General features: G+C 64.7%; 53 protein-coding genes and 3 pseudogenes (2 of these 56 running past the window's edge). 27 read left to right on the top strand and 29 right to left on the bottom strand.

What is annotated here, in order from left to right:
- The 4 genes and pseudogenes from ACIU1A_RS04855 to ACIU1A_RS04840 all read left to right on the top strand — a co-directional run.
- A pseudogene (locus ACIU1A_RS04855) lies at positions 1–605 on the top strand (branched-chain amino acid ABC transporter permease); it begins 305 nt to the left of the window's first position.
- Positions 602–1579, top strand: a complete 978-nt coding sequence (locus ACIU1A_RS04850; protein ID WP_404927850.1) for a branched-chain amino acid ABC transporter permease — start codon at positions 602–604, stop codon at positions 1577–1579. Before ACIU1A_RS04855 ends, ACIU1A_RS04850 begins: the two are co-directional and overlap by 4 nt.
- Positions 1580–1584: 5 nt before the next feature.
- A pseudogene (locus ACIU1A_RS04845) lies at positions 1585–1836 on the top strand (NAD(P)/FAD-dependent oxidoreductase); the annotation flags it as partial.
- Between the two features lie 115 nt (positions 1837–1951).
- The gene (locus tag ACIU1A_RS04840) at positions 1952–2875 is read left to right on the top strand and encodes an NAD(P)/FAD-dependent oxidoreductase (RefSeq protein WP_404926744.1); all 924 of its coding nucleotides are present in this window, start codon (positions 1952–1954) and stop codon (positions 2873–2875) included.
- A gap of 32 nt (positions 2876–2907) precedes the next feature.
- On the opposite strand, the gene ACIU1A_RS04835 is transcribed toward ACIU1A_RS04840, so the two are convergent.
- The 5 genes and pseudogenes from ACIU1A_RS04835 to ACIU1A_RS04815 all read right to left on the bottom strand — a co-directional run bounded on the left by ACIU1A_RS04835 (position 2908) and on the right by ACIU1A_RS04815 (position 7258).
- Positions 2908–3564 carry a GntR family transcriptional regulator gene (locus ACIU1A_RS04835; protein ID WP_404926743.1) on the bottom strand — a complete coding sequence of 219 codons (657 nt, stop codon included), beginning with the start codon at positions 3562–3564 and terminating at the stop codon, positions 2908–2910.
- Between the two features lie 27 nt (positions 3565–3591).
- On the bottom strand, positions 3592–4896 hold the full coding sequence (locus tag ACIU1A_RS04830) for an aspartate aminotransferase family protein (protein ID WP_404926742.1): 1305 nt from the start codon (positions 4894–4896) through the stop codon (positions 3592–3594).
- Positions 4897–4902: 6 nt separating this feature from the next.
- Complete coding sequence (locus ACIU1A_RS04825; protein ID WP_404926741.1) at positions 4903–5466, bottom strand: phosphotransferase; 564 nt, start codon at positions 5464–5466, stop codon at positions 4903–4905.
- An 86-nt stretch (positions 5467–5552) separates the two neighbouring features.
- Positions 5553–5960, bottom strand: a pseudogene (locus ACIU1A_RS04820) (phosphotransferase); the annotation flags it as partial.
- Positions 5957–7258, bottom strand: a complete 1302-nt coding sequence (locus tag ACIU1A_RS04815; protein WP_224706120.1) for an ArgE/DapE family deacylase — start codon at positions 7256–7258, stop codon at positions 5957–5959. The gene ACIU1A_RS04815 and the pseudogene ACIU1A_RS04820, both read right to left, overlap by 4 nt.
- A gap of 166 nt (positions 7259–7424) precedes the next feature.
- Between ACIU1A_RS04815 and ACIU1A_RS04810 the strand changes: the two genes are divergently transcribed.
- Complete coding sequence (locus ACIU1A_RS04810; protein ID WP_404926740.1) at positions 7425–8072, top strand: GNAT family N-acetyltransferase; 648 nt, start codon at positions 7425–7427, stop codon at positions 8070–8072.
- Positions 8073–8130: 58 nt separating this feature from the next.
- Here the strand turns inward: ACIU1A_RS04810 and ACIU1A_RS04805 are convergent, their stop codons facing one another.
- Entirely contained in the window at positions 8131–9777 is a 1647-nt protein-coding gene (locus tag ACIU1A_RS04805) for an acetolactate synthase large subunit (protein WP_404926739.1), read from the bottom strand.
- A 141-nt stretch (positions 9778–9918) separates the two neighbouring features.
- Positions 9919–10821 (bottom strand): LysR substrate-binding domain-containing protein, encoded by a 903-nt coding sequence (locus ACIU1A_RS04800; RefSeq protein WP_140497644.1) that lies wholly within the window; start codon positions 10819–10821, stop codon positions 9919–9921.
- A gap of 103 nt (positions 10822–10924) precedes the next feature.
- On the opposite strand from ACIU1A_RS04800, the gene ACIU1A_RS04795 reads away from it, so the two are divergent.
- From ACIU1A_RS04795 to ACIU1A_RS04785, 3 genes are all read left to right on the top strand, one after another.
- Positions 10925–11914, top strand: a complete 990-nt coding sequence (locus tag ACIU1A_RS04795) for a zinc-dependent alcohol dehydrogenase family protein (protein WP_140497642.1) — start codon at positions 10925–10927, stop codon at positions 11912–11914.
- Between the two features lie 254 nt (positions 11915–12168).
- On the top strand, positions 12169–12465 hold the full coding sequence (locus ACIU1A_RS04790) for a zf-TFIIB domain-containing protein (RefSeq protein ID WP_140497640.1): 297 nt from the start codon (positions 12169–12171) through the stop codon (positions 12463–12465).
- 68 nt (positions 12466–12533) lie between these two features.
- The gene (locus tag ACIU1A_RS04785; protein ID WP_140497638.1) at positions 12534–13523 is read left to right on the top strand and encodes a Tim44 domain-containing protein; all 990 of its coding nucleotides are present in this window, start codon (positions 12534–12536) and stop codon (positions 13521–13523) included.
- Positions 13524–13821: 298 nt separating this feature from the next.
- Here the strand turns inward: ACIU1A_RS04785 and ACIU1A_RS04780 are convergent, their stop codons facing one another.
- Positions 13822–14919: a lactonase family protein gene (locus ACIU1A_RS04780; protein WP_404926738.1), complete on the bottom strand. Its 1098-nt coding sequence runs from the start codon at positions 14917–14919 to the stop codon at positions 13822–13824.
- Positions 14920–15119: 200 nt separating this feature from the next.
- On the opposite strand from ACIU1A_RS04780, the gene ACIU1A_RS04775 reads away from it, so the two are divergent.
- The 8 genes from ACIU1A_RS04775 to ACIU1A_RS04740 all read left to right on the top strand — a co-directional run bounded on the left by ACIU1A_RS04775 (position 15120) and on the right by ACIU1A_RS04740 (position 22682).
- Positions 15120–15671: a MaoC family dehydratase gene (locus ACIU1A_RS04775; RefSeq protein WP_140497634.1), complete on the top strand. Its 552-nt coding sequence runs from the start codon at positions 15120–15122 to the stop codon at positions 15669–15671.
- Positions 15672–15673: 2 nt separating this feature from the next.
- Complete coding sequence (locus ACIU1A_RS04770) at positions 15674–16834, top strand: CaiB/BaiF CoA-transferase family protein (RefSeq protein WP_140671888.1); 1161 nt, start codon at positions 15674–15676, stop codon at positions 16832–16834.
- A 32-nt stretch (positions 16835–16866) separates the two neighbouring features.
- Positions 16867–18012 carry an extracellular solute-binding protein gene (locus ACIU1A_RS04765; RefSeq protein WP_140671981.1) on the top strand — a complete coding sequence of 382 codons (1146 nt, stop codon included), beginning with the start codon at positions 16867–16869 and terminating at the stop codon, positions 18010–18012.
- Between the two features lie 22 nt (positions 18013–18034).
- Positions 18035–19222, top strand: coding sequence for an ABC transporter substrate-binding protein (locus ACIU1A_RS04760; RefSeq protein ID WP_140671890.1), 1188 nt, complete (start codon positions 18035–18037; stop codon positions 19220–19222).
- A 72-nt stretch (positions 19223–19294) separates the two neighbouring features.
- Positions 19295–20032, top strand: coding sequence for an ATP-binding cassette domain-containing protein (locus ACIU1A_RS04755; protein ID WP_404926737.1), 738 nt, complete (start codon positions 19295–19297; stop codon positions 20030–20032).
- Positions 20025–20765, top strand: a complete 741-nt coding sequence (locus ACIU1A_RS04750; RefSeq protein WP_140497625.1) for an ATP-binding cassette domain-containing protein — start codon at positions 20025–20027, stop codon at positions 20763–20765. The genes ACIU1A_RS04755 and ACIU1A_RS04750 overlap by 8 nt, the downstream gene beginning before the upstream one ends.
- Complete coding sequence (locus ACIU1A_RS04745; protein ID WP_140497623.1) at positions 20762–21712, top strand: ABC transporter permease; 951 nt, start codon at positions 20762–20764, stop codon at positions 21710–21712. The genes ACIU1A_RS04750 and ACIU1A_RS04745 overlap by 4 nt, the downstream gene beginning before the upstream one ends.
- 1 nt (position 21713) lies before the next feature.
- Positions 21714–22682 (top strand): ABC transporter permease, encoded by a 969-nt coding sequence (locus ACIU1A_RS04740; RefSeq protein ID WP_140562010.1) that lies wholly within the window; start codon positions 21714–21716, stop codon positions 22680–22682.
- Between the two features lie 20 nt (positions 22683–22702).
- On the opposite strand, the gene ACIU1A_RS04735 is transcribed toward ACIU1A_RS04740, so the two are convergent.
- Both ACIU1A_RS04735 and ACIU1A_RS04730 read right to left on the bottom strand, forming a co-directional pair.
- Positions 22703–23539 carry an amidohydrolase gene (locus ACIU1A_RS04735; protein WP_140514526.1) on the bottom strand — a complete coding sequence of 279 codons (837 nt, stop codon included), beginning with the start codon at positions 23537–23539 and terminating at the stop codon, positions 22703–22705.
- 62 nt (positions 23540–23601) lie between these two features.
- Positions 23602–24387, bottom strand: coding sequence for an IclR family transcriptional regulator (locus tag ACIU1A_RS04730; protein ID WP_140497617.1), 786 nt, complete (start codon positions 24385–24387; stop codon positions 23602–23604).
- A gap of 168 nt (positions 24388–24555) precedes the next feature.
- On the opposite strand from ACIU1A_RS04730, the gene ACIU1A_RS04725 reads away from it, so the two are divergent.
- The 8 genes from ACIU1A_RS04725 to ACIU1A_RS04690 all read left to right on the top strand — a co-directional run bounded on the left by ACIU1A_RS04725 (position 24556) and on the right by ACIU1A_RS04690 (position 31866).
- On the top strand, positions 24556–25875 hold the full coding sequence (locus ACIU1A_RS04725) for an ABC transporter substrate-binding protein (RefSeq protein WP_404926736.1): 1320 nt from the start codon (positions 24556–24558) through the stop codon (positions 25873–25875).
- Positions 25876–26020: 145 nt separating this feature from the next.
- Positions 26021–26917 carry a carbohydrate ABC transporter permease gene (locus tag ACIU1A_RS04720; RefSeq protein WP_140564374.1) on the top strand — a complete coding sequence of 299 codons (897 nt, stop codon included), beginning with the start codon at positions 26021–26023 and terminating at the stop codon, positions 26915–26917.
- Positions 26917–27783: a carbohydrate ABC transporter permease gene (locus tag ACIU1A_RS04715; RefSeq protein WP_140497611.1), complete on the top strand. Its 867-nt coding sequence runs from the start codon at positions 26917–26919 to the stop codon at positions 27781–27783. Before ACIU1A_RS04720 ends, ACIU1A_RS04715 begins: the two co-directional genes overlap by 1 nt.
- Positions 27784–27787: 4 nt before the next feature.
- A complete protein-coding gene (locus tag ACIU1A_RS04710) occupies positions 27788–28885 on the top strand; it encodes an ABC transporter ATP-binding protein (RefSeq protein ID WP_404926735.1) in 1098 nt (365 codons plus the stop codon).
- Positions 28886–28889: 4 nt separating this feature from the next.
- The gene (locus ACIU1A_RS04705; protein ID WP_404926734.1) at positions 28890–30002 is read left to right on the top strand and encodes a mandelate racemase/muconate lactonizing enzyme family protein; all 1113 of its coding nucleotides are present in this window, start codon (positions 28890–28892) and stop codon (positions 30000–30002) included.
- 10 nt (positions 30003–30012) lie between these two features.
- Complete coding sequence (locus ACIU1A_RS04700; RefSeq protein WP_404926733.1) at positions 30013–30342, top strand: L-rhamnose mutarotase; 330 nt, start codon at positions 30013–30015, stop codon at positions 30340–30342.
- Positions 30335–31411 (top strand): Gfo/Idh/MocA family protein, encoded by a 1077-nt coding sequence (locus ACIU1A_RS04695; RefSeq protein ID WP_404926732.1) that lies wholly within the window; start codon positions 30335–30337, stop codon positions 31409–31411. The genes ACIU1A_RS04700 and ACIU1A_RS04695 overlap by 8 nt, the downstream gene beginning before the upstream one ends.
- Before the next feature lie 8 nt (positions 31412–31419).
- On the top strand, positions 31420–31866 hold the full coding sequence (locus ACIU1A_RS04690) for a MaoC/PaaZ C-terminal domain-containing protein (protein WP_140562340.1): 447 nt from the start codon (positions 31420–31422) through the stop codon (positions 31864–31866).
- Positions 31867–31873: 7 nt separating this feature from the next.
- Here the strand turns inward: ACIU1A_RS04690 and ACIU1A_RS04685 are convergent, their stop codons facing one another.
- From ACIU1A_RS04685 to ACIU1A_RS04645, 9 genes are all read right to left on the bottom strand, one after another.
- Positions 31874–32671 (bottom strand): ABC transporter permease subunit, encoded by a 798-nt coding sequence (locus tag ACIU1A_RS04685; RefSeq protein WP_404926731.1) that lies wholly within the window; start codon positions 32669–32671, stop codon positions 31874–31876.
- A gap of 2 nt (positions 32672–32673) precedes the next feature.
- Positions 32674–33468 carry a 2-aminoethylphosphonate ABC transporter permease subunit gene (locus tag ACIU1A_RS04680; RefSeq protein ID WP_404926730.1) on the bottom strand — a complete coding sequence of 265 codons (795 nt, stop codon included), beginning with the start codon at positions 33466–33468 and terminating at the stop codon, positions 32674–32676.
- Positions 33363–34637: an ABC transporter ATP-binding protein gene (locus ACIU1A_RS04675; RefSeq protein ID WP_404926729.1), complete on the bottom strand. Its 1275-nt coding sequence runs from the start codon at positions 34635–34637 to the stop codon at positions 33363–33365. The genes ACIU1A_RS04680 and ACIU1A_RS04675 overlap by 106 nt, the downstream gene beginning before the upstream one ends.
- A 59-nt stretch (positions 34638–34696) precedes the next feature.
- Positions 34697–35725, bottom strand: a complete 1029-nt coding sequence (locus ACIU1A_RS04670) for a 2-aminoethylphosphonate ABC transporter substrate-binding protein (protein ID WP_140497593.1) — start codon at positions 35723–35725, stop codon at positions 34697–34699.
- Positions 35726–35981: 256 nt separating this feature from the next.
- Positions 35982–36992, bottom strand: a complete 1011-nt coding sequence (locus ACIU1A_RS04665; RefSeq protein WP_404926728.1) for an NAD(P)-dependent oxidoreductase — start codon at positions 36990–36992, stop codon at positions 35982–35984.
- Positions 36989–38353, bottom strand: coding sequence for an aspartate aminotransferase family protein (locus tag ACIU1A_RS04660; protein WP_404926727.1), 1365 nt, complete (start codon positions 38351–38353; stop codon positions 36989–36991). Before ACIU1A_RS04660 ends, ACIU1A_RS04665 begins: the two co-directional genes overlap by 4 nt.
- 71 nt (positions 38354–38424) lie before the next feature.
- Positions 38425–39882: a phosphonoacetaldehyde dehydrogenase gene (gene phnY, locus ACIU1A_RS04655; protein ID WP_140564383.1), complete on the bottom strand. Its 1458-nt coding sequence runs from the start codon at positions 39880–39882 to the stop codon at positions 38425–38427.
- Positions 39883–40116: 234 nt separating this feature from the next.
- Complete coding sequence (gene phnA / locus ACIU1A_RS04650) at positions 40117–41373, bottom strand: phosphonoacetate hydrolase (RefSeq protein WP_404926726.1); 1257 nt, start codon at positions 41371–41373, stop codon at positions 40117–40119.
- Between the two features lie 25 nt (positions 41374–41398).
- Positions 41399–42598, bottom strand: coding sequence for a 2-aminoethylphosphonate--pyruvate transaminase (locus tag ACIU1A_RS04645; protein WP_404926725.1), 1200 nt, complete (start codon positions 42596–42598; stop codon positions 41399–41401).
- A 293-nt stretch (positions 42599–42891) separates the two neighbouring features.
- Here ACIU1A_RS04645 and ACIU1A_RS04640 point away from each other — a divergent pair, with 293 nt between their 5' ends.
- Positions 42892–43761, top strand: coding sequence for a LysR substrate-binding domain-containing protein (locus ACIU1A_RS04640; RefSeq protein WP_404926724.1), 870 nt, complete (start codon positions 42892–42894; stop codon positions 43759–43761).
- Here ACIU1A_RS04640 and ACIU1A_RS04635 read toward each other — a convergent pair.
- The 9 genes from ACIU1A_RS04635 to ACIU1A_RS04595 all read right to left on the bottom strand — a co-directional run bounded on the left by ACIU1A_RS04635 (position 43758) and on the right by ACIU1A_RS04595 (position 53276).
- Complete coding sequence (locus ACIU1A_RS04635) at positions 43758–46235, bottom strand: FAD-dependent oxidoreductase (RefSeq protein WP_404926723.1); 2478 nt, start codon at positions 46233–46235, stop codon at positions 43758–43760. The genes ACIU1A_RS04640 and ACIU1A_RS04635 overlap by 4 nt on opposite strands.
- Before the next feature lie 83 nt (positions 46236–46318).
- Positions 46319–47107: a DeoR/GlpR family DNA-binding transcription regulator gene (locus tag ACIU1A_RS04630; protein ID WP_404926722.1), complete on the bottom strand. Its 789-nt coding sequence runs from the start codon at positions 47105–47107 to the stop codon at positions 46319–46321.
- 127 nt (positions 47108–47234) lie between these two features.
- A complete protein-coding gene (locus ACIU1A_RS04625; protein ID WP_404926721.1) occupies positions 47235–47516 on the bottom strand; it encodes a UxaA family hydrolase in 282 nt (93 codons plus the stop codon).
- On the bottom strand, positions 47513–48412 hold the full coding sequence (locus tag ACIU1A_RS04620) for an NAD(P)-dependent oxidoreductase (RefSeq protein WP_140497574.1): 900 nt from the start codon (positions 48410–48412) through the stop codon (positions 47513–47515). Before ACIU1A_RS04620 ends, ACIU1A_RS04625 begins: the two co-directional genes overlap by 4 nt.
- Positions 48413–48464: 52 nt before the next feature.
- Positions 48465–49697, bottom strand: a complete 1233-nt coding sequence (locus ACIU1A_RS04615) for an ABC transporter substrate-binding protein (protein WP_140497572.1) — start codon at positions 49695–49697, stop codon at positions 48465–48467.
- A gap of 24 nt (positions 49698–49721) precedes the next feature.
- Complete coding sequence (locus ACIU1A_RS04610; RefSeq protein ID WP_140547458.1) at positions 49722–50528, bottom strand: ABC transporter ATP-binding protein; 807 nt, start codon at positions 50526–50528, stop codon at positions 49722–49724.
- Entirely contained in the window at positions 50525–51277 is a 753-nt protein-coding gene (locus ACIU1A_RS04605; RefSeq protein WP_140583911.1) for an ABC transporter permease, read from the bottom strand. Before ACIU1A_RS04605 ends, ACIU1A_RS04610 begins: the two co-directional genes overlap by 4 nt.
- On the bottom strand, positions 51274–52044 hold the full coding sequence (locus tag ACIU1A_RS04600) for an ABC transporter permease (protein WP_140555620.1): 771 nt from the start codon (positions 52042–52044) through the stop codon (positions 51274–51276). The genes ACIU1A_RS04605 and ACIU1A_RS04600 overlap by 4 nt, the downstream gene beginning before the upstream one ends.
- Before the next feature lie 35 nt (positions 52045–52079).
- Complete coding sequence (locus ACIU1A_RS04595) at positions 52080–53276, bottom strand: UxaA family hydrolase (RefSeq protein WP_140497563.1); 1197 nt, start codon at positions 53274–53276, stop codon at positions 52080–52082.
- 141 nt (positions 53277–53417) lie between these two features.
- Between ACIU1A_RS04595 and ACIU1A_RS04590 the strand changes: the two genes are divergently transcribed.
- Together ACIU1A_RS04590 and ACIU1A_RS04585 are read left to right on the top strand one after the other, a co-directional pair.
- Positions 53418–54077 carry a GntR family transcriptional regulator gene (locus ACIU1A_RS04590; RefSeq protein WP_140497561.1) on the top strand — a complete coding sequence of 220 codons (660 nt, stop codon included), beginning with the start codon at positions 53418–53420 and terminating at the stop codon, positions 54075–54077.
- Positions 54074–54949: an SMP-30/gluconolactonase/LRE family protein gene (locus ACIU1A_RS04585; RefSeq protein ID WP_404926720.1), complete on the top strand. Its 876-nt coding sequence runs from the start codon at positions 54074–54076 to the stop codon at positions 54947–54949. The genes ACIU1A_RS04590 and ACIU1A_RS04585 overlap by 4 nt, the downstream gene beginning before the upstream one ends.
- A 6-nt stretch (positions 54950–54955) precedes the next feature.
- Here ACIU1A_RS04585 and ACIU1A_RS04580 read toward each other — a convergent pair whose 3' ends face one another.
- Positions 54956–55629, bottom strand: partial view of an SDR family NAD(P)-dependent oxidoreductase gene (locus ACIU1A_RS04580; RefSeq protein ID WP_404926719.1) — the 3' portion only. 160 nt of this gene lie beyond the right edge of the window; only the last 674 of its 834 coding nucleotides appear in the window; its start codon lies beyond the right edge, outside the window; its stop codon occupies positions 54956–54958.

Raw genomic sequence — 55629 nt, 5'->3', positions numbered from 1 at the left:
TCCAGGGCCAGGCCATCATCGTGGTGATGGCAAGTTTCGGCGCCTCGATGGCGCTGCGAAGCCTGCTCGAGTTCACCTTCACCTCACGCCCGACCTATTTCAGCCGCGCCATCCAGATCGCCATGCCGGTCGGCTTCGGCATCCGCATCACGCCCGACCAGATCGCGCTTTTGCTGCTGACCGCGGTTCTGGTGTTGGGCGTACACCTGTTGATGACGCGCACGCAGACCGGCCGGTCCATGCAGGCCCTGAGCCAGAATGCGGCCCTTGCCCGCGTCGTCGGCATCGACGTCGCCAAGGTGGTGCGTGTCACCTGGGTCCTCGGCGCAGCGCTTGCCTGCGTCGCCGGCGTGATGATCGGCATCCTGGTGCAGATCCGCCCGTTCATGGGCTTCGACATGCTGCTGCCGATGTTCGCCGCCGCCATTCTCGGCGGTATCGGCAGCATCCCGGGCGCCGTGCTCGGCGGGTTGATCATCGGGCTCGCCGAAGCGGGCGCCGTGCAACTGATCGGCGCCGAATGGCGCGCGGCGGTCTCCTTCATCATCCTGATGGCGGTGCTGTTCGTGCGGCCGATCGGCCTTTTTGGTGTGAGGGAACGCTGATGGACCTGCTCGGCTATGGCGCTTTCTTCCTGACCACGGCGCTGATCTTTTCGCTCGTCACGCTGGGGCTCAATCTGCAATGGGGGCTGACCGGGCTCTTCAATGTCGGGCTCGCCGGCTTCGTCGCCATCGGCGCCTATACGTCGGCGCTGCTGACGACGCCGGACGATGCCGCGCGTCTGGGCGGTTTCGACCTACCGATCCTGGCCGGCTGGCTCGGCGCCATGGTCGTCGGCGGCATCGCCGCGGCCCTGACGGGCATCGCCACGCTGCGGCTCAGATCCGACTATCTTGCCATCACCACCTTCGGCGTCGCCGTGGTCGTGCAACTGGTCGCGCTCAATGCGCAGAAACTGACCGGCGGTCCGTTCGGCATCGGCTTCATCCCGCGCCCCTTCGGCAGCCTCGCCGAGACGCCGCTGCTGTTCAACCTGTCGAACCTTGCCGTCGTCTCGGCGGTCACGCTGGTCGCCTATCTGGCGCTGGAGCACCTGTCTCGCAGCCCGTGGGGCCGGGTGCTGAAGGCGCTGCGGGAGGACGAGCGGGCGGCGATCTCGCTCGGCAAGAGCGCGCGCTTCTACCGTGTCCAGGCCTTCGCGGTCGGCGGCGCCATCATGGCCCTAGCGGGCGCCTTGCAGGCGCATTTCACCGGCTTCATTGCGCCGGACAATTACCTGCCGATCCTGACCTTCCAGGTCTGGGTGATGCTGATCGTCGGCGGCTCGGGCAGCAATGCCGGTGCCGTCATCGGCAGCATCCTGGTCTGGGGGATATGGGCCGGGTCGGGCACGCTCACCAGCGCGCTGTTCCCGCCGGAGCAACAGGCCCGCGCCGCATCCCTGCAGATCGTGGCAATCGGCGTCATGCTGTGCATTATCCTCCTGGTCCGCCCCAATGGACTGTTCGGGGAACGGCCGCGGCGGGCACGGCTCGGCAAGCGGGCGAAGGTGGCCGCCGGCGAGAGCGGCTCGTGACCGCAATGGCCCGGCAGGAAGCGCTTTCGCTTTGGCACGCGGTCAGCCGTGAGACCCGCCTCCGCCCGGCGCTGGAAGGCGAGCTCGATGTCGACCTTGCCATCGTCGGCGGCGGCTTCACCGGCCTTTCGACGGCCTTGCATGCCGCGGCCAGAGGTCTTTCGGTCGCCGTTCTCGAGGCCGAAACCATCGCCTGGGGCGCTACCGGCAGGAATGCCGGCTTCATCGTACCGAACTTCGCCAAAATGGATCCGGATGCGATAAAGGCCCATCTAGGCCCCGCGCGCGCGCGAGAGGCTGATCGACTTCGCCGCTGGCAGCGCCGACCTGGTCTTCGGCCTGATCAGGCGGCACGACATCAAGTGCGACGCGGTGCAGAACGGTTGGATCCAGCCGGCACATTCCCCTGTCGCGCTCGAAAAGGTCAAATCACGCGCGGGGCAATGGGCGGAGCGCGGCCGACCGGCCGTCGTGTTGGACCGGCAAGAAATCGAGGCGCTGACCGGCGCCCGCGGTTATGTCGGCGGTTGGATGGATCGTTCAGGAGGCGTACTCAATCCGGTCGCCTATGCGCGCGGCCTGGCCGACGTGGCGGAAAAAGCCGGCGCGCGCCTGTTCGAGCACACGCGCGTCGCAGCGATCGACCCCATCGCGGACGGCTGGTCACTTAAGACGCAAACGGGTTCGGTGCGCACCGGAAAGGTGCTGATCGCCACCAACGCCTATGGCGGACGGCTCAATCCGGAGCTTCGGAAAAGTTATTTCCCGCTGAAAATCTTCCAGATCGCGACGGCGCCGCTGCCGCGCAAGGTGCGCAGCCGCCTGTTGCCCGGCGGGCAAGGCGTCGGCGACACGAGACGCAATCTCTTCACCTACCGCTTCGATGCCGAAAACCGGCTGATCAGCGGCGGCATGCATGTCTTCGGCGCGGGTGCGGACCGACGCCTGCCGCAGACGATCCGGCGGCGGCTGGCCCGGCATCTCGAGCTCCCGGACCTGCCGCCGCTCGCCTATGGTTGGTCGGGCATGGCTGCGGTCGAACCCGATTTCCTGCCCCACCTCATCGATCTCGGACCGGGGCTGATCGCGGGTCGCGCCTGCAACGGCCGCGGCATCGCCATGACCACGGCCCTGGGCAAGGTGCTTGCGGATTGGGCTGGTGGAACCGACGCCCGCGATCTGCCGCTGCCCTTCGGGCCACCGTCGCCGATGCCGTTCCACAGCCTGCTGCGCTTCGCGCCGAACGCGCTGCTGCCGTGGAGCATGCTTCGCGACCGGCTGGACAAGACCGGATAGGCCGATCGCAAGGGCGCGACGGCATCGGATCGTTATTCGGCCGCGCGAAGGTTCCCCGCCAGTACCGCCGCCGCCATGGCGATGTCCTGTTCTATGAAAGCCCTCACGTCGGCGCCGTTGCGCTGCGCCAATGCCGCGACGATCTTGCGATGCGCCTCGTTCGACTGGGGTTTGTAGCGCTCGGCCTGCATCAGGAGCTTGAGATAGGGCCCAACCCGCCCCCAGAGGTCACGGATCATGTTGAGGAGGATCGGCGCGCCGGCATGCCGGTAGATGGCGAAGTGGAAGGCCTCGTTGAGCGCGAGATAGGCCCCGGGGTCGCCCGCCTCGATCGCACGCTGCATGCCCGCCAGCGTGGCCTGTATGTCGACCAACCCGTCTTCGGTGATGCGCGAGGCGGCCATCTCACCCGCCAGCCCCTCCACAGCGACGCGGATGCGCGTCAGTTCCTCGAAGGCGGGGGCAGACAGCAAGGGCACGATGATCGAGCGGTTGTTCTGCAACTCCAGAAGCCGCTCGGCGACGAGCCGTTGCAGCGCCTCGCGGATCGGCGTCGTCGAAATGCCGAATGTCTCGGCAAGCTTGCGGATGACCAATGTCTGGCCCGGGCTGAAGCCGCCCGAAATCAGCTCCTGCTTGAGCGCGCCATAGGCGCGGTCGTTCAGGGTCTGATGTTCGAGCTTCAGCATGTCGATTGCCGCCCTTTTGCTATCCCCTCACCAGCGCGACAGGGTGCGATCGAGCGTTTCGGCGAGTTGCTCGGCATTGTCCCTGGCGAACGGCAGCGGCGGCCTGATCTTCAGCACGTTGCCGCGCGGACCGCACGACGAGATCAGCACGCCGTCCTCGCGCATGGCTTCGACGACCGCCGACGTCCTGGTGGAGGCCAGCGCCTCGTCCCCCTCCGCAGTCAACTCGACGCCGAAATAAAGACCGTTATGCCTGACATCGGCGACCATGGCGTGGCGACCCTGCAAGGCGCGCAGCAGCTCGCCCGTATAGGCCCCAACCGTGCGCGCATTCTCGACCAGCCCCTCGCCTTCGATCACGTCGAGCACCGCGATGCCGACGGCGGCGGCGACAGGATTGCCGCCGAATGTGTTGAAGTAGCCGGTGTTGGAACCGAAGGAGGCAACAAGCTGCGGCCGCACGATGACCGCGGCCATCGGATGCCCGTCGCCGATCGGCTTGCCCATGGTGACGATGTCAGGTTCGAGGCCGTAATTGGCGAAACCCCACATGCCCTGGCCGAGCCTGCCGAAGCCGGACTGGACTTCGTCGGCAATGACGATGCCGCCCGCCTTCCTGACGTGATCGGCCGCCTCGCGCATCACCGATGCATCGGGGAAGAAAATTCCGTCGCTGGAAAATGCCGAGTCGAGCAGCAGCGCCGCCGGGCGCACGTTCTGTGCGCGCATGTCCTCGATGGCGGCGGCGACATTCCTGGCGAAATCGCGCGCGGCCCGGCCCTGATCGCGAAACGTATCCGGCGCTGCCACGGTCCTGTGCTGCGCGGGCACGCCTTTTGCCCCGACCGCTGCCGGCGACAGCTGCGCCGTGGCGATGGTGGCGCCATGATAGGCGAAATCGGTGATGATCACGCCGGTATTACCGCTGGAATGCTGGGCGATGCGGATGGCGAGATCGTTGGCCTCGCTGCCGGTGCAGGTGAACATGGCATGGCCGAGATGAGGCGGAAGCGTGCCGAGAAGTCTTTCCGCGTAGTCGAGGATGATTTCGCTGAGATAACGCGTGTGGGTGTTGAGCGTGGCCGCCTGCCCCGACAGCGCCTCGACGACACGTGGATGGCAATGCCCGACCGAAGCGACGTTGTTGTAGGCATCGAGATACTTGCGACCCTGGGCATCGTAGAGCCAGACGCCGCTGCCACGCACGAGATGGATCGGGCTGCGGTAGAAGGCGCGATAGGTCGGGCCGAGCAGCCTGGCACGGCGCTCGAGCAGCGCGGATGCTGATGCACCGGCATCGGCGGAGGCATTTGCGGGCGAGGATTGGGACACGAGCGTCTACTCCGGATTGGAATGATCGAGGAAATAACGGCGGGCATCGCTGTGTGACAGTCCGTCCAGCCGCTCGAGCGAGGCCCAGACCTCGGTGATGAGGCGCAGCACATAATCGCGCTTGGCCGGGAAGCGCTCCGCCTGCCAGGTGGCAATGTTGGCGATGAGAGCAAGGCGGGCACGGATCAGGTCGAACAGGATGCCGATCTCCTCGGCCTCGAGCGGCTGCACCGACTGATAACCGGCGACGAAGCGCGCGGCGGGCGCCAGCGGGTGACCGTCGGCTGGCCAGCGGTAGACGGCGCCGATGGCGAGATCGCAGATCAGCGGCGAATGGATCATGTCGCCGAAATCGAGGATGCCGCTGACGATCTCCGGCCGCGATGCGTCCATCACCACATTGTAGGAATTCATGTCGTTGTGGACGATCTGGGCGCGCAGGCTGGGAATAATGGGTGCGGCATGTTCCTCGAAGGCATCGATGACGCGCTCGACCATGGCGCGGCGCCCGGCATCGACGATATGCGCCAGCATGGGCCGCGTCTTGGCGACCTTGCGGATATCCCACAAAGGTCGCTGCCGGCGGCCGGGTGGAAAAAGCCGCGCAGTGCCCGGCCAAGCCGAGCGAGGAAGATGCCGAGATTGCGATCTTGCGCAGCCGATACCGGCGAGCGCGAAAGCAACTGGCCGGGCAGATAGGTGACCAGCCGGACGATACGCGGCTGCGAACCGCCGATGCTGACCGTAAACTGCGCATCGCGATCGAGGCTTTTGCGCACCGAGGGAACCGGCAAGGCGGGATCGACAGCAAGGATGTGGTCCAGCGCCTTGTTCTGGAAATCGGTGAAGCCGGCCTCTTCCGCCGGATGCGAGATTTTCAGGACAAATTCGCCCTCGCCATCGGTGCGGATGTGAAAATTGTGGTCGCGCTCCCCGGGCAAGGGCTGAGCGGTTCCGGCAAGGCCGTAGTGCTGGCGCAGGATGGCAAGCGCATCGGCAATCGGGACATCGGGCGCGTCCTCGGCCAGCGTCTCGCCGAATGCATTGGTCACGGCGCCGGTCATGGCCTTGCCTCGGGGTCGACAGGCTCCAGCCCACACCAGTCGGCGATGAACAGCGCGATCGTCTGGGTGACCTTGCGTACGGAATCAAGGTCCACCGCTTCGTCATAGCCATGCGGCATGCGGCAGATCGGACCGTAGACGATGGCCGGCGTGTCGGCGTAGAGGCCGAAGAAGCGCGCATCGGTGGTGGCAGAGGTGACGTGTTCCTGCAGCGGCTCGCCCCAGACGGCGGTATGGCTACGACGCAGCACGGTTTCCATCTCGTCGGCGCCCTCCAGCACATAGCCCTCGGCCATGAAGCCATTGTAGGTGATCCTGGGCGGGCGGTTGGCCATGAACGGATCGGCGCGGGCCGCGTCGGCGATGCAGGCCTCGAGCTCGGCTCTGGCATCCTCCAGCTTCTGGCCGGGATAGGTGGCGACACGCATCTCGAACACACAGCGTGCGGGGACGCTCGATGTCCACTCGCCACCTTCGATCTTGCCGAGATTGAAACGGATCGGATGCGGGTGATCGCAGAAATGCCTGTCGTCGACCTTGCGCGCGTTCCAGACGATTTCGAGCTGCTTCAACGCCTGGATGATGAGGAAAGCCTTTTCGATGGCGTTGGCGCCGGCCGAGAAAGCGCCCGACGCATGCTGGGGATCGCCGTCGACCTCGACCCTAAACCAGATCGGGCCGACCTGCGCCCGCATCAGCTTCGGCTCCAGCGGTTCGGGGATGAAGGCTGCGTCGGCGCGGTAACCGCGCTGCAGGCAAGCGAGCGCGCCATTGCCGGTGCACTCTTCCTCGACCACCGATTGCAGGAAGACCTTCGCGGCCGGCTGATAGCCGAGGCAACGCAGTGCGGCCAGCGCGTAGAGGCAGGCCGAGAGCCCAGCCTTCATGTCGCCGGCGCCGCGACCATGCATCCAGCCGTCCTCGATGACCGGATCATAGGGATCGCGCAGCCAGCGATCGAGCGGGCCCGTCGGCACGACGTCGATGTGGCCGTTGAGGATCAGCGAGCGGCCGGTCGCGTTTCGCGGCATGTGGGTGGCGACGACGTTGAAGGCGTCGTCATAGGAGACGGCCACGGGCGAAAAGCCCGGCAGGTCGCGAATCGCATCGACATCGACACGCCACATGTCCACCGTATAGCCATCTGCTTCATACGCGGCTGCCATGAAGGATTGCGCCGCGTGTTCTTCGCCGCGTTGCGAGGGGAAGCGCACGAGGTTCGCGAGGAATTCCACCTGCCGCGCGAAGCCGTCGTCGACCGCGTTCAAAATGGCCTCGTCGGCAATTCGCTCAGGCATGATATTCCGCTTTCCGTTCGATGGTGTATCATATCTCATATGCCATCTCTGTGAAACGCAAGGGACAGGCGGGCCAAAAATCTTGACCCACCTCGGGAGCCTCTTGGCAGGCGAGCGCAGAGTAGGCATCAGCTTCTTGCGCGCCGGTGGGGAAGGTCGAGGACAGATGTTGGTCACCGAAGGCAGATTGCCTGATGAAATCACCAATCTAACGGTCGGCTATCGGCGGGTGCCGGCCGGCAAGATCGTCAATGCGGTGACATGGATGGAAGCGCGCGCGCCGGTGCCGGGTCTCGCGCGGCCGTTGACCATGACAAGGATCGCGAAACCCGACAGTGCTTCCTACCGTGCAATCTTCCTGGAGATCGGCGCTCCCTGGCTCTGGGATCGCGCCGCCGAAATGTCGGATGCCGAGATCGCCACGCATTTCGCCGATCCGCGCCAGCATCTCTATCACGGCCATGATGAAAGCGGCGCCCATGTCGGCATGGTCGAGTTCTCGGCGGCCGAGGACAACGAGATCGAGATCACCTATTTCGGCCTGTTCCCTTCCCTGACCGGCCGCGGCTTCGGCAAGCGGCTGATGGCCGGCGCGCTCGACCAGGCATGGCGTCTCCGGCCCAGCCGCATTTGGCTGCATACCAGCAGCTTCGACCATCACAGTGTCATCGGTTTCTACAGGGCCTGCGGATTTGAGCCCTTTGCGACCGGCTTCGAAATCGCCGACGATCCCAGAATCAAGGGAACGTTGCCGCGTGATGCGGCGCCGCAGATTCCCTTGATCGAGACGGACTGGTCCCCCGACGCCAGATGAAAACGCCTTCGCAACCAGCCAGGCATCTCGGCATCGACGGCCTTGGCGCCGGCCGCCGTCAGGTCGCCTGCACCGCTGGCAGCCGCTCACGCAATTCGTCGACGAGCACCCTGATGTTTTCGGAATAGTCGATGGGCACGACGACGAGATGCACGCCGCCGCCGGCAAAAGCCTGTTCCAGCGCCGGCCGGTATTCGGCGATCGCGCCGACCCTGGTTCCCTTGGCGCCATAGGCCTCGGCGTATTTGACGAAGTCGGGATTGCCGAAGGTCATGCCGAAATCCGGAAAGTCGTCGACCGCCTGTTTCCAGCGGATCATGCCATAGGCGTGGTCCTCGAGCAGCAGGACGACAAGATTGAGCTTGAGCCGGACGGCGGTCTCCAGTTCCTGGCTGTTCATCATGAAGCCGCCGTCGCCGCAGATGGCCATGACGCGGCGCTGCGGATAGAGCAGTGCCGCCATCATCGCCGACGGCAGCCCCGCGCCCATGGTGGCCAGCGCATTATCGAGCAGCAGCGTATTCGCCATGCGCGTGCGGTAGTTGCGCGCGAACCAGATCTTGTACATGCCGTTGTCGAGGGCAAGGATTCCGTCGGCCGGCATCACGGCGCGCACGTCATGCACGATGCGTTGCGGCGTGAAGCGGTCTTCCGTGGCGCGCGCGGCGATGCGGCTCAGAATGCCTTCGCGCAACGGCAACAGAGCCTGCGCATTGGGGATCTTGCCCTCGATGCGATCCGCCAGCAGCGCCAGCGAAGGGCCGAGGTCGCCGACGATCTCGGTCTGCGGGAAATAGACCTGCTCGACATCGGCGGTTTGATAGCCGACATGAATGACCTTCGGCCCGTTGACGCCCATGATGAAGGGCGGCTTCTCGACCGTGTCGTGACCGATGGTGATGATCAGGTCGGCCTGTTCGATGGCCTCGTGCACGTAGTCGCGTTCCGAAAGGGCCGCCGTTCCCATGTAGAGTTCGGTGCCGCCGGGCACGGTGCCCTTGCCCATCTGCGTGGTGAAATAGGGAATTTGGGTGCGCAGCACGAACTGGGCGACATCGGGCGTGACGCGCGGCCGCGACGCCGCGGCGCCGAACATCAGCAGCGGACGTTTGGCCTCGATGATCATGCGGGCGGCGCGGTCGAGCGCGCCCGCACCGGCCAGCGGCAGTTCGACCGGATGCGTCGGCACCAGCGGGACATCCTCACACTCAGCCGCCGCAATGTCTTCCGGCAGTTCCAGATGCACGGGACCCGGCCGCTCTTCCTGCGCGACGCGGAAGGCTTCGCGCACCAGCGAGGGGATCATTTTGGGCGAGACGATCTGGCGCGACAGCTTGGTCAGCGGTTTCATCGCCGCGACGATGTCGACGATCTGGAACCGCGCCTGCCTGGACGACAGGATTCCCTTCTGGCCGGTGATCATGATCATCGGCATGGCGCCGAGCAGCGCATAGGCCGAGCCGGTCGTCAGGTTGAGCGCGCCGGGGCCGAGCGTGGTGATGCACACACCTGGCTTGCCGGTGAGCCGGCCATAGGTCGCGGCCATGAAGGCGGCCGCCTGCTCGTGACGGGTCAGGATGAGCTGTATCGAGGAGCGGCGGATGGATTCGACGATGTCGAGATTCTCCTCGCCCGGAATGCCGAATATCCGGTCGACCCCTTCGTTCTCGAGGGCCGCCACGAACAGATCCGAACCTTTGGTCATCAACCGTCTCTCCTGCAATGCGCCTGCATGCCGCCAGCTTTGCCTCATATGGCACTGGAAAGCGATGCCTCAAAGAGCCGAGGCGCCTCTCCACGGAATGTCCGCGCGATCCCAAACGAGAGTGGCCGCGAGCGCTAGCGATCAAGCCATCCGTTTCGGCAAGGCGGCCGCCAGCGCATCGACGGCCAGCCGAACTTTCAGCGGCAAATGGGGCGTCTGCAGCCAAAGGGCGTGGCAGTCATAGAGATATCGCGGCTGGTCCGGCAAGAGCTCGACCAGCGCCCCGGCCTGGATACGCTCGCGAACCAGCCACCAAGGCAACCAGGCGAGCCCCATGCCCTCGGCCGAAGCATCCGCGATGGCATCGAGATCGTCGAGCCGCAGCCGGCCGCCGGGCATGATCTCCTGTGCTGGTTGTCCTTCGCGCGGGAACAGCCAAGGCTGAACGGCTTGGCCGAGCCGGCGATATACGATGGCATGATGATTGGCGAGATCTTCGATCCGCCGTGGCTCGCCCTGAATTTTCAGGTAGGACGGCGCCGCACAGACAATCATGTCCTGGCTCGCGACGCGGCGCGCGATCACGCCTGCCCTGTCCTCCAGATCGCCGGTTCGGATGGCAAGATCGTAGCCGTCCTCGGCAAGATCGGCGAAGCGGTCGCTGAGCGACAGGTCAAGTTCCAGCATCGGATATTGCCGCGCCAGTTTCAGCAGCACGGGTGTTACGCAGTGCCGGCCGAAATGCGCCGGCATGGTGACGCGCAGCTTGCCACGCGGTTGCGAGAGCTGGTCGGCGGCGAGTTGATCGGCCGCTTCGGCCTCGGCCAGCACCAGCCGACAGCGGTCGTAATAGGCGCGTCCGAACTCGGTGAGGTTCTGCCGGCGCGTGGTGCGGTTGAGCAGGCGCATGCCGAGACGCTCCTCCAGAAACCGGACGTGTTTGCCGACCATCGGTCCGGACAGATCGAGTGCGGCCGCGGCCGCCGCGAACGAGCCGAGGTCGACCGCCCTGACGAACACGGCCATGCTCTCAAGGCGATCCATATTCGAAACTCCTGGTTTCTACTGTTCTGCTCCCATTGCTATTTATCCAACTTCGCCTTGGCGACATAGCTCCTTTCGGTTCAAACAATTTGGAGTAGACCCAATGGCGCGCGTCGTTCGCTTTCATCGGCATGGTGGCCCCGAGGTCCTGCGGATCGAAAATGTGGATCTTCCCCTACCCGGCCCGGGCGAGGTTCAGATCCGCGTCAAGGCGCTCGGCCTCAATCGCGCCGAGGCGCTGCTGCGCGCGGGCACCTATATCGAGACGCCCACCCTGCCCTCCGGGCTTGGCCTGGAGGCCGCAGGCCTCATCGAAACGGTCGGCGGAGCCGTGACGGCTCTGGCGTCGGGTGATGCCGTCAGCGTCATCCCGCCGCAATCGATGATCCGCTGGCCGGCTTATGGAGAGCTTGTTACCTATCCCGCCGGGCTCGTCGTCAAAAACCCGATATCACTCGATTGGCAGACCGCGGCCGCGATGTGGATGCCGTACCTCACCGCCTATGGCGCGCTGATCGACATCGCCAGGCTGCGCAACGAGGACTTCGTCGTCATCACGGCAGCCTCGAGCAGCGTCGGGCTTGCCGCGATCCAGATCGCCAACAGCGTCGGCGCGACGGCGATCGCGGTGACACGGACCTCGACGAAGAAGCAGGCCCTGCTCGACGCCGGCGCGGCTGAAGTCGTGGTCCTGGCCGAGGAGGATCTGGAGGCGCGGCTAGGCCGGATCGCCGGGCCGCGAGGCGTGCGCATCGTGTTTGACGCGATCGGCGGCCCGATTTTCGAGCCGCTCGCGGCGGCGATGTCCCGGGGCGGCATTCTCATTGAATATGGCGGGTTGAGCCCCGAGCCGACGCCGTTTCCCTTGCCCGCCGTGCTTGGCAAGACATTGACGCTGCGCGGCTACCTCGTCCACGAGATCACCGGCGACCCGGCGAAGCTGGAAGCCGCCAAGGCGTTCATCCTCGAAGGGCTGGAGGCCGGCACGCTGAGGCCGATCATCGACAGAACCTTCCCGTTCGAGCAGATCGTCGAGGCGCATCGCTATCTCGAGTCGAACGAGCAGTTCGGCAAGATCGTGGTGACGGTCTGAGCAGGGACGCCGGGGTCGTTGGCGCAGGCGCGGTACCCAGCGCTCGAAGCGCAATGACGTCAGCGATGGGGAACAAATTCGATCCTCGCGGACAATGTCGCTCTTGAAGGCGCCGCTCTGTGTTCCTAACTCTCGCATGCGGGCCGGGCCCCTCTGACTGTCGCACCTCGCGACCGTGATGTCGGACCGCTTTAACGGGCCCGTTTCCATCCTTTCGGTCAAGCGGGCTCATCTCTTTTGGTTTGGAGCCCCATATGACATCGTCTTCCCTTCTTGGATTGGTTTGCCCCTCCTGCCGCGTCGCGCTCGTGATGAGCGAACGCCAGGGTATCGAGATCGATTATTGCCCGCAGTGCCGTGGCGTGTGGCTTGACCGAGGCGAACTCGACAAGATCATCGAGCGATCGGCCAAGGAGGCCTCGCCCGCGCCACAGCCGGCAGCGTTCTCCCAGCCCCAGCATGGCCGGGACCGCGATGACGACTATGCGCGCTCGCAGGGCCACCGCTATCCGAAACGGAAGAAATCGTTCTTCGAAGAGCTGTTCGATTGACCGCACGCCGGTAGCCGGCCCGACGCCTGTCGAAAATTTCCGAAACCCATCGATAAAGGTCCGTCCAGATGATTTCCCGCACAAGCCGATTTGCCGCCCTGTTTGCCGGACTGTTCCTGGCATTCTCCATGGTCGCGGTAGACCATGCCGAGGCCCGTCGCGGCGGCAGTTTCGGCAGCCGCGGCATGCGCACGTTCCAATCAGCGCCGCCGACCAGGACCGCTCCGGCGCCGACCGCTCCGGTCGAGCGTTCGATGACGCCCAATACCGGCGTGAACACCGCGGCCCGGCAGCCGCAGGCCGGCCCGCAGAGGCCCGGCTTCATGAGCGGCTTCGGTGGAACGATGATGCGCGGCCTGCTGATCGGCGGCCTGATCGGGCTGCTCCTGGGCCAGGGCTTCGGCGGGCTGGCAGGCATGTTCGGTTTCCTGCTGCAGGCCGTGCTGATCGGTGGCGCCATCATGCTGGCAATCAGGTTCTTCCGGTCGCAATCCGCGCGTGGCCCCGCCCCTGCGCTCGCGGGCGCTGGCAATGCCTCGCGATTTGAAAACCGCGCAGCCGGACAGAGCGATGCCAACAATGCGCGTTCTTTCGCCATTCCCGGCTTTGGCGGCGGTTCAGGCGGAGGCTCCGCGGCGGCCACCGGTTCCGATGAAATCCGGCTCGCCCAGACCGACCTCGACGCATTCCAGCAGCTGTTGAGCGATGTCCAGGAAGCGTTCGGGCGTGAGGATCATGCCGCGTTGCGCAAGACGACGACTCCCGAAATGGTGTCCTATCTCTCTGAAGAGCTGGCCGACAATGCGAAGAAGGGCCTCAGGAACGAGGTATCCGACGTCACCCTCCTGCAGGCCGACATCGCGGAAAGCTGGCGCGAGGATGACCGCGACTATGCCACGGCGGCCCTGCGTTATGAATCGCGCGACGTGATGCGCGAACGGGCCAGCGGCAAGGTCGTCGAGGGCGACGAGGATCATCCCACGGAGACGACGGAGCTGTGGACCTTCACGCGTCAGAATGGCTCGAGCTGGAAGCTCTCGGCAATCCAACAGGCCTGAGCTCCAGCGTGCGAACTCGCGTTGACAAAGGCGGCCTGACGACGGCCGGTCCGGCTGTGTCAGCAGCCTCCATGGCCGGCAGCTCTCAAAATAGGAATTTTTTCTTGACTGGGTGAAGGCAGCTATGGTAGATATTTATCTATGGTGCTGAGTTGCGCCAGGAACCCGCCGCGCAGGCGGGTTTTTTCGTTCAATGCTCCGTCAACAGCTCCGGCGAAGCCACCCGTCAACCCGGATCGCCCGGCCTGAGCTCCGGCCCGTTTCAGTCCGAAGCTTCGATGCCGATGTCGCGCACGGTTCACCGCACGATCTTGACGCACATCGGCGTGCCGATCTCGATGGCACGGCCGGTGTCGGTCAGCCGGCCGCTCTCGGCGTCGCGCGCGAAGATCGATATGCGGTCGGCATTCTGGTTGGCCGAGAACAGGTGGTCGCCCGACGGCGTCAGCGCCAGGTTGCGCGGCGTGGCGCCGCCGCAAGGGACATGGCCGACAAGGCTCAGCGCGCCACTTTGCTGGTCGACGGCCATAACGACCACACTGTCATGGCCTCGGTTGGAGCCGTAGAGGAAGCGGCCGTCGGGCGAGATCTGGATATCGGCGCAGTGGTTGGCATGGCGCGCCTCGGCCGGCACGGCCGGCCTGGTGTCGATGATCGAGAGCTTGCCGCTCGCCTCGTCCAGCGCCATCGACACGATGGTCGAATCCAGCTCGTTCATGACGAAGACGAAACGGCCGTTCGGATGCAAGGCGAGATGGCGCGGACCGGCGCCCGGCGGCAAAGCGGATTCGGCCAGTTTGGTCAGATTGCCATCATGCTCGATCCGGTAGGACACCAACCGGTCGATGCCGAGATCGGCGACGATGGCCGTTCCGCCGGCGATGGTTTCGGTGACGCTATGGGCATGCGAGCGCTCTTGCCGGGCTGCGTTCGGGCCAGTGCCCTTGTGCGAAACGCTGGCCAGAGGAGCCGACAAGGCGCCATCGCTGTCGAAGCCATAGACCGCGACTGCGCGATCCGGACCGCCCTCGCCCATGCCGTAGTTGGCGACCAGCAGCTTCGTGCCATCATGGGTGATGGTGTTATGCGCGGTGATGCTGCCGAGTGACGGCTGCTTGTTCAGGTAAGTGAGCGTGCCCGAGGCGCGGTCGAAGCCGTAGGCCGAAACCGTTCCTTCGCGCCAGGCGAACACTTCCGAATTGGCGTAGAGGCGCGAACCATCCGGCGTCACCGACAGGAAGGTCGGATTGTCGATGTCACTGGCCTCGGACAGTTTGCGTGTTTCCAGCGTCTCCTCGTCGAAGCTGTAGACGCCGAGGCCGACGCCGCGTGCGCCCTGAAAATAGGGCGCCTCCCGGTTCAGGCTGCCGACAAAGACCAGACAGGCATCGCGCATGTTTTTCTCCCTGTTTCGCCGGCGCTCGAGCGCAGCGGAAACAGCCAAAATTTCGCCCGTCCTCGCTTGCAACGCAACCCCATATGTGAAAATAGTATTTACAAAAGAAGATTGACGGGAGGAGACGTCGTGCAATCTGGCGCCTTGATGCGTGTTCCGAAACTTGTGCCGTGCCTCGCGCAGAGCTTCCGGAGCCAGCTATGAACGAGTTCTCATCGACCGTCGGCGTCGCCTCGACGCACCCGGCCAACATGCCCGAGGCGCATGCCGCCCTGCCGGTTTGGAACGCCGAGAACTGGTTCTACGAGGACTGGCCGGTCGGCCAGAAGATCCGCTCGTTGCGCCGCACCATGGCGGAAGGCGACAGCCACCTTTTCAACACGCTGGTGCTCGACATCCATCCTTACGTGCAGGACCAGATGTTTGCCGAGACAGAGGGCATTTTCGGCAAGCGGCTGGTGGCGGGCGCCTTCGTCTTCTCGGCTGGCTTGGGGCTCGTCGCCACCAACTGCGTCAATGCGTTTTCCTATGGTTACGACAAGCTCCGCTTCATAAAGCCCGTCTTCATCGGCGATACGATCTATTCGATCCGCTCCAACCTCGACAAGACGCCGCGCTACAAGGACATGGGGCTGATCCGCGCCAGCTACGAGGTGTTCAAGGGCGAAGGCGAACTCGTTCTCTATTGCGAGCATCTGCAGACGGTGAAGTACCGCAACCCTGCCGATTTCGTCGGCAAGACGGAGAAGTAGAAATGCCGGCAGCAGCCGAATTGCCGCTTGCCGGTCTCGTCGTCGTCGATATGAGCCAGTTCCTGTCCGGGCCTTACTGCTCGCTCAGGCTGCTGGATCTCGGCGCCCGCGTCATCAAGATCGAGCGTCCGGACGGCGGCGACCTGTCGCGCCGGCTCTATCTCAGCGACACCGAGATCGGCGGCGATTCCACCATCTTCCATGCCATCAACCGGGCCAAGGAAAGCCTCGCCATCGACCTGAAGGACGAGGCGGATCTCAAGGCGCTGCGCGGCCTGCTGGCCAAGGCCGACGTGCTGATCCAGAATTTCAGGCCGGGTGTCATCGAACGGCTCGGCCTCGACTACGAGGCGGTCCGCAAGATCAACCCGCGCCTGGTCTATGCTTCGATCAGCGGCTATGGCGAGGAAGGCCCATGGGTCAAGCGGCCCGGCCAGGACCTCCTGGCGCAGGCGCGCTCCGGGGTGATGTGGCTGAACGGCGACGAGGACCAGGGGCCGGTGCCGTTCGGGCTTGCCATCGGCGACATGCTGGCGGGCGCGGCATGCGCGCAAGGCATACTGGCCGCCCTTGTGCGGCGCGGCATCACCGGCCAGGGCAGCCATATCGAAACCAGCCTGCTGGAAGCGCTGGTCGACTTCCAGTTCGAGGTACTGACCACGCATCTCAATGACGGCCGCCGTTTGCCGCGCCGCTCCAGCTTCCGCAGCGCGCATGCCTATCTGTCGGCACCTTACGGCGTCTATCCCGCCAAGGATGGTTACCTCGCCATCGCCATGACACCGATCCCGAAACTCGCCGACCTGCTGTCGCTGGAGGAACTGGCGCCCTACCGCGACAAGCCGGCATCCTGGTTCACCGCGCGCGACGACATCAAGGCGATCGTCGCGCAGCGGATCGCGACCAGGACGGTCGACGAGTGGCTTGGCATTCTGGAACCCGCCGACATCTGGTGCGCCAAGGTGCTGACCTGGCCGGAAATGCTGGCAAGCGGGGGCTTCCAGTCGCTCGACATGCTGCAGACGGTGACGCGCGAGGACGATGTCTCGATCCTTACCACCAGTTCGCCGCTTAGGGTCGACGGCATCAGGGCCAAGGTCGACCGGGCAGCACCGCGCATCGGCGAGCATAGCGCCGCGATCCGCGAGGAGTTCGGCCTGTGACCACGCGCTTCCTCAAGCCCACGCTCAGGGGCATGACCTGGAACCATCCGCGCGGCTATGATCCGATGGTCGCCTGCTCGTCGCTGTGGAAGCAGAAAACCGGCATTGCCGTCGAATGGGACAAGCGTTCGCTGCAGGACTTCGAGTCCTTCCCGGTCGAGGAACTGGCGCGCGCCTATGATCTGATCGTCATCGACCATCCGCATGTCGGCCAGATCACCGCCGAACGCTGCCTGGAGCCGCTCGATGTCGCCGGCCGCGAGGCGGAGCGCGCGGCACTTTCCTCCGGCAGCGTCGGCCAGTCCTATCCGAGTTACACATGGCAGGGGCGGCAGTGGGCGTTTCCCATCGATGCCGCGACGCAGGTCCAGGCATGGCGGCCCGATGCGCTTGGCGCACCGCCATCGCGATGGAGCGAAGTGCTCGATCTCGCCCGGCAGGGGCGCGTGCTGCTGGCGTTGCGGCCACCGCATTCGATGATGGTGTTCTTCACGCTCGCAGGCAATCTCGGGCATGCTTGCGCGACCGACCCATCCAACGATCTCATCGACGGCGAGGCCGGCAGCGAAGTCTTCGAGACAATGCGCGAGATTGCCGCGCTGGTCGACCCGGCCTGCTTCGAGATGGATCCGATCGCCGTTTCGGAGCGGATGGCGCAGGCCGGATCCCCGATCGTCTGCGCACCGCTGATCTACGGCTATGTTTCCTACGCGATGGCCGGGTTTCGCCCACATCGCCTGGCATTTGGCGACATCCCTGTTGTCGGATCCAGCGGCCCGATTGGCACGGCGCTTGGCGGCACAGGCATAGCGGTGTCGGCCTTCTCGAAGGCGAAAGAGGCGGCAACCGATTTCGCCTACTGGCTCGCCAGCGGCGAGGTCCAGCGTGGCCCCTATGCCGCGGCCGGCGGACAGCCCGGCCATGCCGCGGCCTGGGAGGATCAGGCCGTCAATGCGGCGACCGGCAATTTCTATCGCGATACGCGCGCGACCCTGGAGGGCGCATGGGTGCGGCCTCGCCATGATGGTTACATGGCGTTCCAGCAGGCCGCGTCCGACCGCGTCAATTCCGGCATGACCTCAGGGCATCGTTCCAGCCAGGTCATTGCCGATCTCAATCGCCTGTTTCGGCAGAGCGCCCCGGCGCAGGCGACCGGCACTGCCGGTGGAGGAGCCTGAAAAAATTGAACGGAGGAGACAAATGAAAAGCCTGATCCGCGGCCTTGTGGCCGCAACCGCCTTCGCCTCACTCGCAACGACAGCTTTTGCCGAAGACGTACAAGGCGTCATCAGCGGGCTGCCCGATGAACTCAAGGCGCAATATGACGGCGCGCCGCAGACGGTGCTGCCATCGGCCTGGGACAATTTCAACCCGCCGTCCAAGCCATGGAAATGGTGCCATTCGGAATCCTACCAGGGCAACCCCTGGCGGGTCACCGTCACCAAGGAGCTGAAGCGCCTGGTCGACGGGCTGATCGCCGACGGCACCGTCTCCAGCTTCGAAGTGTCGGATTCCAACAACGACGCCAGCCATCAGATCAACCAGATCCGCGCCTTCATCGACAAGAAGTGCTCGATCATCACCTCGATCCCGGGCTCGGCAACAGCGCTCGATGACGCCATCGATGCGGCCGCCAAGGCAGGCATCCCGTTCATCACCGCCGCCGGTTCGGTGACCAGCCCGAACGCGATCAATGTCGATTCCAACTATGCGCGCTGGGGCTACGACATGATGACGGCGATCGGCAAGGCCAAGCCTGATGGCGCCAGCATCCTGCTGGTCGAGGGCATCGCCGGCCATCCGATCGTGGTTCAGGAGCGCCAGGGCGCCGACAAGGCGCTGGCGGAAAACCCCAAGCTGAAGATCTCGCGCACGGTCAACGGCAATTGGACGGCCAATGTCACCAAGACGGTGGTGCTGCAGGCGATCGCCACCAACCCGGCGCCGATCGATGCGGTGTGGACGACAGGCAGCGAAAGCCGCGTCGTCGCGGAGGCGTTCGCCGAAGCCGGCCGGCCGGCGCCGCTGATCACCGGTTCGATCACCGGCGATGCCCTGGGCTACTGGAAGGCCAATCCCGACAAGTACCGCTTCGAGGGCCATGCCGTGCTGCCGCACTGGACCGCCGAAACGCTGTTTCGCGTCGGCGAACGCATGCTCGACGGCCAGAAGCCGAAGCTGAACACGCTGCTCATTCCGATTCCGCCGGTCCACAATGCCGATCTCGGCGCCTGGTACAAGGACTGCATGACGACGGATGCCGTATCGATCTTCCCGGTGCCGCCCAAGGATCCGATGCCGGAAGAATGGCTCGACGCCTATTTCTCCAACCCGGCGCCGACCAAGGGATGGGACTATTCGAAGGTGCCAGACGCCTGCGCGAAGTGACGCCTGGGCCAGATAAGACCTCGACAAGCCGGCTCCTTTCGGAGGGCCGGCTTGCCAGCTTCGAAACGCGACATGCTTGAAATCAGAAACATATCCAAACGCTATGGCGAGACGGTCGCGCTTGCGGACGCCTCGATCGCGTTCCGGGCAGGAACCATCCACACCATCCTGGGCGAGAATGGTTCGGGCAAGAGCACCATGGTCAAGCTGCTGTCCGGCATCGTTCAGCCCGACAGCGGCACGGTCCTGCTGCAAGGCAGGCCGTTTTCGGGCGGAACCCCCTCGGCCTTCCAGGCGCAAGGCTTCGCCGCGGTCTTCCAGGAAGTGCTGGTCGCGCCGGACCGCAGCGTGACCGACAATATCCTGCTTGGCCTCGACGGCCTGGTCCGGCGCGCGGTTCCCCGCAACGAGCGGCGCGACAGGGCAGCCGCCGCCCTCAAACGTTTCGCCGTCACCAACGTTCCGCTCGACATGCCCGCCGGGCAGTTGCCGCTCGCAGCACAGCAACTCGTCGTTCTTGCTCGTGCGGTCGTGCGCGATCCAAAGATCCTGATCCTCGACGAAGTGACCGCAGCACTCGACTTCGCCGACCGCGAGTCCGTTTTTTCGCTGATGCGCACGCTTGCCGGCGAAGGCTGCCTGATCCTGTTCATCACCCACCGCATGGATGAGGTGACGTCGCTTTCGGATCGCATCTCGATCCTGCGCGGCGGCAGCGTGGTGCGCACCGAGGAGCGCGGCGCTTCGACGCCGGCGGAGCTTCTCAAGGCGATGGCGCCACGCACCGCCGCGGAGCTGGCGCATGGCTGATCGCGCCGCCCTCACTATCCGCGACCTCGTCATAGCACCGGACGCCAGCCCGATCATGCAGGCGGTCGCCGCCGGCGAGATCGTTGGGCTCGCCGGCCTGGATGGCCACGGCCAGGAGCTTTTCCTCGAGATGCTCGCCGGCCTAGTCGCGCCGCTTGGCGGTTCGATAACCCTCGATCTGCCCGGCGCATCCCGCGCCATCACCGGCTTCCGCAAGGCCGTATCGAGCGGCATCGCCTATCTTCCGCGCGGGCGTGCCAAAGGCATTTTCCCGACGCAATCGGTGCTCGACAATTTCGCCGTCTCGACGCTGTCTCGCGATACCCGCCTCGGCCTGATCAGCCCGGCGGCGCGCAAGGCGCGCTACGAGGCCTATCGCGAAAGGCTGTCGATATCGGCGCCTCGGCCCGACGCGCCGATCACCACCCTGTCCGGCGGCAACCAGCAGAAGGTGCTGTTGGCGCGGGCCCTGGCGCTGGACCCCGCAATGTTGCTTCTCAACGACCCGACGCGCGGCGTCGACGTAGCGACCCGGCATGTTCTCTACGACGTCTTTCGCGGGCTGGCTTCCGACGGCATGGGGCTCGTCATCCTGTCCAGCGAGATCGAGGAGATCCTTCTTCTCTGCCATCGCGTGCTGGTGTTCCGCGAAAATGAAGTCGTGGCGGAAATCGCCGGCCAGGCGATGACCACCGGGAACGTGATCGCAGCCATGTTCGGACGCGCGGCATGAGACCCTTCGCACGCATCCTGTCCCTCGGCCGAAGCGTCGGCTTCGCCGTCGTACTGCTGATCGCCCTGCTGGCGATCAATCTGATGCTGAGCCCGGCACGGTTCCAGCCGGGCTCCTGGGGTGCGCTGGTTGGTCTGGCGGCGCCGCTGATCGGTGCGGCCATCGCCTCGACGCCGGTGATCCTCGCCGGGCGCGGCGGCATCGATATTTCGGTCGGGCCGCTGATGGGCTTCGTCAACGCCATCGTGATCCAGGTGCTTTTCCTGCGCGCCGGAATATCCTCGCCGCTGGCGCTTGTTCCGGCGGCGCTGCTCATCGGTGCGCTGGTCGGGGCGGCGAACGGTTTCCTGGCGACCATCGTGCGCATCCAGCCGATCGTGGCCACGCTCGGCACCTATCTGATCCTGACGGGGGTGACGCTGACCATCCTGCCGGCGCCGATCGGCCCGGCGCCGGCCTGGCTGAAAGCCCTGGCGGGCCCACTCTCGCTTCTGCCGCTGGCCTTGATGTTCCTTTTTTGGTGGCTGGTGCGGCGCAGCCCTTATTACGACCAGCTGATGGCGGTCGGCAGCGACGATCGCGCCGCCTATACGGCCGGCGTCGACGTCACGCTCGTGCGCTTCATCGCCTATGTCATGACCGGCATCCTGGGCGGCTGCGCCGGACTGATGCTGACTGCGCTGATCGGGTCGGCCGATCCCAACATCGGCCCGACCTACACGCTGATCGCCATCGCCGCCGTGGCGCTCGGCGGTGTCAGTCTTGCCGGCGGCCGTGGTGGCGTCGCGGGTGCCGCGATCGGCGCTGTCGACATCTTCCTGCTGCAAAGCGTGCTGACGACGTTCAACGTCTCGACCTTCGTGCTGCAGATCGCCTACGGCGCCATACTGGTGCTGGCGGTGATGCTGACCGCGCTGCAGGAACGCTTTGCCATCGGGAGGCGCTGACATGGCTGGCCGAAATCTATTCGCGACAACCAATGCCCGTGTCGTCGGCGCCTTCTGTGTTGCCGCCCTTCTGCATCTTGCCGGCATCATCCTCATTCCGGGCTACTCCAGCCCGTTTGCGGTGCGCGCCATGCTGGTGCTTGCCTCGCTGCTCGCCGTCGCCTCGATCGGGCAGACGCTGGTCGTCATCATGGGCGGCATCGACCTGTCGATCCCGTTCGTCATCGGCTTTGCCAATGTCGTGGCCGCGCAACTCTACGGCGATGGCTGGAATTTTGTCCTGGTCTGCGGCCTCGTCGGCGTGCTGGCGATCCTTATCGGTGGCCTGAACGGGCTCATCGCGCGCAGCCTCGACATCCAGCCGCTTATCGTCACGCTCGGCATCGGCATGGTCGTGCAAGGGCTGGTGCTTTTATGGACCGCGGGCTTCCCTTCAGGCTCCGCGCCGCAAGCGGTTTCGAGCTTCGTGTCGATCGGCGGATCGGCCGGGCCACTGCCGGTTCCATGGCTGGTGCCCTGTCTTGTCGTGCTGGCGGCGCTCGTCGTCCTGGTGCTGGAGCGGACGCCCTATGGGCGCCGGCTCTACGCACTCGGCAGCAATCCGGGTGCCGCGCCTCTGGCGCTGATCGATCCCGTCCGCATGTGGGTGATCACCTATGCGGCAAGCGCCTTCTTCGCCGCGGTGGCGGGCGTTCTGCTGCTCGGCTTCACCGGCTCGGCCTATGGCGATGTCGGGCAGCCCTACCTGTTCCAGACCATCGCGGCCGTGGTCGTCGGCGGCGCGGCGCTGGTCGGCGGGCGCGGCAGCTATCTCGGGACCATTGCCGGCGTGCTGGTGCTGACCGAGATCAACACGCTGCTCATCGGGCTGGGCTTCCAGCCCTCGGCGGTGCAGGCAGCACTCGGCTTCATCATCGTGCTGTTGGTGTCGCTCTACGGCCGCGAACGGCACGTTTCGGCGACGATCTGAAGAGCCCCAAGCAGAGCCGGTTAAAGCCGCCAGAGCTTGCGGGCGTTCACCGAGAGCAGCCTGTCGCGTTCCGCAACACTGCAACCGGCAAGCAGCGCATGGGTCGCCGCCACCCAGGTCGAGAGACCGCCACCCAGCGTGCAGACCGGCCAATCGCTGCCCCAGACAACACGATCCCATCCGAACGAACCGATCGTGTGTTCGACATAGGGCCGCAGCGTCTCGACCGTCCAACTGCCGGGATCCGCATAGGCGACGACGCCGGAAATCTTGGCCACGACGTTGGGACGCCGCGCGATTTCGCTCATGTGTTCGCGCCACGGATGCTCGCCATTGCCCTTGATGTCGGGGACGCCGCAATGGTCGAGCACGAACTGGACGTCGGGCGCCAGATCGGCGAGCGCGATCGCCTTGGGAATCTGGTGCGGCAGCACGACGAGATCGAAGGTGAGCCCGGTGCCGCCGAGCCGCCGGATGCTGTCCCGGAATAGCGCGCCTTCCGAGAGTTCATCGGGCATGACGTGGAGGACGCGGCGAAAACCCTTGACGAACGGCTTTGCTCGCTGGCGCTCGAGATAGGCCGCAAAATTGGCCTCTTCCGGACGGCAGGCGGCGATCGCCCCGGCCAGCATGCTGCCGGCCTGTCTCGACAGGCCTTCGACACGTTCGGTCTCGGCCTCGATATCGGCAGGGTCGACATCGACCTCCATATGCAGCACACGCTCGACGCCGACACGTTGAGCTTCCACGCCGTACTCCTCATAGGAGAAGTCGCGGTTGAGAGCGGGCACGCCGGCAAGCCACGGGTAGCGCAAGGCCGAGCGGTCGATGAGGTGCAGGTGGGTGTCGATGATCATGGCAGGGCTCCTCCCGTATCTTTCACATCATCTCACGGAGGAATTCTTCATTCAAATAAGAATTACGCCGATGAACCGACGGCCGACCCGGCCAGACGCGACAGCTTTTCACATGTGGCCAGCAGCAGTTCGATGGTGCGGGTCATGTCCGGCGCGGACGGTGCGTTGACGACGGTGATGTAAGGAATCGAAAGCGCCGCGATCGCCTTGCCGTCGGAGCCGCGCACCGGTGCCGACAGATTGTAGACGCCGGCAGTCTGCATCGAGGCCATCATCTCATATCCCCGTTCCCTGATCTGGTCGAGACGGGCAAAGAACTCGGGCGGCTGCGCCGTATTGTCGGTGCTGCGGACATGTTCGGAGATCATCATCTGGCGCTCCTCCTGCGAACGGAAAGCGAGCAGCACATGTCCCGAACCGGTGTCGAACAGGCTGATGTGGGCGCCGACCCGGATCGAGATGCCCCAGTAGTTCGGCGCCTCCTGCTGGCCGATGACCACGGCGGAACCGCGATCAAAAACAACGAGTTGGTTGGCCTGCTGCGACGTCTCCGCCAGCTCCCGCATCAACGGCGTCGCATAGGAAACCAGCCGCCGCACCGGCGCGTGCAGTTGCGCCAGGCCGAACAGCTTGAGCGTCAGTGAATAGCGGTCACCGTCGAGCCGCGTGACATAACCGCGCCGCACCAGCCGGTCCAGCATGCGGTAGAACTCGTTGGGGCTGCGGTCGAGCTTCTTGGCGATTTCCGCCTGCGTCAGGCCGCCGTCGACGCCGGCCAGCAGTTCCAGGATGTCGAGCCCCTTGTCGAGCGCAGGCGCGCGATACCGCTCGTCTTCGCTGTCATCCATGGGCGTTCCCTCCAGTGAAATCGATTCTTCATATACGCAGGAACGCCGCCGACGGAAACAATTTCGCCTTGACGTTTCTATGAATGTTTTGTTTGTATATGAATGTAGCGCTTCTTGTCATCAGACGAGTTGCGGTCGCCGCCAAGGCGCACCCCAGGGAGGATACCAATGAACAGACTGCTTTCCGGCGTGTCCGCCGGCGCTTTGTTGCTCGCGTCAGGCGCAGGCGCAGCCCTTGCCGGCGACTTGCCCGGCAAGTTCGAAGGCGTCACCGTCGACGTGAAGCTGATCGGCGGCCAGCAATATGAAAAGCTCTACGAGCGCATCCCCGAATGGGAGAAGGCGACCGGCGCCAAGGTCAACATCCTGACCAAGAAGAACGGCTTCGACATCGACAAGGAGTTGAAGTCCGACATCGCCTCGGGCAGCACCAACTGGTGCGTCGGCTGGAACCATTCCTCCTTCGCGCCGCAGTATACCGGCCTCTATACCGACCTCAGCAAATTGCTGCCCAAGGAAGAGATCGACGCCTTCGTGCCATCGACGATCAAGGCGGCGACCATAGATGGCAAGCTGGAGATGCTGCCGCGCGCGCAGTTCGACGTCTCTGCCCTCTACTACCAGAAGAGCCTCTACGAGAACGCCGACAACAAGGCCAAGTTCAAGGCGAAATACGGCTATGATCTGGTGCCGCCGGACACCTGGAAGGAAGTCACCGACCAGGCCGAGTTCTTCGCCAACCCGCCCAACTTCTACGGCACGCAGTTCGCCGGCAAGGAAGAGGCGATCAACGGCCGCTTCTACGAGATGGTGGTGGCCGAGGGCGGCGAATATCTCGACAAGGACGGCAAGCCGGTCTTCAACTCCGAAGCCGGCGTGCGTGCGCTCGACTGGTTCGTCAACCTCTACAAGGCCAAGGCTGTGCCGGCCGGAACCACCAATTATCTCTGGGACGATCTCGGCCAGGGTTTTGCCTCCGGCACCGTCGCCATCAACTTGGACTGGCCGGGCTGGGCCGGCTTCTTCAACGATCCGAAGTCGTCGAAGGTCGCCGGCAATGTCGGCGTCAAGGTCGCGCCGAAAGGCTCGTCTGGCAAGCGCACCGGCTGGTCCGGTTTCCATGGCTTCTCGGTGACCGAGAACTGCCCGAACAAGGAGGCCGCGGCATCGCTGGTGTGGTGGCTCACCAATGAGGACAGCCAGAAGCTGGAAGCCGCCGCGGGCCCGCTGCCGACCCGCACCGCGGTCTGGGACTGGGACCTGAAGCAGGCCGAAAACGATCCTTACAAGAAGGAGGTTCTCTCCGCCTTCCAGGAAGAAGCCAAGCACGCTTTCGCGGTGCCGCAGACGCCTGAATGGATCGAGATCTCGAACGCCGTCTATCCCGAATTGCAGGCGGCGATCCTCGGCGACAAGACGTCCAAGCAGGCGCTCGACGAAGCCGCCACCAAGGCGACGCAAATCCTCGAAGACGCCGGCAAGCTGTAGAACCGCTCCCAGGGCCGCCTCCCCCATCAGTCATGGGGGAGGCGCTCGCGTCTTAAGGCGCGCACTGCCTCGGGTGTTCCACGATGACGGTGCCTGCCCCGCCCGGCTCGACAGGCGGCAATCGAATGCAACTCACAGGGTCCCAATGAAGGGCTTCAAGCCATCCGCGCCATTCCTGCTGCTGCTTCCGGCGATCATCGTGCTGGCGGCGGTCGTCGTGGTGCCGTTGCTTTTGTCGCTCTATTCCAGCTTCACGCCTTTCCGCCTGACCAAGCCCGAAACGTTCTTCGTCCTTGTCGGCTTCCGCAATTATCTCTCGATCCTGGCGAACGCCGATTTCTGGTGGGCGTTCGGCCGCACGGTTCTGTTGCTGACCATCGCGCTCAATCTCGAAATGCTGCTGGGCCTCGGCCTCGCCATGCTGGTCGAAAAGGCGACGCGCGGCCAGCGCGTCCTTCGCACGCTGATGATGTTTCCGATGATGTTCTCGCCGATCCTCGTCGGCTTCCAGTTCAAGTTCATGTTCAACGACAATATCGGCCTGGTGAACAACGCCCTGCAATCGCTCGGCATCACCAGGGATGCCATTCCGTGGCTGATCGAAGGCCATCTCGCCTTCATCGCCATCTCGATCGCCGAGATCTGGTCGTCGACGGCGATCTTCGCCATCCTGATCCTCGCCGGCCTGCTCGCCATGCCCAAGGAGCCAATCGAGGCGGCGCGGGTCGACGGCTGCACGCCGTGGCAGACGTTCCGCTATGTGACCTGGCCGTTCGTGATGCCTTTCGCCTACATCGCCATGACCATCCGTTCGCTCGACGTGGCGCGCGCCTATGACATCGTCAAGATCATGACCGATGGCGGGCCGGCGGGCCGCACCGAGCTTTTGTGGACGCTGGTGGCGCGCACCGCCTACAGCGATGGGCGCATGGGCATGGCCAACGCCATGGCCTATTTCTCGATCCTGCTGTCGATCGCCTTCACCGTCTACTTCTTCAACAAGCTCGCCGCGGCGCGCACGCAGATCGGTGCGGAGTGGTGATGGACGAGAATTCTTCCGCCCGCCTCAAGCGCCGGCTGCTGGGCATCGCCTATCGCATCGGATTGTTCCTGGCGATGCTGACCATCTGCCTGCCCGGCCTGTGGATCGTGCTTTCGTCGCTGCGGCCGACGGTGGAGATCATGGCCAAGCCGCCGGTGTGGATCCCGCAGCAGATCTCGTTCGACGCCTATGTCGCGATGTTCTCAGGCATCGGCAAGGGCGGCATCCCGGTCATAGAATATTTCCGCAACTCGCTGATCATCTCGGTGACCTCGACGATGATCGCGGTGGCCATCGGCATGGCCGGCGGCTATGCCTTCGCGCGCTACCGTTTCCGCGGCAAGTCGGGCGTCTTCCTCGGCCTGATGCTGACGCGCACGGTGCCGGGTATCGCGCTCTCGCTGCCGCTGTTCTTCCTTTATGTCAGGCTCGGCATCATCGACACGCATTTCGGACTGATCCTGGCCTATGTCGCGCTCAACGTGCCGTTCACCATCTGGCTGATCGACGGCTTCTTCCGCCAGGTGCCGAAGGACCTCGCGGAAGCCGCCCAGATCGACGGCTGCACCCGCTGGCAGGCCTTCTGGCAGGTCGAGTTCCCGCTTGCCGGGCCCGGCATCGCCTCCGCCGCGATCTTTGCTTTCCTGACCTGCTGGAACGAGTTCGCGCTGGCCTCGCAGCTTACCCGCTCGGTCAGCGCCAAGACGCTGCCGGTCGGCCTGCTCGACTACACGGCCGAATTCACCATCGACTGGCGCGGCATGTGCGCGCTCGCCGTGGTGATGATCATCCCGGCGCTCACCCTCACCTACATCGTCCAGAAACACCTTGTCGGCGGCTTGACCTCCGGCGCGGTGAAAGGCTGATCCCATGGCAACGGTTTCCCTCCAAAAGCTGACCAAGCGCTACGGCAATGTCGGGATCGTGCACGGCATCGACCTGGACATCGCGGACCGCGAATTCATCGCGCTGGTCGGCCCCTCCGGCTGCGGCAAGTCGACGACGCTCAGGATGATCGCAGGGCTGGAAGAGATCAGCGCCGGCTCGATCGAGATCGGCGGCCGCGTCGTCAACGATTTGCCGCCGCGTTCGCGCAACATCTCGATGGTGTTCCAGTCCTACGCGCTTTATCCCCACATGACGGTGCGCGAGAACCTCGGCTTCTCCCTGAAGATTGCCGGGGCCGCCAAGGAGGATATGGAGCGCCGCGTCGCCGAAGCCTCGGCCATCCTCGGCCTCGACACGCTGCTCGACCGCCGACCGTCGCAACTTTCCGGCGGCCAGCGCCAGCGCGTCGCCATGGGCCGCGCCATCGTACGCGATCCCGACGTGTTCCTGTTCGATGAGCCGCTTTCAAATCTCGACGCCAAACTGCGCACGCAGATGCGGACCGAAATCAAGAAGCTGCACGCCAAGGTGCGGTCCACGGTGATCTATGTCACCCATGACCAGGTCGAGGCGATGACGCTTGCCGATCGCATCGTCATCATGCGCGACGGCCATATCGAACAGGTCGGCACCCCAGACGAGGTGTTCCGACGGCCGGCGACGCGGTTCGTCGCGGGCTTCATCGGCTCGCCGCCGATGAACCTGCACGAGGCGACGATCGATGACGGCCACTTGGTTTTCGCCAGCGGCGAAAAGCTGCCATTGCCTAGCCAATTCAAAGCCAATGTCGCCAGGGGTAACAAGGTGGTGTTCGGGTTGCGGCCCGACGACATCTACCCGACCGGCCATGGTATCAGTTCCGGTGATGCGGCCGACGTCCACCAAATCGAATTGCCGATCACGGTCACCGAACCACTCGGCAACGAGACGCTGGTGTTCGTCGAGTTCAATGGCGCAGACTGGGTTTCGCGCATGCTGAACCCAAGAGCTTTGAGATCGGGCGAGCGGGTGGCCATGAGCCTCGACCTGTCGCAGGCGCACCTGTTTGCCGCCGACACGGGAAAGTCATTGCGGAGCTGACGACATGGCCACGATCGAAAAGATAGAACTGCGGATGGTGGACCTTGTGCCGAAGGTCAAGCGCACGGACGCGATCCAGAGTTTCGTCAGCCAGGAAACGCCTCTCGTCACGATCACCGATTCCGACGGCGCCGTCGGCACCGGCTACAGCTACACGATCGGCACCGGCGGCTCGTCCGTGATGCGGCTCTTGTCCGACCATCTGGCGCCGCGCCTGATCGGCCGCGACCCCGACATGATCGAGGCGATCTGGCACGATCTCGAATTCGCCACACACGCCACCACGATCGGCGCGATCACGGCCATCGCGATCGCGGCGATCGACACCGCGCTTTGGGACCTGCGGGCGAAGAAGCAAGGTCTGCCGCTGTGGAAGCTGGCGGGCGGCGCCAAGGACCGCTGCCCGCTCTACACGACGGAGGGCGGCTGGCTGCACATCGAGACGCAGGCGCTGGTCGATGACGCGCTGGCCGCGAAGGCCAAGGGATTTCGCGGCTCGAAGGTGAAGATCGGCAAACCGCACGGATCGGAAGATCTGGCGCGGCTGGCGGCGGTGCGCAAGGCGGTGGGCGACGGCTACGAGATCATGACCGACGCCAATCAGGGATTCTCCGTCGACGAAGCGATCCGCCGCGCAGCGAGGCTCAGTGAACTCGACCTCGCCTGGATCGAGGAGCCGCTGCCGGCCGACGACATCGATGGGCATGTCAGGCTGTCGAACTCGACGCAGACGCCGCTTGCCGTCGGCGAGTCGCTGTATTCCATCAGGCATTTCCGCGAATACATGCAGAAAGGCGCCTGTTCGATCGTGCAGGTCGATGTCGGCCGCATTGGCGGCATCACACCCTGGCTAAAGGTGGCGCATGCGGCGGAGGCCTTCGACATTCCGGTCTGCCCGCATTTCCTGATGGAATTGCATGTCAGCCTCACCTGCGCTGTTCAGAACGGCCGGTATGTCGAGTACATTCCGCAGCTTGACCAGTTGACCGGCAAGCGCATGCGCATCGAGGATGGACAGGCGCTGGCACCCGACGAGCCCGGCATCGGCATCGATTGGGACTGGGACGCGGTCAAGGCCATGAGCATCGCCGAATTCACCACGGCGATCACGAAATAGGGGAACGAACATGCAGCGGATGGGAATGGTTCTGGGACTGAAGCCGGAAGAGGTCGAGGAATATGTGCGCCTCCATGCCGCCGTCTGGCCCGACGTGCTGGCCATGATCTCGGCCTGCAACATCAAGAACTATTCGATCTACCTGAAGCGGCCGGAGAACCTGCTGTTTGCCTATTTCGAATACCATGGCACCGACTATGCCGCCGACATGGCCAAGATGGCGGCAGACCCGAAGACGCAGGAATGGTGGGCCCTCTGCATGCCTTGCCAGGAGCCGCTGGCGACCCGCAAGGAGGGCGAATGGTGGGCTTCGATGGACGAGGTCTTCCATCATGGCTGAAGGCGGTTTCGACCCTGCCTCACTCATCCAGTCCTGGCCCAAGCCTACAAAGCCTCGGCCGATCGTCACCTTTGGCGCAGGTTCGATTGTCGGCGATGCCCATTTTCCCGCCTACCGGAAAGCTAAGTTTCCGATTGCCGGCCTTTATGATCCGGACCAGGCCAAGGCGCGGACCCTGGCCGAGAAATGGGGTGTCACCGCATTCCGTTCCGTGGAAGAAGCCGCCGGAATCAACGATGCGATCTTTGATCTCGCGACACCGCCCGGTCGGCATGCCGAGATCCTGAAGGCGCTTCCCGAGGGGGCGGTCGCACTGATCCAGAAGCCGATGGGCAACTATCTCGGCGAGGCAACCGAAATCCTCGAAATCTGCCGCGCCAGGAAGCTCAAGGCTGCGGTGAATTTCCAATTGCGTTTCGCGCCGATGATGCTGGCGCTCAAGGACGCCATCGCCAAGGGATGGCTCGGCGAGGTCGTCGACTTCGATGCCTGGCTGGCGCTGGCGACACCTTGGGAACTGTGGGAATTCCTGCTCAAGGCGCCGCGCGTCGAGATCGCGATGCATTCGATCCACTATCTCGACCTCGTCAGGCAATTGCTGGGCGAACCCAAAGGGGTGCACGCCAAGACGCTCGGCCACCCCAACCATACCGTGGCTCAGACGCGCACCAGCGCCATCCTCGACTATGGCGACACCGTGCGCTGCGCGCTGTCGATCAACCATGACCACAAGTTCGGGCGCCGGCACCAGGCCTGCGAATTCCGCATTTGCGGCACTGAGGGCGCGGCCTATCTCAAACTCGGCCTCAATCTTGACTATCCCCGCGGCGAACCGGATGTCCTGGAAATATACCCGAAAGGCGGGACGGATTGGATTGCCGTGCCACTCGCCGGCGAATGGTTCCCCGATGCCTTTGTCGGGCGCATGGCCAATGTCCAGCGCTTTGCTTGCGGAGAAGACGACGAGCTGGTCAGCTCGGTCGAGGACGCCTGGAGCACGATGGCGCTGGTGGAAGCCGCCTATAAATCGAGCGCGGCGCCGGCGACGCCGCTGGCCGAAAAGCCGTAAGGCAGGACATGGAACAGATAATTTATTTCGAAGACTACGAGATCGGCTCCTCGCGGCTGACCAGCGGCCGCACCATTACCGAGACCGATTTCGTCGTCCATGCCGGCCACACCGGCGATTTCTTTCCGCACCACATGGACGCCGAGTTCATGAAGACGACGCCGTTCGGCCAGCGCATCGCGCACGGCACGCTGGTGTTCTCGGTCGGCATCGGACTGACGGCAAGCGTCGTCAATCCCGTTGCCTTCTCCTATGGCTATGATCGGCTGCGTTTCATCAAGCCGGTGTTCATCGGCGACACGATCCGCACGCGCACCACCATCGCAGCCAAGCAGGACGATCCGAAGCGGCCGGCCGCGGGCCGGGTCATCGAACGCTGCGAGGTGATCAACCAGCGCGACGAAGTGGTGTTGGCCGCGGATCACATCTACATCGTCGAACGCAAACCCGGCTGAGGCAGCGCTACGATCCGGTGGCGCGCGCGGTGATGCGCTCCAGACCGAGCAGCAGCGCCAGGGTCGCCATCACCAGGATCATGGTGAGCGCTGCTCCCGCAAAGATGTCGCCTCGGTCGGTGAGGCTGAAGATCGACACCGGCAGCGTCACCCAACCCGGTGGATAGACCATCACGGTGGCGCCGAGTTCACCCATCGACAGTGCGAAGCTGAGCCCGAACGCTGCGACCAGATAGGGTGCGAGCAGAGGCAAGGTGACGTGCCAGAGGCGGTAGGCCGGCCGCGCGCCGAGGCTCGATGCCACCTGCTCGAAGTCGGGCGAGAGCCGCGCCAGTCCGGCCGACACATTGCCGAAGGTGAAGGCCGATATCAGCACGAAGTGCGCGATCATGACGATCGCGATCGTACCGTTGAGCAGCAGCGGCGGATGGCTGAAGGCGACCAGCAGGCCAAGGCCGACGGAGACCGAAGGCACGGCGCTGGGGATGAAGAACAACAGGCCGAGCAGGCGCCGCTGCGCATGCCCCTGGACCCGCAGCGACAGCGCCGCCCAGGTGCCGCTGACCAGCGCCAGCGCGCTGGCTGCAAAACCGGTGAGAAGGCTCGCCTTGACCGCATCGCCGGCCGCGCCATGCAAGACGTCGCTGTAGTGTTCCGTCGTCAGGCTGCTCGGCAGCACCCCGTTCCACTGGCCGGCAAGGCTGGACAGGAGAATGACCGCAAGCGGCGCCAGGAACAGCACACCGAAGATCAGCGCGAAGAGGAGCCACAGAACGAGGCGACCGGAGCGGGACCAGACCAGCATGGCTAGACCCCCAGCCGGCCGGCTGCGAAACGATAGAGCCCGAACAGGCCGAGCGACAGCGCGATGTTGATCAGGGCGATGATGCAGGCGACCTGATAGGCCGATTCCTGGATCGCCTTGCCATAGATCAGCAGCGGCAGCGTGATGACCCCCTTGGCGCCGATGAACAGCACGATGCCGAACTCGTTGACGGTGAGCAGCAGGCAGAGGCTCCCGCCGGCAATGAGTGCCGGAATGGCGGCCGGCAGGATGATTTGGCGCACGATGCGGAACGACCGCGCGCCGAGCACGCTTGCCGCTTCGATCTGGCCGCGGTCCACCAGCGAGAAGGCGGCAAGCAGCGGCCGTAGGATGAACGGCGTGTAGACAGTGACCTCGGCCAGCACCACGCCCCAGCTCGAATAGAGGAAATCGACGGGCGGCGACGGCAGTGAAAAGGTCTCCATCAGCCCTGCGTTGAGCATGCCTGCGGAGCCGTAGAGAAAGGTGAAGGCGAGCGTCACCAGGAAGGTCGGCAATGCGATGAAGGTGTCGATCAGCCTGGCAATGAAGCCGCTGCCGGGGAACGGAACGAAGGCCAGGATCAGTGCCAGCACGAGACCGACGATCAGGCACCCGGCAGTCGCGGTAACCGAAATCGTCACCGTGTTGATCAGCGCGTTGAGGAAGAAGCGCGAATGCAGGACGCGGATCACTTCGGCGACATTGGCAACGCCGCTGTCGTCCAGGAAGGCCTGCCGGGCGATGAGCGCCAGCGGATAGAAGAACAGCAGGGCCAGGAGTGCGGCCGGCGGCACGATCCAGAATCTGCCAGGCTCTCTCCTGACCGCTGGCGAGGCGATAGCGACAGCCTCGAGACACCGGCGTCTTCCGGAACGAGCGAGGTGTCGGTGGGCGCGAAGAACAGCGGCACCTTGGCGCCGGGTTCCGGCAGGGCCATCGGCAGTCTCGTCGCCGAGACGCGCACCGTCGTGCCGTCGACATCGAGCACGAGATGGGTGAGTTCGCCTTGCCAGTGCACCTCCAGGAGCGTGCCGACAATGCGATTGGTATGGTCGCCATCGGCCGTCAGGCTGAGGTGCTGGGGCCTGATACAAAGCAGGCTCTTGTCGCCGGCCTTCTCGTCACGGCCGGTGCCCATCAGCACCGCGTCGCCATGCCTTGCCGCGGCAAAACCCTTGGAGCCGGCAGCCTCGGCAATGGTGACCGGCAGGAGATTGGCGCGGCCGAGGAACTCGGCGGTGAAGCGGTTGGGCGGGCGGCGATAGAGCTCGGTCGTCGGTCCATGCGAACAGACCGAGCCGTCGCGCATGATGGCGATCTTGTCGGCGAGGGTGAGCGCCTCTGTCTGGTCGTGAGTGACATAGAGGATCGTCAGGCCCGGCAGGCTGCGGTGCAGCCTGGCGATCTCCTCGACCATATTGCGGCGGATCTGTGCGTCCAGCGCCGAAAGCGGCTCGTCAAGCAGCAGCACGCGGGGCCGCACGGCAAGAGCGCGCGCAATCGCGACACGCTGCTGCTGGCCGCCGGAAAGCTCGCGCGGATAACGTGCTGCATAGGCAGCCATGCCGACGGTGCCGAGCGCATCCTTGACCCGCTCGGCGATCAGCGCCTTGTCGGCGCCCTGAGCCCTGAGGCCGAAGGCGACGTTGTCCTCGACCCGCATATGCGGAAACAGCGCGTAGTTCTGGACCACCATGCCGAGCCCACGCTCATAAGGCGGCAGATCGGTCACATCCGTCGCGCCAATGCGGATTCGTCCGCTTCTCGGCCGCACGAAGCCGGCCACCGCCCGCAAGGCGGTGGTCTTGCCGGAGCCGGACGGGCCGATCATCGCCAGGATCTCGCCGGGAGCAATATCCAGGGTCAGCGGATGCAGAACGACATGCGCGCCATAGGCGACAACGACCTTGTCGAAATGGACGTTGGAGCCGGCGCCGCGAACCTTCGCGGCGTCGATGTCCATGACACTGGTCCCAGTAAAAGCGGCGGCCGACATGGCATGGTCCTCCGGATTGGCAGGGATCAACTTCCGGTCGCTTCGTTCCACCGCTTGACGTAGTCGGGCAGCTTGGCCAGAGCGTCATCCCAGTTCGGCGACCAGATGGTCAGGCCCTTCATTGCCTCTTGCGCCTTCGCGAAATTGGCGTCGTTCGGCGTCACATCCTTGCGGGCCGGCAGGCCAAGAGCCACGGAACTGACCTTCGACTGAGCTTCCTTTGAGAGCAGGAAGTCGATCAGCTTCTTGCCGTTGTCGGCATTGGGCGCGCCGGTTACCAGGCCGATCTCATAGGGCAGCGCAAAGGTGGAGCGCACGCCGTCAGGCCCCGCCGGCCAGAACACCTTGATGTTGGGATTGTCGGCCATTTGCGACATGTTCATCTGCAAATCGCCGTTGGCGACATGCAGCTCGCCCTTGTTGACCAGCGCCGTCAGCTTGCCGGTCGAAGCGGAGGGGCCGACATTGTTGTCCTGCAATTTCCTCATGAACTCGAAACCTGCATCCTCGCCGCCGAAGGCATGGATGATCTGCAGCATGACAGCGGTGCCGTCGCCGGCCTGGCCGGGCGTCGAGTATTGGATCTTGCCCTTGAATTTCGGGTCCAGCAGATCGTCGTAGCTCTTCGGCGCTTCCGAAAGCACGGCGCTGTTGTAGATGAAGTTCATGTAGTTGTTGACCAGCGGCCGGTATTTGTCGGTGCCGCCGTCGATCTGGTCCGCCCCTTCGGGCTTGTAATCCTGCAGCAGGCCGCCGGCGGCGGCGCGCTGCACGAAGGGCGGCAATGTCACCAGCACGTCCGCTTGCGGGTTCGACTTCTCCTTGGCGACACGCTCAACGACACCGCCCGAACCAGCCTCGATATACTGCACTTTTATGCCGGTGGCCTTGGTGAAGGCGGCGAACTCGGTTTCGAACCAGCTGCCGTTGCCGTCATGCAGGCCATCGGCGGAGTAGATGGTGACGACGCCATCTGCCATCGCCGGTCCGATGAGGGCAGCCGACGCCAGCAACGCGGCGAAAGCCGCGACCGTGGTTGCGTTGCGTGATTTCATGTCCAGTTCCCCTTTTTGATTGATGGCACATTCTGCGATGCACTGTGGCGACGGCGCCGGCTGCTTCTGCTTCGATTAGTACCGGCAGCGTCGTCGTTATGGACAACTCTGGGGATTGGGAATCGATAAGTAAAATCTATTTATTTTATGACAGGCAAACTTCATCTGATAGTTGTCATGGAACCGTCGCAGTCATGTCGCGAACATATTTCGGCCTGCTCAGGGCAGGCCGTCGAAGCGTTTGAGCAGGTGATGATCAGACGAATGAAACGCCAGAAGTCTGCGCCCGCAACCGCGGGTCGGACGAGCGCACGATCACCGGCCGGCCGTCGAGAATCTCAAAGCAGCGCGCGAGCGTGTCGTCCTCGAGCCGGCGCATCGCCTGATGCGTAAAGAAGGTGAGGTGCGGGAACAGGATGACGTCGTCGCGGCCGAAAAGCGCGCCCATCGGATGGCCCGACTTGGCCAGCGGCTCGACCGAATAGACGTCGAGCCCGGCGCCGCCGATGCGCTCGGAAACGATCGCCTCGACAAGGGCCGCCTCGTCGATGAGCGCGCCGCGCGAGACGTTGACGATGATGGCGGAAGGCTTGAGGCAGGCGAGTTCAGCCTTGCCGATCAGGCCGCGCGTGCTGTCGTTCAGCACGCAATGGATTGAGACGAAGTCGCAGGCGCGAAGCATTGCCTGGAGGTCGTCGGCTTTTTCGATGCCGGCCGCGCGCATCGTTTCGGCGTCGACACCGGGATCGAAGCCAAGAAGCCGCGCATGAAATCCCTGGCCGGCCATGCGCGCCATGCTGCGGCCAATTTTGCCACAACCGACGATCCCAAGCGTGGCGCCTGAAATGTCGCGTCCCAGCCAGCGCGGCTCGGGCCAGATCCAGCCATCGCGCGATACCGCCGCGGTGATGGCGGGCAGCCGCTTGGCCAGCGCGACCATCATGGCGAAAGCACCTTCGGCGACGGTTTCCTCGGCATATTCGGGCACGTTGACGACGGGGATACCGCGCCGCATGGCAGCGGGGATATCGATGGCGTCGATACCGACGCCATATTTGATGATGCCCTTCAACCTCGGCGCCGCGTCGATCACCTCCGCAGTGACTGGCGTGTAGCACATCAAGAGCAGATCGGCGTCGGCGACCGCGGCTTTGAGCTCCGCCTCGGAAATGCCGTCCGGCAGCGTCACCAGCTCGACACCCCTTGCCCGCAAGCCGGCATCGATGCCTGGGCATTCGAGCTCGCGGTCGGTACGGACGGCCTTCACGGTAAGGCCGTCAGCACGGCGCGTTCGACGATATCGAGCGCACGGTCGAGATCGGCTTTCGAAATCACCAGCGGCGGCGACAGCGTCAGCACGTTGCCGTGGCTGACCTTGAAGCTCAGCCCCCGTTCCAGGCAGGCATAGAAGACGCGTTCGGCAAGATCGCGCGCGGGCTGGCGCGAGGTACGGTCCTCGACGAGTTCGACGCCGACCATCAATCCCCTGCCCCTGACATCTCCGATATGAGGCGAGCGCCCCATCAGATCCTGCATGCGTCCCAGCATATGCCGGCCAAGCTCGGCCGCACGCTCGACCAGTCCTTCCTCCAGGATGATATCGATCGTCGTCAGCGCCGCGCGCGTCGTCACCGGATTCTTCTCGTGGGTGTAGTGACCGATGGCAAAACCGCCGGTGACGTCGAGATCGCGGCGGGCGATGACAGCGGCGATCGGCAGGATGCCGCCGCCGAGCGACTTGCCGAGAACGACGATGTCCGGCGTCACGCCGTCATGCTCATGGGCGAAGAATTTTCCGGTCTTGCCAAGACCGGTCGGGATCTCGTCGAAGATCAGCAGCGTGCCGTGCCGGTCGCAGGCCTCGCGCACCCGATTCCAGAAACCGGGCGGCGGCGGGTTGGGCGTCGCCCGCATCGGCTCGGCGACGACCGCGGCCACATCCTGTTCGCGACCGAGCACATAGGCGATCATGTTGGCGCAGGCGAGCCCGGAGGCTTCCAGGGTGCCGTGGCCGTAAGGACAGCGGTAGCCGTCCCAAGGCGCGACATGTTCGGTGCCGGTCATCATCGGGCCAGCGATATGGGAACGGAAGGTCGCTTCGCCGCCGACGCTTGCGGCACCGAAGCCGGCGCCATGAAAGGCATCCCAGAACGAAACCGTCTTGAAGCGACCGGTCGCGGCGCGCGCGATCTTCAGCGCCACCTCGATGGCGTCGGAACCGCCTGTCGTGAACAGCACCTTGCCGAGATCGCGGGGCGCCAGCTCGGCCAATTTCTCGGCCAGTTCGACAGCGGGTTCGCAGGTGAAGCGGCGCGGCGCAAAACAGAGATCGTCGAGCTGTTTCTTGATCGCGGCGACCAGCTTCGGATGGCCATAGCCGAGATGGTGCACGCTGTTGCCGTGGAAATCCATAAAACGGCGGCCGGCGGTGTCCTCGATCCAGATGCCTTCGGCCTTGGCAATCGTCGAAAGACAGGGGCTGGACAGGCTCTGGTGCATGAAGGCCGAAGCGTCGCGGTCAAGCAGCCCGCGGATGCGCGGATCATCCTGGCCGGAATCCCAGCGGCTGCGGGCCGCCGTGGTGTTGGAATCACCCTCGGTATGGACAAGCTCTTTGATCGCGACCATAACCCTCTCCGAAACGCGAATGAGGGAGCGTGGAACGCTCCCTCTGTTGTTCTGTCAGCCGAGTGGTCCGGTCAGGACCAGGGCAGCGAAAACGTCTTCACATTGGTGTAGCTCTTCATCGCCTCGATGACGCCTTCCTTGTAGCCATTGCCACTGTCCTTGATCCCGCCGAAGGGCGACATCTCGATGCGGTAGCCCGGCACTTCCCAGATGTTGACGGTGCCGACCTGAAGGCCGGCAATGTATTTCTGTATGCGGGGGAACGAGTTGGTGCAGACGCCCGAGGACAAGCCGAAGGCGGTCGAGTTGGACAGCCTGATCAGCGCCTCGTCATCGTCCGGTGCGCGCACGATCGGGATGATCGGCCCAAACGTCTCTTCCATCACCAGTTCGGATGTGTGCGGCACGCGATCGACGACGATCGGCGGCAGCAGCGCGCCTTGCCGGCCCGGATTGTAGAGGATTTCGGCGCCCTGCCCGGCGGCCATGTGGACACGAGCTTCGAAGAGTGCCGCCGCCTTCTCGTGCACGACGGTGCCGAGATCGGTCGTGCGGTCCATCGGGTCGCCGAAGCGGATCTTTCGGGCCCGCTCCAGCACCAGCGGCACGAAGCGGTCGGCGATGCTTTCCTGGACGAGGATGCGCTTGACCGCCGTGCAGCGCTGGCCGGAGTTCTTCGTGGCGCCGGCGACGGCGAGATCGGCGGCCCTGGCCAGATCGTCGTCCGAGAGATCGTTGAGGATGATCAGCGGATCGTTGCCGCCGAGCTCCAGCACCTGGCGCTTGTAGCCGGCTGTGCGGGCGATCATCTTGCCGACCGGCACGCCGCCGGTAAAGGTGATCAGGTCGATGTTGTCGTTGGTGATCATCTCGTTGCCGATGTCGGCCGGCCAGCCGGTCACCACCGAGAGCATTTCCGGCGGCAGGCCGGCTTCGTAGAGGATGTCGGCCAAAAGCAGCGCCGTCATCGGCGTCAGTTCGGTCGGTTTGACCACCACGCAATTGTTGGTGGCGATCGCCGGCGCCACCTTGTGCGAGACCATGTTGAGCGGATGGTTGAACGGGGTGATCGCCGAGATCGCCTTCAGCGGCTCGCGCGTGGTGAAGATCTTGCGCGCTTTGCCGTGCGGGGTGAGATCGCAGGAGAAGATCTGGCCGTCATCCTGGATGCACATCTGCGCCGACAATGTGAACACGTCATAGGCGCGGCCGACCTCATAGAGCGAATCCGTCTTGGAGATGCCGAGCTCGAGCGTGATGAGATCAGAGATTTCTTCCCGGCGCGACGCGAGTTTTTCCGCCGTGCGGAACAGGATCTGCTGGCGCTCGTAGCGCGTCAGCTTCGACCTGTAGCCGGCGGCGATCTCGAAGGCCTGGCGGGCATGCTCGGCGCGGCCGGCAGGCACGGTGCCGATAACGGTGTCGTTCCAGGGATAGCGCACCTCGACAACGTCGTCGGCATCAACCTTCTTGCCGGCGATGCGCATCGGCTCGTGGCGAACTTTGATGGCAGGGTCGAGTTGGGTCATGTGCTCTGCTCCAGCAGATTCTTGGGTACGTCGCGGCGAGGGTCGACCCCCACTCCGGCCCTTCGGGCCACCTCTCCCCCGATCGACGGGGGAGAGGAAATCAGGTGAGGTCAGCGCCCCAGGCTTGGCGCCTTTCCTCTCCCCCGTCGATCGGGGAGAGGTGCCGAGCGGAGCGAGGCGGAGTGGGGTCGACCAGCGCCATCTTGGAGGCGACACCGGCACCCGACCCATCCGTCACGCGAGCGCGGCCGCCATCGTCGCGTAGTAGAACGCGTCGAAGTTCCTCAGCACGGGCTCATCAGGCAAATCGGCCAGCACGCGGTTGACGATGAACGGAACCTCCTGCTCGGTCAGCCCGCCATGCGAGCGCAGCGGCTCGTTGAGGGCTGCCAGGTCGTGACGGTGTTCCGAGGTGCCGATGGTCTTGTTCTGCGTCGAGATCAGCACGATGTCGCCGATGCGGTCGGCCGGCAGTTCGAAACGCTCGCAGGCGGTCGGGCTGTCGACAACCAACATGATGCCGTCGATCTTCGCCAGCCGCGCCATGATGTCGGCCTGATCGGCGCCGTCAGGAAGGTAGGCGGTGGCGAACGAGCCTAGCGCGCCGTGATGCACGACATAGGGATCTGTGATCGGCAGGATGACGCGCGCGGCATCCTTGCCCAGCCATTCGTCGAGCAGGTCCTGGACATAGACGACGTCAGGCGAACCATCCTGCTTGTGCTTGGGCTTCATGCCGTGGTCGGCGGTCACCACGATTGCCGCGCCCAGCGCATCAAGCTCGGCCAGGTACTTGTCGAACATCTCGTAGAAGGCGTTGGCCTGCGGCACGCCGGGCGCGTATTTGTGCTGCACATAGTCGGTGGTGGTCAGGTACATGATGTCGGGGCGGAATGCCTTCAGCAGTTGGACGCCGGCGGCGAAGACGAATTCCGACAGCTCGGCCGAATAGACTTCCGGCACCGGCAGCCCAAAGTGCTTCGAGGCATTGTCGATGCCGTGCTCGGCCTTGGTAGTGGTGTCGGATTTTTCCGCCGAGAAGCACAGCGCGCGGCCGTCGTCGAAGGCGAGGCCCTTGCCGAGCAGTGCACGCAATTTGTCCTTGGCGGTGACCACGGCGACCTTGGCGCCGGCGTCGTAGAAGGCTTGAAAAATGGTGGGCGCGCGCAGGAAGCGCGGGTCGTTCATCATCACTTCCTTGCCGGTTTCGCGCTCGTAGAGGTAGTTGCCGCAAATGCCGTGCACCGACGGCGGGCGGCCTGTGGCGATCGACAGATTGTTGGGGTTGGTGAAGCTCGGAATGACAGAATGCGCAAAACGCACCGTGCCTTTCTGCTTGATCTTCTCCAGCGCCGGCGTCAGCCCGGCCTTGATGGCTTCGTCGAGATAGGCCGGCTCGCAGCCGTCGAGGCAGATGGCGATGGCCGGCACACGTGGCCAGGCGTAGGTGCGGCCGTTGACCGCGACGTTGATGGGAGACATCTGGTTCATCGAAATCCTCAAAAATTCTGCCGCTTCAGGCGGCGAGTTTGGCGCGCTCGGCGATTGCCGCGGCGGGAGGAGCGGCGGTGTCGACGTCCATCTCCTTCAGCGACTGCGCCGCCGCCTCTACGACGCGGCGCATGACATGTTCGTCCATCTGGCCGATGCAGCCGATACGGAAGCTATCGACGACGGTCAGCTTGCCCGGATAGATGATGAAGCCCTTGTCCTTCATCAGCTCGTAGAAGCGGTCGAAGGCGAAGTTGGCGTGGGCCGGGTTGAAGAAGGTGACGATGATCGGCGACAGCCAGCGATCCCTGAGCAAAGTCTCGAAGCCGAGCTCGCGCATGCCGGCCACCATCACGTCGCGGTTCCTGGTGTAGCGGGCGCCGCGGCCGGCAACGCCGCCCTCGGCCTCGTGCTGGCGAAGCGCTTCGAGGAAGGCGGCGACGACATGGGTCGGCGGAGTGTAGCGCCACTGCCCGGTCTTGTTCATATGCGCCCACTGCGCATGGACGTCGAGCGACAGCGAATGGCTGCGGCCCTTGGCGGCTTCCAATTCGCTCTTGCGGGCGATGATGAAGCCGAAGCCCGGCGCGCCCTCGATGCACTTGTTGGCGGACGAGACCATCGCCTCGTAGCGGATCTCGTTCACGTCGAGCGCGATGGCGCCGAAGGCGCTCATGGAATCGACCAGCAGCTTGCGGCCCTTGGCATGGACGGCCTCGGCAATCTCGGCGACGGGGTTGAGGATGCCGGAACTGGTCTCGCAATGGATGGCGATCACATGCGTGATGGCAGGATCGGCCTCGAGGGCGGCGGCCACCTCGTCGCCGCGCGGCGGCAGGTAGTCGCCCTTGTCGACCAGCGTATAGGCGCGGCCGAGATACTGCATGGTCTGGGCCGCGCGCAGGCCGTAGGCGCCATTGGCCAGGACCAGAACCTTGCCGTCCTTCGGCACGAACGAACCCAGCATCGCCTCGACGCAGAAGGAGCCGCTGCCTTGCATCGGCACACAGTCGAATTCGCCTTTCGCATCGCCGGTCAGCGCCAGCAGGCGGCGGCGCATGTCTGACGTCATGGCGCGGAAATCGCCGTCCCAGGATCCCCAGTCGCGCAGCATCGCCTGCTTGACCGGATAGGAGGTGGTGAGCGGCCCGGGCGTCAGCAGGTATGGCTCGCCCAGCGCCGGACCGGCCAACGGCTCCGCGGCAAATTTCGTCTCGGCGAGCATAGTGTCCTCCGCTGCTTTTTATGTGGGGCCATTCTTGGCTGGAACGACGTATTTGTAAAATCGTTATTTTGTATTGATGTATAAGCTCACCCGATGATCTGGCTTGCAGTCGAATTATTGCCCGGCGGGATAATCGCGCCTCCAGCCGAGCGCAGCCTGCGTGGTATCCATGACGCGTGCGTGACCGTGGGCGATCATCCCCAGATATAAGAAGAATCGTTCCTTCATGCCTTTTTGCCTGCGAGGCTTATGATAGGTTGGCGGCCGGAACTCGGATCTAGAAAGGTGAGAACATGCGCTACGTTCAATTGCGAGCCTTTCACCAGGTGGCGATATCAGGCGGGTTTTCACGTGCCGCGGAAGCGCTGTTCCTGACGCAGCCGGCAATTTCGGACCAGGTGCGCAAGCTCGAGGAAGAATATGACGTGCTGCTGTTCAACCGGAACAAGAAGCAGGTCACGCTGACCCATTCGGGCCAGAAGCTGCTCGAAATTACCCGCCGCATGTTCGACACCGAGCAGCAGGCGCTCGAGCTACTGACGGAATCGCGCGCCCTGCGCTCCGGCACGCTGCGCATCGTCGCCGACGCCGCGCATCATCTGCTTCACATCCTCGGCAGTTTTCGCGCGCGCTATCCCGGCGTCCAGGTTTCGCTGCGCGCCGGCAACACCGAGACGGTAATCAGCAGCCTCTACAGCTATGATGCCGACATCGGCGTGCTGGGCGAGGTGCCGACCGGACGCGACTTCGAGGTGCTGAAACTCAATTCGACGCCGATCATCGCTTTTGCGTCCGTCGATCATCCGCTGTCGGGCAAGAAATCATTGAGCCTCAAGCAACTCGCGCAGGAATCGCTGGTCATGCGGGAGCGCGGCTCCAAGACGCGCCAGAAGCTCGAGGATCTGGCCGCGGCATCGAAGGTCGAACTCAGGCCGGTGATCGAGGCCGAAGGCCGTGAAGCCGTCCGCGAGATCGTCGCCTCGGGTGCCGGCATCGGCTTTGTCTCGGCGGCCGAATTCGGCCAGGATTCGCGGCTGGTTGCGATCGCGCTCGACGCGCCTGAGACGTTGATGGACGAAGCGCTGATCTGCCTGCGCGAACGCAGCGGCGGCAAGCTGGTGCGCGCCTTCCTCGACATGGCGCGTTCGATGTCGGCGGATTAGGCGGCGGCCCTGATCTCCTCCACATCCGCTTTCACCCGTTCCGACTTCGGATCGTAAGGGGTGCGCAAATGTGCCGTGGCCGCGTGGCGAACGCCGGCAAGATCGATCTCGAAACGGCCGCTAGCCAGAAACGCAGCGTCGACGCCCGTCTCGTTCTCGATCAGCCCGAGCGCCACCGAGCGGCCAAGCGTGTGACCGTAGGCGGCCGAGCGGACCTCGCCGACGGGCTTGCCGTCGCGCAGGATCAGCTCGCCGCCCCACAGCATCGGCTCGGCATGGTCGAGCGTGAACAGTACGATGCGTTTTGCTGGCGCCGTCGACGGCTTGGCCTCGACCAGCGCGTCACGGCCGATGAAGCCACCCGGTTTGTCCATGGCGACGGCGAAGCCAAGCCCCGCCTGCCAGGGGGTAATGTCAGGCGTCAACTCACGGCCCCAGGCGCGAAAACCCTTTTCGATGCGCAAGGCATCAAGCGCGTAGTAGCCGGCGTCCAGGAGGCCGAATTCGCCGCCAGCCTCGTGCAGCGCCTCGTAGACGCCGACGGCGAATTCCGTCGGCACGATCAGCTCCCAGCCGAGCTCGCCGACATAGGTCATGCGGTTGGCGTAGGCGGTAGCGTAGCCGATATCGATCTCGCGGATGGTGGCGAAGGGGAAGCCGGCGTTGGAAAGATCGGCCGACGACAATTTGCCCAGGAGATCGCGCGAGCGCGGCCCCATCAGCGCCAGCACCGCGTAGGACGAGGTGACGTCGGTCACGATGGCATGTGCGTCCGGTGGGATGTTCCTGGCGATCCAGTCGGCGTCGTGGACCGCTTGCGCCGAACCGGTGACGATGAGGAATTTTTGCGCACCAAGTCGCATTACGGTGAGATCGCTTTCGTACCCGCCGCGCGCGTTGAGCACGCCCGTGTAAACGGATGTACCGACCGGTACATCGACATTGCCGGCGCAGATGCGGTTGAGCAGGGCACAGGCGTCGCGGCCCTGCACGAGAAGCTTGGCGAAAGAGGTCTGGTCGAATACGGCAACAGCCTCGCGCGTCGCCTTCATTTCGCGCTTGACTGCCTCATGCCAGTTCTGGCGGCCGAAGGCATAATCGTTCCCGGCCCTCTCTCCCGGGGCCGCGAACCAGTTGGCGCGCTCCCAGCCCATCTTGGAACCGAAGCAGGCGCCCCTGGCGGCCAGCCGGTCGTAGAGCGGCGAGCGGCGGAAGGGTCGGGCGGTGTCCAGCTCGCGGTTCGGCCACGGCATGGCGTAATGCAAACCGAGCGTCTCCTTGACGCGATCATGCAGCCAGCGCGGATTGTTGTTGAAGGCGGCGAAGCGCCTGATATCGACAGGCCACAAATCCATGGTCGGCGCGCCGTTGACGATCCACTCGGCCAGCGCCTTGCCGGCACCGCCGGCGCTGGCGATGCCCATCGAGTTAAAGCCGGCGCCAACATAGAAATTCTTCAGCTCCGGCGCCTCGCCGAGGAGAAAATTGTTGTCGGGCGTAAAGCTTTCGGGACCGTTGTAGAACTTCTTGACCTCGGCTTGCGCCAGTTGCGGCACGCGCACCAGCGCGTTTTCCATCAGAATCTCGAACTGATCCCAATCGTCCGGCAGCAGCGCGAACTCGAAATTCTCGGGGATGCCGTTCATGCCCCACGGCTTGGCATGCGGTTCGAAGCCGCCCATGACCAGCCCGCCGACCTCTTCCTTGAAATAGATGAAGCCGTCCGGATCGCGCATGACGGGCAGGCCCGGATGCACACCCTCGATCCGGCCCGTGACGATGTACATATGCTCGGCCGAATGCAGCGGCACCGAGACGCCGCACATCAGCCCGACCTTACGCGCCCACTGGCCGGCGCAGTTGACGACGATCTCGGCGACGATGTCGCCACGGTCGGTCTCGACACCGCAGGCGACGCCGTTTCTCACCGTGATGCCGGTGACCTTGACGCGCTCGAATATCCTCGCGCCGCGATTGCGCGCGCCCTTGGCGAGCGATTGCGTGAGATCGGTCGGATTGGCCTTGCCGTCGCCAGGCAGCCAGACCGCGCCGACCAGATCGTCCGTCGCCATGACCGGCCACAGATCGCCGGCTTCGCTCGGCGAGATGACGTCGATCTCAACGCCTTGGGCGCGCGCCGACGCAGCCGTACGCTTCAGCACCGTCATGCGGTCGGCGGTGCGCGCCACCGACAGCGAGCCGCAATTCTTCCAGCCGGTCGCGAGACCGGTCTCGGCCTCCAGTTCGCCATAGAGCTGAGTGGAGTACCTGATCAGGCTGGTCATGTTGGAATGGCTGCGCAATTGCCCGACCAGACCCGCCGCATGCCAGGTGGTGCCGCCGCTGAGCTGACCCTGCTCGAGAAGGACGACGTCGGCCCAGCCGAGCTTCGTCAGGTGATAGGCGACGGAGCAGCCGATGATGCCGCCGCCGACGATCACGACGCGTGCCTGCGTTGGAAATTCATGTGCCATGAGGGTTCCGCCATCTTGAGGGATGGTCGGCAAGCTAACACAGGAAAGTCAAATATCAAGTCAAAAAGCCACAAAATATCACATCAAGATGCGATGATCAGTTCCGGCCCTTTTTGTAAAAGCGCGTCGGCAAGCGCAGGTTGCGGCCGGGCGTCGACGATAACGCCGGCGGTGCGGTCGAAGTTCGGAATCCTCAGCGGCGTCAGCTTGCCGAACTTGCTGCTGTCGAGGACGAAATAGGTCTTGCCGGCGAGCGCGATCATGCGGCCGCGCTGCTCGGCGCCGGCCCTGGTGAAATCGGTCACTTCGCCATCCGGCGATAGCGCGCCGCCGCCGAGAAAGGCGATGTCGACGCGAAAGCGCGCCATTGCATCCAGCGCATTGATGCCGGAAGCGGCCTCCTCGCCCGGGTCGACTTCACCGCCCAGTATGTGCACACGCATGCCGGGCACATGGCACAGATGCAGTGCAATCTTCAGGCTGGCCGTGCATATGGTGAGATCGCGCAGATCATTCATGGCCTGCGCGACGGCCAAGGTGGTGGTGCCGGAATCGAGGAAGACCACCATACCGCTGCTAACGAGGCCGGCCGCCGCCCTGCCGATGGCCGCCTTGCCAGGCGCATTCTCCCGGCTGCGCAGGCCCATTGCCGGCTCGCTCGGCTCGAAGCGAGCGGCGCCGCCGTGCACGATGCCGAGCCGTCCCTGGTCAGAAAGCAGCTTCAGGTCGCGGCGGATGGTCTCGCGCGAGACGTCGAAGAAACCGGCCAGTTCGGCGACGCTGACGGAGCCCTGGACGCTCAGGCGCCTCAGGATCTCGTCATGGCGGCGAGGAGCAAGGGCACGTGCCGGCAGACGGCTGTCGGGGGACATGAAGAACCTCATATCGAACGAATGATGTTGCAATATGTGGCAGTGAACCGGCCGGGAGGCAACCGCGAGGACGGCGTGGCCATAGTCGATCGATAAGGTCTGGCCCTGTTCGGGTGCTGACCCGGCGTCAGCGTCCGCGCAGGCTTTGCAGATTGTGCACGTGGACGTGGTCGCCGGCCGCCACGGCAGCCGTCAGGCGGCCGATCGCCTCGCCGTATTTGCGTATGGTGGAGCCGGCGGCCAGGTCGTGCAACGCCAGCTTATGACCGGCTTGCAACGCGGCGCCGGCCTTGAGGACAACCCCCTCGCGGGCGCCTCCCGTCGTCACTTCGGCGCCTGCCTCGACCGGTTCCACGAGGACAGCCACGTCGTCGTCAGCGTGCAGCACTATGGCTCCAGGCTTGGTCATGCGCCGGCAAGCCGGACCTGGACGCCGGTCGCGTCTTCGCGCAGCTTCAGCACGGCGCCGACATCCTTGCCCGCCATGCCAGCATCCATCGCCTCCCTGAGCACGGCGAGCGTGGCGCCCCCGACCGGCGTCTCGACGCCGAGCGCGTCGTTCATCGCCAGGGCAAGCCGGCAATCCTTGTGGGCAAGCTTGACCATGAAGCCTGGCTCGAAGTCGCCCTTGAGCGCGCGATTGTGCATCGCCACCGCCAATTGCTGGTTCCAGGCCATCGTCGTCTTCAGCACGTTGATCATGGTGTCGAGCGTCAGGCCCGCCTTGGCGCCGGCGACCAGCGCCTCGGAGCTGGCCGTTATCAGCACGCTGGCCAGCAGGTTGTTGGTGAGCTTCATTGCCTGCCCCATGCCGAGCCCGCCGCAATGGATGAGGTCAGCCCCCATGCTCGACAGGATCGGGCGCGCGCGCTCCAGCACGGCGGCATCGCCGCCGATCATCAGCGTCGAGGTTCCGGCGATGGCGTGCTCCACCGTCTTGCCAACAGGGCTGTCGATCATGTCGACGCCGCGTTGCGCCAGCCATGCGCCGATACGCTGGGTGGTCTGCGGGTCGATCGTGCTCATGTCGATATAGAGGCTGCCGGCCCTGAGGCCATGACCGATGCCGTCCGCACCGAGCACGGCGGCCTCCACATCAGGCGCATCCGGCAGCATGGTGATGACGATTTCCGATTGCTGTGCAACCTCGCGCGGCGACGCCGCCGCCCGAGCGCCGGCCTCGACGAGTTTTTTCACCGCCACGGGATTGAGGTCGAAGACCGTCAGCGCGTGTCCCGCCTTGAGCACGTTGCGGGCCATGGGTGCGCCCATGGTTCCAAGCCCGACAAAACCGACTGACGTCATGGATCAACTTCCTTCCCTGAATTACTCTGAATGCGCGTGCCGCCCGAACTCCTCAGGACGGCACTTTCCACTGGTCGAGCTGCCATGCCGGCAGGCCACGCAGATCCTTGGCATTCTTGTCGGTGAAGCCGCTTTCGTCCGGCACCTTGCCCGTGCCCTCATAGGCTTTCTGAAGCAGCGGCGCCGCCTTGCCGAAGGCGGCCTTGACCTGGTCCCAGCTCAGCGCCTCAGGAATCATCTTGCCGGCAACCATGAACTGGGAGATTTGGCTGATTGCCGCCGCATCGCCTTCGGTCGGCCAGATCCAGCCGCGCTGGAAAAGCACCTCGTCGCCGATGACCTTGGCGCCCAGCGCAGGATCGAGCCCCCAATATTTGACAACCGACTGCGAGATCTCCCGCGGGTCGATCTTCTGGAGATCGGCAAGCGCGCGTTGCGCGGCCGTCAGGAAGGCCTGGCCGAGCGCGGCATCGTCGCCGACGATGCGGTCGCTGCAGATCCAGAAGGAACGGTGCAAATAGTAGCCGTCGGGGTAGAATTTCGACTTCTTGACGCCGGGCAGCATGTGGCCTTCGCCCTCGCCCGCGGGTCCGCTGTAGCCGGCCTCGGTATAGCCGAACGAATTCATGATCCCGGTGAGGCCGGTTTCGGCATTCGCCTTGAGGAAGGCCGGGTAGATCACCACCGACGCGTCCATGCCCTCCGGGAGGGACGCGGCAACGGCCTGGGTCGGCGTGTTGACGATGTTGATGCCGAAGGCGCGCGGGTCGGCGTCGCCCAGTTCCTGCAGCAGCATTTGCGAGAGCGCGTTGTAGGGGTCGCCGCCGACAAGCGCGCCGACGGTCTTGCCCTTGAGGTCGCCGATGTTCTTGATGGCGGAGCCCTTGCGGGTCGCCAGCACCATGCGCATGTGGCCCTCACCGACGGTGAGAATGTTGATCGGCTGCGCCTGCGAAAGCAGCCGCACGATCGGGGTGTTGCCCCACATGCCGATGTCGAGATCGCCGGAGACGAAAGCCTCCACCATCGGCAGCGCGGAAGGATAGTCGCGCCAGTCGACTGTCAGGTCGTAGCCGAGTTCGGCGGCCGCCTTCTCGAGCAGCTTTTCGTTGATCATGCGTTGCGTCAGCGGCGAGTTGCCAGCCGCGTAGGGCTGGCGGCCGATTGAGACCTTGGCCGGCTTGCGGTCCTGCGCCCGCACGATCGATGGCATGGCCAGCGCGGCAGCCGCGGCACCACTCAGGACTGCGCGTCGGTTGAATGCGGTTTCCAGAAGTTTCCTCATGACAATCCTCTCCCTGTTGTCGTTTCAGTTCATCGTTGCGCGGTAAGCCTCTTCGCGGATCAGTTCCCAGATCGATTGGCTGAGCCTGGCGAAATCGCCGGAGCGCCGCGTCTCGTCGCCGCGTGGCCTGGGCAGGTCGATGTCGATGACCTGCTTCAGGCGGCCCGGATGGCTGCTTAGCACCGCGACCCGGTCGGCCAGGAACACCGCCTCGTCTATGGCGTGCGTGATGAAGACGACCGTCCGCCGCTCGGCAGCGGGGCGGTCCTGCCCCCAGATGCGCAGCAATTCGTCTTGCAGGATGACGCGGGTCTGCGCGTCCAGCGCCGCTAGCGGTTCGTCCATCAGCAGGATTTCCGGCTCGTTCGCCATCAGGCGCGCCAGTGCCACGCGCTGGCGCATGCCGCCCGATAGCTGGTGCGGGTACTTGTCCTCGGAGCCGGTCAGGCCGACCATTTCGACGGTGCGGTTGACGCGGTCGGCGCGCTGCGCGGGCGAAAGCCCTCGCCCGGCCGGCCCATAGATCAATCCGAACTCGACATTGCCGCGCACGGTGCGCCAGGGAAACAGGGCATAGTCCTGGAACATCACGCCGCGTTCGGCCCCCGGTCCTTCGATCGGCCTGCCGTTCAGGCTCATCGTACCCGACGTCGGCCTGTCGAGGCCGGCGAGCATGTTGAGAACGGTCGTCTTGCCGCATCCGGATGGGCCGACGATAGCCATGAACTCGCCGGCCTTGATGTCCAGCGACAGGCTGTCGACCGCCACCACGGAGGCAGATTCCCCGAAGGATTTGCTGACGCCGTCGAGGCGGATCTTGGCATCGCTCATGGCTGGCTCCACGGCACGGCGAAGGCGAGTGCGGCACGCAGGATGCGGTCGAGCGCGAAGGCCACGATGCCGACCGCGATCATGCAGACCACCATGCCGTTGAGGTTGATCGAATAGGCGTAGAAGACGAACATCATCTGGCCGATGCCGCCGCTGCTGCCGGACTTGGCGCCGACCGCAAGTTCGGCGGCAATGATCGCCGTCCAGGCGATGCCGAGGCCGATGCGCATGCCGACCAGAATGGATGGCAAGGCGGCCGGCAGCAGCACCACCCGCATCCGCGTCAGCGGCGCCAGCCCCATGGTCAGCGCGGCGCGCATCAGACTGGGCTCGATACGCTTCACGCCCGAGATGGTGTTGATCAGGATCGGGAAGAAGGCGGCATAGGCAACGATGGCGACAGCTGCCCCGGAGCCCGAGCCCAACCAGAGGATAACCAGGGGCAGGATGGCAAGTGCCGCTATCGGCCGGAAGGTCTCGACCAGCGGATCGAGATTGCGCTCGACGGCCGGCATGCTGCCCATGGCGATGCCAAGCGGGATCGCCAACAGGGCCGCCGCCGCGAAGCCGGCGAAGACCCGTCCGAGGCTGGTGGCGAGACCGGCCACGAGATCGCCGTCGCGCAGCATGGAAATGGCCGTTTCGGCCACCGTGCTGGGGCGTGGCGCCTGGGCGGAGCCGGACGCGAGAGCTTCCCAGACGACCAGCAGCAGCACCGGAACGATGAGGCGAAGCGCAAACCTGTTCATCGCGCCACCTCCGTCCGCGCCCACGGTGTCAAGACATCAGAGAGCCAGCGCAACCCCTTGTCCGTCAGGAAGCCGAGCAGGCCGATGGCGACGATGAAAGCCATCACCGTCGGCGTCGACAGCATGCTGCGGTAGTATTCGATGGCGTAGCCGAGGCCGTTCGGCGCTCCTACCAGTTCGGCAGCGACGACGGCGGTCCACGAGGCCGCCACCGCAAGCCGTGCCGAGACCAGGATCGCCGGCAGCGCCGCCGGAACGATGACGCGCCGCATGATCGCCCGCCCAGACAGGCCCATCGTGCTGGCCGCCGCGACGAGCCGCCTGTCGACGGCGGCGGCGCCCGCGGCGGTGCCGATCAGCAGCGGGAAGAAGGCGGTATAGAACATGATGAACAGCGGCAGCCGATGGCCGATGCCGAACATGTAGAGCGCAAGCGGTATCCATGCGATGCCGGCTATCGGCCGCAGGATCTCCACCGGCAGTTCGAGCAGATCGTTCCAGAGCCGGCTGCGGCCCATCAGCAGCCCGAGCGGCACCGCCACCGCCGCGGCAGCCGCAACGCTTGCCAGCAGACGGGCCAGACTGATCCCTGCATTGCCGAGCAGTTCGCCGTTGAGGGCCGTATCGCGCAGCGCAAGCGCAACCGCGACCGGCGACGGCAAGAGCAGCTTCGAAGGCACGAAGAACGAGCCGACATACCAGGCAAGGACGAACAGGCCCATCGTGCGCAAATACACGAACAGGCTGGTCAGGCGCGCAAAGCGCATTGTCCTTTGGCCGGCATCGTTCGAGGAGATAGCCGTCACAACGAGCCCCGCACGCGGGTCGGAACTTCGAGCCCTTCCCCCAAAATCTCGCCGAAGGTGAGGGTGCCGCCGGCGACATCGAGGATGGTCGCCAGCAGCCGGTTCGCCGCTTCGGCGACGGTTTCGATCCCCTCCGAAACCGGGCTGGCGTCGAAATCGATCTGCTCAGGCAGCCGGCGAGCCGTCTCGCGCCGCGCCGTGATCTTGATCGTCGGCGCGAGCGCGCTCGCGGTGCTGTTGCCTGGCCCGGTTGTGAACAGCATGATCTGGGCACCGGCCGCGGCGAAGCCTGTCATCGATTCCGGCGAGAAGGACGGGCCGTCCATGAGGTAAAGGCCGCCGGCGGTGACCGGCTCGGCCATGCCGAGCACGCCGTCGATGCGGCAAGTTCCCGTCTTGGCCAGGGCACCGAGGGACTTCTCCTCGATCGTGCTCAACCCGCCGCGTATATTCTCCTCGCCCGGATTGTTGCCGGTCAGGCTGTGGCCGGAAGCGGCGGCGAAGCGTTCCTTGCGCTCCACGGCCTGCAGGATCTGTCGTGCCACCGTTGCATCGCGAGCGCGCGCCGCGAGTATATGTTCTGCCCCCAGCCACTCGACGGTCTCACCGACAATGACGGTGCCGCCATGCGAAACCAGAAGATCGACCGCGGCCCCCACGACCGGATTGCTGACCAGACCCGACGTCGCGTCGGAATGGCCGCATTCGATGCCGACCACCAGCTGCGCGCCGGGCAAGTTCTCGCGCCGGATCCGCGAAGCCTCGCGCAGCAACGCCGCGCCGCGCCTGATGCCCTCGCCCATGACCGACAGCATGTCCTCATGCTGCTCGGCGAAGGAAACGCTGGCGACCGGCTTGCCGCAAGCCGAAATGCGGGCCGCGACCATCTCGGTCGTCGCCGAATCCACTCCGACCACCAGAACGGCGGCGGCGTTCGGATTGCGGCCGAGACCGACAAGTTGATCAAGGTGCAGGCCGAGGTCCGGCTCGATGTGCCCCCTGCCCGCGCTCGTCGCGGCCAGAAGCGCGCCTTCGAGACCCGCCGCGATTCGCTCGCTGACACGCAGCGCCAAACCATTGATGCACAGGATCAGCACATAATTGCGGATTCCGGCGCGGCCATCGACCCGCCTGTAGCCACTGAATGGCGGCAGGCCGTCGATTTTGTCGGCACCGGAGGCAGGCAGTGGCATTGGCGTTTCCAAACCGTCGCGAGCGTGGCAATCTCTTCAAATCTCAATATTTGATCAAATGTCGCCTTGGCAAGGGCAAAATTGACTTCTTTCGATCGCCGTGCGAGCAATATTTGCTCAAATCAGGGTAGGCTTGAATGCATGGCGCGTATTCCCGACGTTCAGAAGCTTCTTCGTGACGACATCGTTTCCGGAGCCATTCCATTCGGGGCAAGGCTAAGGATCGACGATCTCGCCGGTCGTTATGGCGTAAGCCATATGCCGGTCCGCGAGGCCTTGCGCGCCTTGAGCGGCACGGGATTGGTCGTGCTGGAACCCAATCGCGGCGCCAGCGTCAGGACGGTCCACATGTCGTTTGTGATCGACCTGTTCGATATCCGCAGCGCCGTCGAAACGATGCTGGCGCGGCGTGCCAGCGAGCGGCGTACCGCCGAGCATCTGCGCGATCTGAAGGCCGCGCAGGACATGCTTGAGCAAAGAGTGGCCAGCGACGACTTCCTTGCCGTCCCACATGCCAACAACATCTTTCACGGCGTCATCAACGAGGCGGCCGGCAATCCGGGCGCGCTGTCGATGGTGGATCGCAACTGGCTGCTGGTGGCGGCGATCTGGCAACGCTACGGCTATGACGAGGGGCGCTTCCATGGCGTCATCGACGATCATCGCCACATCATCCGGGCCATAGAGCGCCAGGATGCCGGCTCGGCGGCGACCTTGATGGGCGCGCATATCGAAAAGGCCAAACACGACCTCCTGGCGCGCATCGCCGTCGACCCCAAACCCGATATCGGCCGGCAATGACGGCCGGGTTCGAGGTCGCGGCGTCGACGGGCGATACGCTGGGCGAATCGCCGACATGGCTGGCGCGGGGCGGAGAGCTGTTCTGGGTCGATCTGCGGCGTCCTTGCCTGCACAGGCTGCGGCCCGAGACAGGAGCGGTGACATCGTGGCCGATGCCTGAGGTCATCGGCTCGGTGGTTCCACGAGCATCGGGCGGTGTCGTCGTGGCCTTGCGGCAAGGTCTCCACGCATTTGATCCCGCCAGCGGCGCACTGAGCCTGCTGGCGCGCGTGGAGGATGGGCCGCCCGAGCATCGGCTGAACGACATGAAGTGCGATCCCGGCGGCGGCATAATCTGCGGCAGCATGTGGGACTATGGGCTGCATGCGTCCGGGGCGCTTTACCGGATCGACGCCGCCGGAAGTTCGAGCTGGATCCGCGACGGGATCGCCGTGCCCAATGCGATCGCCTTTGCCCCGGATGGCCGTACCGTCTACTTCACGGATACGCGGCAAGGCGACATAGAGCGGGCGGATTTCGACCCGGCGAGCGGATTTGTGGGGCCGTGGTCTCTGTTCGCCGACCGGCACGCGGCGCCTGGAAAGCCCGACGGCGCCACCGTCGATGCGGACGGCTTCCTCTGGAATGCGCGCTACCAAGGCGGCTCGCTGGCGCGGTTCGCGCCCGATGGCCGGCTCGACAGGCTGGTCCCTCTGCCAGTCACTCAGCCGACCTCCTGCGCCTTCGGCGGTCCAGGCCTGAAGACACTGTACGTGACGACCGCAACGCAGAAGCTGACGGAGGATCAACTGGCCAACGAGCCCCTGGCGGGTTGCCTGCTTGCACTCGACGTCGGCGTGGCGGGACTGCCGGAGCCGGCTTTTGCCGGTTAATCTCGGCTATTGCCAGCCGAGATGGCGGCCACCCGTCGCCTGCAGGTCCGCCCCGGTGATGAAGCTGCCGGCGTCGGAGCAAAGCAGCAACGCCGCTCCCGCCATCTCGCGCGCCTCGCCGGCCCGCTGCATCGGCGCGGACCCCTTCTGGATCTCCGCCCATTTGGCCGCGTCCTCGCGGCGCCAGCGATTGCGCTCGGTAACGACAAGCCCGGGCGACAGGTTGTTGATCGTCACCCCGTGTGGCGCATAATCCTTGGCAAGGTTGAATGACAGATTGTGCTGCGCGCTCTTCAGCGCGGCATAGACGGCGAGATCGGATTCGGGCCGCGTCTGGTTGATGCTGCCGATCGTCAGCACACGGCCCCAGCCATTGTCCTTCATGCCGGGCAAGGCGGCCTGCAGCAATTCGATCGTCGCCTTGAAGTTGATCTTGATCTGGTGCTCGATCTGCTCGGCGGGTAGATCGAGGAAAGGCGTGCGGTACTGGATCGAGGCGCAGACGACAAGCACGTCGACACCACCCAACGCCTCGATCGCCGCCTGGACACAGCGAGCCGCCTCCCCGGCCCGAGCGAAATCAGCATCGATGGCGACGCCGCGCCTGCCCTTCCCGCGAATTTCACGGACAGCTTCGGCGGCCGCATCCGGCTGCCCGAATGCCACGTCGGCGTCGCGAG

The organism is Mesorhizobium maamorense (assembly GCF_044998965.1).
Classification (GTDB): Bacteria; Pseudomonadota; Alphaproteobacteria; order Rhizobiales; family Rhizobiaceae; genus Mesorhizobium.
Note: the sequence above shows the minus strand (reverse complement) of the source record. Positions and strands in the feature narration are given on the sequence as shown.

What these genes read in the sequence shown, in the direction of transcription:
- ACIU1A_RS04725 (WP_404926736.1), top strand. Translation starts at nt 24,556, where the DNA reads ATGAACAGACTGCTTTCCGGCGTGTCCGCCGGCGCTTTGTTGCTCGCG.
- ACIU1A_RS04785 (WP_140497638.1), top strand. Translation starts at nt 12,534, where the DNA reads ATGATTTCCCGCACAAGCCGATTTGCCGCCCTGTTTGCCGGACTGTTC.
- ACIU1A_RS04800 (WP_140497644.1), bottom strand. Translation starts at nt 10,821, where the DNA reads ATGGATCGCCTTGAGAGCATGGCCGTGTTCGTCAGGGCGGTCGACCTC.
- ACIU1A_RS04630 (WP_404926722.1), bottom strand. Translation starts at nt 47,107, where the DNA reads ATGTCCCCCGACAGCCGTCTGCCGGCACGTGCCCTTGCTCCTCGCCGC.
- ACIU1A_RS04765 (WP_140671981.1), top strand. Translation starts at nt 16,867, where the DNA reads ATGACCTGGAACCATCCGCGCGGCTATGATCCGATGGTCGCCTGCTCG.
- ACIU1A_RS04585 (WP_404926720.1), top strand. Translation starts at nt 54,074, where the DNA reads ATGACGGCCGGGTTCGAGGTCGCGGCGTCGACGGGCGATACGCTGGGC.
- ACIU1A_RS04745 (WP_140497623.1), top strand. Translation starts at nt 20,762, where the DNA reads ATGAGACCCTTCGCACGCATCCTGTCCCTCGGCCGAAGCGTCGGCTTC.
- phnA (WP_404926726.1), bottom strand. Translation starts at nt 41,373, where the DNA reads ATGAACCAGATGTCTCCCATCAACGTCGCGGTCAACGGCCGCACCTAC.
- ACIU1A_RS04755 (WP_404926737.1), top strand. Translation starts at nt 19,295, where the DNA reads ATGCTTGAAATCAGAAACATATCCAAACGCTATGGCGAGACGGTCGCG.
- ACIU1A_RS04790 (WP_140497640.1), top strand. Translation starts at nt 12,169, where the DNA reads ATGACATCGTCTTCCCTTCTTGGATTGGTTTGCCCCTCCTGCCGCGTC.
- ACIU1A_RS04625 (WP_404926721.1), bottom strand. Translation starts at nt 47,516, where the DNA reads ATGACCAAGCCTGGAGCCATAGTGCTGCACGCTGACGACGACGTGGCT.
- ACIU1A_RS04600 (WP_140555620.1), bottom strand. Translation starts at nt 52,044, where the DNA reads ATGCGCTTTGCGCGCCTGACCAGCCTGTTCGTGTATTTGCGCACGATG.
- ACIU1A_RS04715 (WP_140497611.1), top strand. Translation starts at nt 26,917, where the DNA reads ATGGACGAGAATTCTTCCGCCCGCCTCAAGCGCCGGCTGCTGGGCATC.
- ACIU1A_RS04675 (WP_404926729.1), bottom strand. Translation starts at nt 34,637, where the DNA reads ATGGACATCGACGCCGCGAAGGTTCGCGGCGCCGGCTCCAACGTCCAT.
- ACIU1A_RS04670 (WP_140497593.1), bottom strand. Translation starts at nt 35,725, where the DNA reads ATGAAATCACGCAACGCAACCACGGTCGCGGCTTTCGCCGCGTTGCTG.
- ACIU1A_RS04805 (WP_404926739.1), bottom strand. Translation starts at nt 9,777, where the DNA reads ATGACCAAAGGTTCGGATCTGTTCGTGGCGGCCCTCGAGAACGAAGGG.
- ACIU1A_RS04730 (WP_140497617.1), bottom strand. Translation starts at nt 24,387, where the DNA reads ATGGATGACAGCGAAGACGAGCGGTATCGCGCGCCTGCGCTCGACAAG.
- ACIU1A_RS04795 (WP_140497642.1), top strand. Translation starts at nt 10,925, where the DNA reads ATGGCGCGCGTCGTTCGCTTTCATCGGCATGGTGGCCCCGAGGTCCTG.
- ACIU1A_RS04735 (WP_140514526.1), bottom strand. Translation starts at nt 23,539, where the DNA reads ATGATCATCGACACCCACCTGCACCTCATCGACCGCTCGGCCTTGCGC.
- ACIU1A_RS04775 (WP_140497634.1), top strand. Translation starts at nt 15,120, where the DNA reads ATGAACGAGTTCTCATCGACCGTCGGCGTCGCCTCGACGCACCCGGCC.
- ACIU1A_RS04835 (WP_404926743.1), bottom strand. Translation starts at nt 3,564, where the DNA reads ATGCTGAAGCTCGAACATCAGACCCTGAACGACCGCGCCTATGGCGCG.
- ACIU1A_RS04815 (WP_224706120.1), bottom strand. Translation starts at nt 7,258, where the DNA reads ATGCCTGAGCGAATTGCCGACGAGGCCATTTTGAACGCGGTCGACGAC.
- phnY (WP_140564383.1), bottom strand. Translation starts at nt 39,882, where the DNA reads ATGACCCAACTCGACCCTGCCATCAAAGTTCGCCACGAGCCGATGCGC.
- ACIU1A_RS04740 (WP_140562010.1), top strand. Translation starts at nt 21,714, where the DNA reads ATGGCTGGCCGAAATCTATTCGCGACAACCAATGCCCGTGTCGTCGGC.
- ACIU1A_RS04595 (WP_140497563.1), bottom strand. Translation starts at nt 53,276, where the DNA reads ATGCCACTGCCTGCCTCCGGTGCCGACAAAATCGACGGCCTGCCGCCA.
- ACIU1A_RS04610 (WP_140547458.1), bottom strand. Translation starts at nt 50,528, where the DNA reads ATGAGCGATGCCAAGATCCGCCTCGACGGCGTCAGCAAATCCTTCGGG.
- ACIU1A_RS04605 (WP_140583911.1), bottom strand. Translation starts at nt 51,277, where the DNA reads ATGAACAGGTTTGCGCTTCGCCTCATCGTTCCGGTGCTGCTGCTGGTC.
- ACIU1A_RS04660 (WP_404926727.1), bottom strand. Translation starts at nt 38,353, where the DNA reads ATGGTCGCGATCAAAGAGCTTGTCCATACCGAGGGTGATTCCAACACC.
- ACIU1A_RS04750 (WP_140497625.1), top strand. Translation starts at nt 20,025, where the DNA reads ATGGCTGATCGCGCCGCCCTCACTATCCGCGACCTCGTCATAGCACCG.
- ACIU1A_RS04760 (WP_140671890.1), top strand. Translation starts at nt 18,035, where the DNA reads ATGAAAAGCCTGATCCGCGGCCTTGTGGCCGCAACCGCCTTCGCCTCA.
- ACIU1A_RS04615 (WP_140497572.1), bottom strand. Translation starts at nt 49,697, where the DNA reads ATGAGGAAACTTCTGGAAACCGCATTCAACCGACGCGCAGTCCTGAGT.
- ACIU1A_RS04705 (WP_404926734.1), top strand. Translation starts at nt 28,890, where the DNA reads ATGGCCACGATCGAAAAGATAGAACTGCGGATGGTGGACCTTGTGCCG.
- ACIU1A_RS04695 (WP_404926732.1), top strand. Translation starts at nt 30,335, where the DNA reads ATGGCTGAAGGCGGTTTCGACCCTGCCTCACTCATCCAGTCCTGGCCC.
- ACIU1A_RS04770 (WP_140671888.1), top strand. Translation starts at nt 15,674, where the DNA reads ATGCCGGCAGCAGCCGAATTGCCGCTTGCCGGTCTCGTCGTCGTCGAT.
- ACIU1A_RS04700 (WP_404926733.1), top strand. Translation starts at nt 30,013, where the DNA reads ATGCAGCGGATGGGAATGGTTCTGGGACTGAAGCCGGAAGAGGTCGAG.
- ACIU1A_RS04635 (WP_404926723.1), bottom strand. Translation starts at nt 46,235, where the DNA reads ATGGCACATGAATTTCCAACGCAGGCACGCGTCGTGATCGTCGGCGGC.
- ACIU1A_RS04620 (WP_140497574.1), bottom strand. Translation starts at nt 48,412, where the DNA reads ATGACGTCAGTCGGTTTTGTCGGGCTTGGAACCATGGGCGCACCCATG.
- ACIU1A_RS04590 (WP_140497561.1), top strand. Translation starts at nt 53,418, where the DNA reads ATGGCGCGTATTCCCGACGTTCAGAAGCTTCTTCGTGACGACATCGTT.
- ACIU1A_RS04645 (WP_404926725.1), bottom strand. Translation starts at nt 42,598, where the DNA reads ATGCTCGCCGAGACGAAATTTGCCGCGGAGCCGTTGGCCGGTCCGGCG.
- ACIU1A_RS04710 (WP_404926735.1), top strand. Translation starts at nt 27,788, where the DNA reads ATGGCAACGGTTTCCCTCCAAAAGCTGACCAAGCGCTACGGCAATGTC.
- ACIU1A_RS04690 (WP_140562340.1), top strand. Translation starts at nt 31,420, where the DNA reads ATGGAACAGATAATTTATTTCGAAGACTACGAGATCGGCTCCTCGCGG.
- ACIU1A_RS04685 (WP_404926731.1), bottom strand. Translation starts at nt 32,671, where the DNA reads ATGCTGGTCTGGTCCCGCTCCGGTCGCCTCGTTCTGTGGCTCCTCTTC.
- ACIU1A_RS04810 (WP_404926740.1), top strand. Translation starts at nt 7,425, where the DNA reads ATGTTGGTCACCGAAGGCAGATTGCCTGATGAAATCACCAATCTAACG.
- ACIU1A_RS04640 (WP_404926724.1), top strand. Translation starts at nt 42,892, where the DNA reads ATGCGCTACGTTCAATTGCGAGCCTTTCACCAGGTGGCGATATCAGGC.
- ACIU1A_RS04780 (WP_404926738.1), bottom strand. Translation starts at nt 14,919, where the DNA reads ATGCGCGATGCCTGTCTGGTCTTTGTCGGCAGCCTGAACCGGGAGGCG.
- ACIU1A_RS04720 (WP_140564374.1), top strand. Translation starts at nt 26,021, where the DNA reads ATGAAGGGCTTCAAGCCATCCGCGCCATTCCTGCTGCTGCTTCCGGCG.